At 46.9% G+C, this 57671-nt stretch carries 43 protein-coding genes (1 of these 43 running past the window's edge); 17 read left to right on the forward strand and 26 right to left on the reverse strand.

Annotated features, from left to right (window positions below; translation table 11 throughout):
- Positions 1–398 precede the first annotated feature (398 nt).
- The 5 genes from mutL to DXN05_RS22395 all read left to right on the forward strand — a co-directional run bounded on the left by mutL (position 399) and on the right by DXN05_RS22395 (position 6630).
- A complete protein-coding gene (mutL, locus tag DXN05_RS22375) occupies positions 399–2324 on the forward strand; it encodes a DNA mismatch repair endonuclease MutL (RefSeq protein WP_116849540.1) in 1926 nt (641 codons plus the stop codon).
- Between the two features lie 103 nt (positions 2325–2427).
- Positions 2428–3603, forward strand: a complete 1176-nt coding sequence (locus tag DXN05_RS22380) for a thiolase family protein (RefSeq protein WP_116849541.1) — start codon at positions 2428–2430, stop codon at positions 3601–3603.
- A gap of 197 nt (positions 3604–3800) precedes the next feature.
- Positions 3801–4802: a zinc-binding dehydrogenase gene (locus DXN05_RS22385; RefSeq protein ID WP_116849542.1), complete on the forward strand. Its 1002-nt coding sequence runs from the start codon at positions 3801–3803 to the stop codon at positions 4800–4802.
- Positions 4803–4835: 33 nt separating this feature from the next.
- Positions 4836–5714, forward strand: coding sequence for a hypothetical protein (locus tag DXN05_RS22390; protein ID WP_147314041.1), 879 nt, complete (start codon positions 4836–4838; stop codon positions 5712–5714).
- 82 nt (positions 5715–5796) lie between these two features.
- Positions 5797–6630 carry a universal stress protein gene (locus DXN05_RS22395; protein WP_116849544.1) on the forward strand — a complete coding sequence of 278 codons (834 nt, stop codon included), beginning with the start codon at positions 5797–5799 and terminating at the stop codon, positions 6628–6630.
- 237 nt (positions 6631–6867) lie between these two features.
- Here the strand turns inward: DXN05_RS22395 and DXN05_RS22400 are convergent, their stop codons facing one another.
- Both DXN05_RS22400 and DXN05_RS22405 read right to left on the reverse strand, forming a co-directional pair.
- Entirely contained in the window at positions 6868–7995 is a 1128-nt protein-coding gene (locus DXN05_RS22400) for a TlpA disulfide reductase family protein (RefSeq protein WP_116849545.1), read from the reverse strand.
- 135 nt (positions 7996–8130) lie between these two features.
- On the reverse strand, positions 8131–9816 hold the full coding sequence (locus DXN05_RS22405) for an NAD+ synthase (RefSeq protein ID WP_116849546.1): 1686 nt from the start codon (positions 9814–9816) through the stop codon (positions 8131–8133).
- 141 nt (positions 9817–9957) lie between these two features.
- On the opposite strand from DXN05_RS22405, the gene gldB reads away from it, so the two are divergent.
- Positions 9958–10974: a gliding motility lipoprotein GldB gene (gldB, locus tag DXN05_RS22410; RefSeq protein WP_116849621.1), complete on the forward strand. Its 1017-nt coding sequence runs from the start codon at positions 9958–9960 to the stop codon at positions 10972–10974.
- A 333-nt stretch (positions 10975–11307) separates the two neighbouring features.
- Here gldB and apaG read toward each other — a convergent pair whose 3' ends face one another.
- Entirely contained in the window at positions 11308–11694 is a 387-nt protein-coding gene (gene apaG, locus DXN05_RS22415) for a Co2+/Mg2+ efflux protein ApaG (RefSeq protein WP_116849547.1), read from the reverse strand.
- Positions 11695–11955: 261 nt separating this feature from the next.
- Between apaG and DXN05_RS22420 the strand changes: the two genes are divergently transcribed.
- The gene (locus DXN05_RS22420; protein ID WP_116849548.1) at positions 11956–13410 is read left to right on the forward strand and encodes an NADP-dependent isocitrate dehydrogenase; all 1455 of its coding nucleotides are present in this window, start codon (positions 11956–11958) and stop codon (positions 13408–13410) included.
- Between the two features lie 41 nt (positions 13411–13451).
- On the opposite strand, the gene DXN05_RS22425 is transcribed toward DXN05_RS22420, so the two are convergent.
- The 9 genes from DXN05_RS22425 to DXN05_RS22470 all read right to left on the reverse strand — a co-directional run bounded on the left by DXN05_RS22425 (position 13452) and on the right by DXN05_RS22470 (position 29263).
- Complete coding sequence (locus DXN05_RS22425) at positions 13452–14885, reverse strand: TolC family protein (protein WP_116849549.1); 1434 nt, start codon at positions 14883–14885, stop codon at positions 13452–13454.
- Between the two features lie 10 nt (positions 14886–14895).
- Positions 14896–15564, reverse strand: a complete 669-nt coding sequence (locus DXN05_RS22430; RefSeq protein ID WP_116849550.1) for an ABC transporter ATP-binding protein — start codon at positions 15562–15564, stop codon at positions 14896–14898.
- 268 nt (positions 15565–15832) lie between these two features.
- Positions 15833–18307: an ABC transporter permease gene (locus tag DXN05_RS22435; RefSeq protein ID WP_116849551.1), complete on the reverse strand. Its 2475-nt coding sequence runs from the start codon at positions 18305–18307 to the stop codon at positions 15833–15835.
- 26 nt (positions 18308–18333) lie between these two features.
- Positions 18334–20748, reverse strand: a complete 2415-nt coding sequence (locus tag DXN05_RS22440) for an ABC transporter permease (RefSeq protein ID WP_116849552.1) — start codon at positions 20746–20748, stop codon at positions 18334–18336.
- 44 nt (positions 20749–20792) lie between these two features.
- Positions 20793–23213, reverse strand: coding sequence for an ABC transporter permease (locus DXN05_RS22445; RefSeq protein WP_116849553.1), 2421 nt, complete (start codon positions 23211–23213; stop codon positions 20793–20795).
- Between the two features lie 289 nt (positions 23214–23502).
- Complete coding sequence (locus tag DXN05_RS22450; RefSeq protein WP_116849554.1) at positions 23503–24531, reverse strand: DUF4097 family beta strand repeat-containing protein; 1029 nt, start codon at positions 24529–24531, stop codon at positions 23503–23505.
- Positions 24532–24594: 63 nt separating this feature from the next.
- Complete coding sequence (locus DXN05_RS22455) at positions 24595–26949, reverse strand: ABC transporter permease (protein WP_116849555.1); 2355 nt, start codon at positions 26947–26949, stop codon at positions 24595–24597.
- A gap of 279 nt (positions 26950–27228) precedes the next feature.
- On the reverse strand, positions 27229–27912 hold the full coding sequence (locus tag DXN05_RS22465) for an ABC transporter ATP-binding protein (protein WP_116849557.1): 684 nt from the start codon (positions 27910–27912) through the stop codon (positions 27229–27231).
- Positions 27913–28009: 97 nt separating this feature from the next.
- Entirely contained in the window at positions 28010–29263 is a 1254-nt protein-coding gene (locus tag DXN05_RS22470) for an efflux RND transporter periplasmic adaptor subunit (RefSeq protein ID WP_116849622.1), read from the reverse strand.
- Positions 29264–29606: 343 nt separating this feature from the next.
- Between DXN05_RS22470 and DXN05_RS22475 the strand changes: the two genes are divergently transcribed.
- Positions 29607–30968, forward strand: coding sequence for a sigma-54-dependent transcriptional regulator (locus DXN05_RS22475; protein ID WP_116849558.1), 1362 nt, complete (start codon positions 29607–29609; stop codon positions 30966–30968).
- The gene (locus tag DXN05_RS22480; RefSeq protein ID WP_116849559.1) at positions 30958–32307 is read left to right on the forward strand and encodes a sensor histidine kinase; all 1350 of its coding nucleotides are present in this window, start codon (positions 30958–30960) and stop codon (positions 32305–32307) included. The genes DXN05_RS22475 and DXN05_RS22480 overlap by 11 nt, the downstream gene beginning before the upstream one ends.
- A gap of 16 nt (positions 32308–32323) precedes the next feature.
- Here the strand turns inward: DXN05_RS22480 and DXN05_RS22485 are convergent, their stop codons facing one another.
- From DXN05_RS22485 to DXN05_RS22495, 3 genes are all read right to left on the reverse strand, one after another.
- Complete coding sequence (locus DXN05_RS22485; protein WP_116849560.1) at positions 32324–32671, reverse strand: translation initiation factor; 348 nt, start codon at positions 32669–32671, stop codon at positions 32324–32326.
- Between the two features lie 18 nt (positions 32672–32689).
- Entirely contained in the window at positions 32690–33553 is an 864-nt protein-coding gene (gene nadC, locus DXN05_RS22490) for a carboxylating nicotinate-nucleotide diphosphorylase (protein ID WP_116849561.1), read from the reverse strand.
- Between the two features lie 76 nt (positions 33554–33629).
- A complete protein-coding gene (locus DXN05_RS22495) occupies positions 33630–34013 on the reverse strand; it encodes a DUF4783 domain-containing protein (protein ID WP_116849562.1) in 384 nt (127 codons plus the stop codon).
- A 117-nt stretch (positions 34014–34130) separates the two neighbouring features.
- On the opposite strand from DXN05_RS22495, the gene gpmI reads away from it, so the two are divergent.
- Complete coding sequence (gene gpmI, locus DXN05_RS22500) at positions 34131–35660, forward strand: 2,3-bisphosphoglycerate-independent phosphoglycerate mutase (protein ID WP_116849563.1); 1530 nt, start codon at positions 34131–34133, stop codon at positions 35658–35660.
- A gap of 134 nt (positions 35661–35794) precedes the next feature.
- The gene (gene yihA, locus DXN05_RS22505; protein WP_116849564.1) at positions 35795–36445 is read left to right on the forward strand and encodes a ribosome biogenesis GTP-binding protein YihA/YsxC; all 651 of its coding nucleotides are present in this window, start codon (positions 35795–35797) and stop codon (positions 36443–36445) included.
- A 24-nt stretch (positions 36446–36469) separates the two neighbouring features.
- Here the strand turns inward: yihA and DXN05_RS22510 are convergent, their stop codons facing one another.
- The 6 genes from DXN05_RS22510 to mutY form a co-directional block, all read right to left on the reverse strand.
- The gene (locus DXN05_RS22510; RefSeq protein WP_116849565.1) at positions 36470–37849 is read right to left on the reverse strand and encodes a LutB/LldF family L-lactate oxidation iron-sulfur protein; all 1380 of its coding nucleotides are present in this window, start codon (positions 37847–37849) and stop codon (positions 36470–36472) included.
- A 102-nt stretch (positions 37850–37951) separates the two neighbouring features.
- On the reverse strand, positions 37952–38539 hold the full coding sequence (locus DXN05_RS22515) for a DUF3109 family protein (protein WP_116849623.1): 588 nt from the start codon (positions 38537–38539) through the stop codon (positions 37952–37954).
- 29 nt (positions 38540–38568) lie between these two features.
- Entirely contained in the window at positions 38569–39168 is a 600-nt protein-coding gene (gene gldD / locus DXN05_RS22520; RefSeq protein WP_116849566.1) for a gliding motility lipoprotein GldD, read from the reverse strand.
- 71 nt (positions 39169–39239) lie between these two features.
- Positions 39240–40577: a gliding motility-associated protein GldE gene (gldE, locus tag DXN05_RS22525; RefSeq protein ID WP_245975279.1), complete on the reverse strand. Its 1338-nt coding sequence runs from the start codon at positions 40575–40577 to the stop codon at positions 39240–39242.
- Positions 40578–40685: 108 nt separating this feature from the next.
- Positions 40686–41138 carry a single-stranded DNA-binding protein gene (locus tag DXN05_RS22530; protein ID WP_116849567.1) on the reverse strand — a complete coding sequence of 151 codons (453 nt, stop codon included), beginning with the start codon at positions 41136–41138 and terminating at the stop codon, positions 40686–40688.
- A 153-nt stretch (positions 41139–41291) separates the two neighbouring features.
- Complete coding sequence (mutY, locus tag DXN05_RS22535; RefSeq protein WP_262511514.1) at positions 41292–42368, reverse strand: A/G-specific adenine glycosylase; 1077 nt, start codon at positions 42366–42368, stop codon at positions 41292–41294.
- A 229-nt stretch (positions 42369–42597) separates the two neighbouring features.
- On the opposite strand from mutY, the gene DXN05_RS22540 reads away from it, so the two are divergent.
- From DXN05_RS22540 to DXN05_RS22550, 3 genes are all read left to right on the forward strand, one after another.
- Positions 42598–42888 carry an HU family DNA-binding protein gene (locus DXN05_RS22540; RefSeq protein WP_116849569.1) on the forward strand — a complete coding sequence of 97 codons (291 nt, stop codon included), beginning with the start codon at positions 42598–42600 and terminating at the stop codon, positions 42886–42888.
- Between the two features lie 22 nt (positions 42889–42910).
- Positions 42911–43762: a tetratricopeptide repeat protein gene (locus DXN05_RS22545; protein ID WP_116849570.1), complete on the forward strand. Its 852-nt coding sequence runs from the start codon at positions 42911–42913 to the stop codon at positions 43760–43762.
- A 367-nt stretch (positions 43763–44129) separates the two neighbouring features.
- The gene (locus tag DXN05_RS22550; RefSeq protein WP_116849625.1) at positions 44130–45677 is read left to right on the forward strand and encodes an Rne/Rng family ribonuclease; all 1548 of its coding nucleotides are present in this window, start codon (positions 44130–44132) and stop codon (positions 45675–45677) included.
- 640 nt (positions 45678–46317) lie between these two features.
- Here the strand turns inward: DXN05_RS22550 and DXN05_RS22555 are convergent.
- Together DXN05_RS22555 and DXN05_RS22560 are read right to left on the reverse strand one after the other, a co-directional pair.
- A complete protein-coding gene (locus DXN05_RS22555) occupies positions 46318–47679 on the reverse strand; it encodes a RagB/SusD family nutrient uptake outer membrane protein (RefSeq protein WP_116849571.1) in 1362 nt (453 codons plus the stop codon).
- A 23-nt stretch (positions 47680–47702) separates the two neighbouring features.
- A complete protein-coding gene (locus tag DXN05_RS22560) occupies positions 47703–50804 on the reverse strand; it encodes a SusC/RagA family TonB-linked outer membrane protein (RefSeq protein WP_116849572.1) in 3102 nt (1033 codons plus the stop codon).
- 533 nt (positions 50805–51337) lie between these two features.
- Between DXN05_RS22560 and radA the strand changes: the two genes are divergently transcribed.
- From radA to DXN05_RS22575, 3 genes are all read left to right on the forward strand, one after another.
- On the forward strand, positions 51338–52708 hold the full coding sequence (gene radA, locus DXN05_RS22565; RefSeq protein ID WP_116849573.1) for a DNA repair protein RadA: 1371 nt from the start codon (positions 51338–51340) through the stop codon (positions 52706–52708).
- Positions 52709–52920: 212 nt separating this feature from the next.
- Positions 52921–53625 carry a ComF family protein gene (locus DXN05_RS22570; RefSeq protein WP_147314043.1) on the forward strand — a complete coding sequence of 235 codons (705 nt, stop codon included), beginning with the start codon at positions 52921–52923 and terminating at the stop codon, positions 53623–53625.
- 67 nt (positions 53626–53692) lie between these two features.
- Positions 53693–54262: a glutathione peroxidase gene (locus tag DXN05_RS22575; protein WP_116849575.1), complete on the forward strand. Its 570-nt coding sequence runs from the start codon at positions 53693–53695 to the stop codon at positions 54260–54262.
- A gap of 105 nt (positions 54263–54367) precedes the next feature.
- Here the strand turns inward: DXN05_RS22575 and DXN05_RS22580 are convergent, their stop codons facing one another.
- From DXN05_RS22580 to DXN05_RS22590, 3 genes are all read right to left on the reverse strand, one after another.
- Positions 54368–55561 carry a carbamoyl phosphate synthase preATP-grasp domain-containing protein gene (locus DXN05_RS22580; RefSeq protein ID WP_116849576.1) on the reverse strand — a complete coding sequence of 398 codons (1194 nt, stop codon included), beginning with the start codon at positions 55559–55561 and terminating at the stop codon, positions 54368–54370.
- A gap of 193 nt (positions 55562–55754) precedes the next feature.
- Entirely contained in the window at positions 55755–56510 is a 756-nt protein-coding gene (locus DXN05_RS22585; RefSeq protein WP_116849577.1) for a TerC family protein, read from the reverse strand.
- A 332-nt stretch (positions 56511–56842) separates the two neighbouring features.
- Positions 56843–57671 carry the 3' portion of a quinone-dependent dihydroorotate dehydrogenase gene (locus DXN05_RS22590; RefSeq protein WP_116849626.1) on the reverse strand. It continues 227 nt past the right edge of the window, so the window shows 829 of its 1056 coding nt (coding positions 228–1056); its start codon lies off the right edge, out of view; its stop codon occupies positions 56843–56845.

The raw sequence follows: 57671 nt of genomic DNA on the forward strand, positions 1-57671 counted from the left end.
AAGTACCTGGGTAAAGATCGGCTGTCCGGTAAAAAAGGTATGTTTGCGCATCAGGCTAATTTTTGGTGTGGTAACTTAAAATTATCTGATAACTGGGGCTTCGGCCCCTTTTTTTGTGCCTTATTTTTAAACTTTACCGGACAACAGTGAATAGTCAATAGTGAATAAAGAAAAGCGCGCGGAGCGCCGCTTTTCTTTCCAGCCAGCCCATGCCGGTGTCCCCACCGGCATTTTGCCGCCGGCTTCAAGTCGCGCCGGTGAAGGAGGCGCATTTAGACTGACGATTGAAGCCCCGGAAATAACACCCGCTTAAATCCGGCTTCGCCGGATCATTCACTATTCACCCAAAGATTGTCTTTGAAAATCGTACTTTTACCAATTCAAAAAAAAGGAACGAAGTGCCGGATACCATACAATTATTACCCGATAGTATCGCTAACCAGATTGCCGCGGGCGAGGTAATACAACGCCCGGCCAGCGCAGTGAAAGAGCTGCTCGAAAATGCAGTGGATGCGGGCGCAACTGAAATAAAATTATACATTACGGATGCAGGCAAAAGCTTGCTGCAGGTGATAGACAATGGCAAGGGCATGAGCGAAACAGATGCACGCATGTGTTTTGAGCGCCATGCCACCAGCAAAATAAAAAAGATCGACGATCTGTTCAGCATACGCACCATGGGCTTTCGCGGTGAAGCACTCGCTTCCATTGCAGCCGTGGCACAGGTGGAGCTGAGAACACGCCGCGCAGAAGATGAACTGGGTACCTGCATAGATATTGAAAACAGCGTGGTACTGAAACAGGAGCCCTGCGCCACACCAGTGGGTACCAACCTGTGCATGAAGAACCTGTTTTTCAGCGTGCCCGCACGCCGCAATTTCCTGAAAAGCAATGCCAGCGAAACCAAACACATTGTGGAGGAATTTATCCGCGTGGCCATGGCTTTCCCGCATATCATGTTCAGCTTAACCAGCAACGGGCAGGAGGTGTTTCACCTGGAATCAGGTAACCTGAAACAGCGCGTGGTGCAGGTACTTGGCAACCAGTTTATGGCCAAGCTGGTGAATGTGAAAGAAGAAACCGACTATATGAATATCTACGGTTTTGTAGGCAAACCTGATACTGCCCGCAAAACACGCGGTGAACAATATTTCTTTGTAAACAACCGCTATATCAAAAGCGCCTACCTGAACCATGCGGTGATGAGCGCGTTTGATGAGCTGATTCCGAAAGACAGCTTTCCGCTGTATGCCCTGTACATTGACCTTGACCCTACCCAGGTGGATATCAATGTGCACCCCACCAAACAGGAGATCAAGTTTGAAGATGAGAAGATCATTTACGCATTTGTACAGGCAGCTGTAAAACATGCACTGGCGCAGTTCTCCGTTGCCCCCTCGCTCGATTTTACCCTTAATGCCGAGATACAGCAGCTCGATGCCGTAAGCAAGCCGTTTACCACCGAACAGCAACAGGATACTTCGGGCAGCAAGCTGTTTAAAACTTTCAGCCAGAAAAACCAGGCGCATTTTATTGAGCCATCCGGCAACAGCAACAAAAGCGAACTGAAACACTGGAAGGAGTTTTTCACCCCGCCTGCCGCAGAAGGCTACGACCTGCTGAATAGCGAAACCGTTGGCAAGGGCGGTATGCCTGCTTTCCCGAGTACAGAAAGCGGTTATAGCTTAACAGATTCCATTTCCCAACCCGCCAGCGGGCACCTGTACGAGCAGCCCCCCGCCGCCAACCAGGTATTACCCAATGCTGTATTGCTGCAGCTGCACAATACTTATGTAATTGCCCCTACGCACAGCGGTTTTATACTGGTACACCAGCAACTGGCACACGAGCGCATTTTGTACGAACGCTACAGTCAGGCAGCCCATGGCCGAAGTATGGCTATCCAGAAATTGTTGTTCCCCGTAACGGTTGAGCTGGCTCCCGGCGATGCCCTGTTGCTTAATGAATTGCTTCCCGATTTATACGCCATCGGCTACCAGGTAGAGCTGTTTGGAAAAGATAGTTTTATTATACAGGGTACACCTGCAGATATAACCCAGGGCAACGAAAAGCACGCCATTGAGCTGCTGATTGAACAGTTTAAACATTTCAGCAGCGATATCAAGTTCAGCAAACGCGAAAAACTGGTACGCTGCATGGCACGCCAGCAGGCCATTAAAGCGGGCCAGCAGTTAACGCAGAAAGAAATGCTGCAGCTCACTGAAGAGCTGTTTACCTGCAATACCCCCAACGTAACCCCTACCGGCAGCCCCACGTACCTGGAGTTTAAGGAGGATTACCTGGACAGGATGTTTGGAAGGTAAGGGTGTGCACCCGGCAAAGCCGGTTTTATCCCCACACTTTATGGTTGCATAAACAACTTTCTTTCTTCTTTTCCAGTATATTTGGTTACTAAAACTGTTTGCCATGCAGGAAGCATATATCGTAGCCGGTTTCAGAACAGCTGTTGGAAAAAGCAAAAAAGGCGGTCTCCGTTTTTTCAGGCCCGATGACCTGGCCATTGAAGTGATCAAAGGACTGATGGGCACCGTTCCCCAGCTCGATCCCAAACGTGTGGATGATGTAATTGTAGGCAACGCTGTTCCTGAAGCAGAACAGGGTTTGCAGTTCGGGCGTATTATCGCTGCCCGCGCGCTGGGTATTGACGTGGCAGGGATTACCATTAACCGTTATTGCGCCAGCGGATTGGAAAGCATAGCCATGGCTACTGCCAAAATACGCACCGGTATGGCCGAATGTATTATTGCCGGCGGCACAGAAAGCATGAGCCTGGTGCCTACCTCGGGTTGGAAAACCGTTCCCGCCTACTCTATTGCCAAAGAAGAACCCGATTATTATTTAAGCATGGGCCTCACTGCCGAAGCAGTAGCCAAAGAATACAAGGTAAGCCGTGAAGACCAGGATGCGTTTGCACTGGCTTCGCACCAGAAGGCACAGCACGCCATTGAGAATGGTTATTTTAAACCCGGTATACTGCCTATTACTGTAGAACAGGTATATGTGGATGAAAACGGCAAACGCAAAACCAAAAACTATGTGGTAGATACCGATGAGGGCGTACGTGCCGATACATCGCTCGATGCACTCGGCAAACTGAAACCGGTATTCGCCCTTGGTGGCAGCGTTACAGCAGGTAACAGTTCGCAAACCAGCGATGGCGCCGCTTTCGTAATTGTAATGAGCGAACGCATGGTGAATGAACTGGGGTTAAAACCCATTGGCCGGCTGGTAAACTGCGCGAGCGCAGGTGTTGAACCACGCATTATGGGCATTGGCCCTGTGGCTGCAGTACCTAAAGTGCTGAAACAGGCCGGTATGTCGCTTGCAGATATTGAGCTTATCGAACTCAACGAAGCGTTTGCCTCACAATCTGTAGCCGTTATACGTGAACTGGGTCTTGACCCATCTATCGTAAATATCAACGGCGGCGCCATTGCGCTGGGCCACCCGCTGGGTTGTACCGGCTGTAAACTTACCATACAGCTGTTAAACGACATGAAACGTCTCAACAAGAAATATGGCATTGTCACCGCCTGCGTCGGCGGCGGGCAAGGCATCGCAGGGATCATAGAAAACTTATAAAAAAAAGACCGGCTTTCAGGCCGGTTTTTTTTATGGTTATATGGTTGCATTGCTTAATGGCTGTGACGAAGAAGCTTTTTTATGGTTGAATAGCTATCGGTTTGATGGCTATCAGGAAAGATGTTTAGCTTGCTGTACGATTGTATGCATCATAGCAATCAAACCATAAAACCATCTAACAATCTAATCATCTATCCATGCTCGCTCTCGTTTGTCCAGATAAAGAACAACCTTTTGTAGTGCAGGAAGTACCACTGCCGCAGGTGGAAAAAAATGAGGTATTGGTACAGGTAAAAGCTGCGGCCATTAACCACCGTGATTACTGGATACAAAAGGGGCAGTATGCCAACCTGCGCTACCCGGCTATACTTGGCAGTGATGGCAGCGGTATTGTAGCTGCTGTTGGCGAAGCAGTGAATGAACACTGGCTGGGCAAGGAAGTGATTATTAACCCGGCCATGAACTGGGGTAATAACCCGGCTTTTAACGGACCTGATTTTACGATACTCGGTCTGCCGCGGCAAGGCTGCTTTGCAGAATACGTAAGCGTTCCGGTTACACAGGTACACGCCAAACCGACCCATCTTTCTTTTGAGCAGGCAGCAGCCATTCCACTCTCCGGCCTTACAGGCTACCGCGCCTTATTTACCCGTGCACAGTTAAAACCGGGCGATACGCTATTGCTTACCGGCATTGGCGGCGGCACGGCCCTGCTGATGCTGCAAATGGCAGTGGCCATTGGGGTGCAGGTGTATGTAACATCGGGCAATGATGCCAAAATTGACAAGGCCGTACAACTAGGCGCTGCCGGTGGTGTAAACTATACCATGAATGGCTGGCATAAATTATTGCAGGCTATGGTGAACGGCTTTGACGTGATAGCCGACAGTGCAGCAGGTGATGGTTTTAAAAACTTTGTTGACCTTGCCAAACCGGGCGGACGTATTGTATTTTTCGGTGGCACCCAGGGGCCTATTACCACCTTAAACCCGCAGAAAATATTCTGGAAACAACTTAATATACTGGGCAGCACCATGGGCACACCCGAAGAGTTTTCGGCAATGGTAGCCCTGTTTCAACAATACCGCATTCAGCCCGTTATTGATGAGATACTATCCTTTGAAAACGCAGAGCACGCTATTCGTAAAATGGATGATGCCACGCAGTTTGGCAAGCTCGTGTTAACTTTAAACAAATAAATGCTGGTTTTGACAGCTACTCAATACCTATTTATGCGCTATTCCCTGTTATGCAGTTTGTGCTGTATTTCCCTGTTTTATGCCTGCGGACAGCGTGCAGCTTATTTCCCTGCCAACACGCCCTTTAAATCACCTGCCAAAGTGGGTGAACTTGCAGATAAACGCCTGGATGAAGCATCGGGTGTGGCGCCCTCGCATATTAAAAATGATTACTACTGGCTGCACAACGACAGCGGTGATAAAGCCCGCGTATTTTTAATGAAAAGAGACGGCAGCGCGCAGGGTGTTGCCAATTTTAATGAGCTGGTGTTAGATTGTGAAGATATTGCCAGCGGCATAGGCTACCTGCCCGGCACTTTTGTATACCTCGGCGATATAGGGGATAACCATGCTATACGCGCTAACATCACCGTTTATACCTTTGATGAAAATGAGCTGTTCACTGCGGCGCAGAAAGAAGGAAAGATAAAACGCTACAACAAAACGGTACTCACCTATCCCGATGGGCCAAGAGATGCAGAAACCCTGATGATTGACCCGGTAGACAGCCTGTTGTATATTGTAAGCAAGCGGGAAAAAAATGTACATATCTATAGTGCACCGCTGAAAGCCATTTTCAAACAATCGCAGATAACCTTACAATTGCATGCGCAGATACCTTACACCTATATCACTTCGGGCGATATTGCCGCAAACGGCAGTGAAGTGGTGATAAAAAATTACGACAGCGTTTATTACTGGAAACGCGCAGCACACGAACCGGTATACAAAACCATGCAGCGCCCGGCCCTGCGCCTGCCTTACCGCAAAGAAAAACAGGGCGAGGGTATTTGCTTTACCACCAGTAACGATGGTTTTATTACCGTGAGCGAGGGTAAGCACACGCCTGTTTATTTTTACCAGCGCAAATGAACAGTACGGGGCAAAACGCGTTTAACAGCATAGCGCTGCAATAACTGCACAAAGTTTGTTATATTAACATAAATACTCCGTTATGCAAACGATACTGGTACCCACCGATTTTTCTGAAACAGCCAAGAATGCCACCCGTTATGCCCTGCAACTGGCAGCAGCCATAGGCGCAGACAAAATCATTTTATACAATGCTTACCAGATACCGGTTACCGCCGACCCTATGATGCCCACGCTTCAGCTGTTTAACCTGGAAGAAATAAAAGCCGCCAGCGAAGAGGGATTGTCGCATTTTGCAGATACCATTCAGCCGCTGGTACCTGCGGGCATTTCCATAGAAACCCTCTGCGAATTCAATGTACTGGCCGAGGGCATCGGCGATGTGATTGACCGCACGGGCGCAGGCATTATTGTAATGGGTATCACCGGCGGCGATAAGGTAGAAGAAGTGCTGATAGGCAGCAACACCATCAGCGTATCCAAACATGCACATATACCGGTGATCATTGTACCGGCAGATTGCAGTTACCAGCCTATTAAAGCCATTGCACTTGCCTGTGATTTAAAGAAGGTGGTACAAACAACACCGGTAGAACCTATCAAGACGTTGTTACAACTTACCGGCGCAGCCTTCAGCGTGGTAAACATCAGCGGGCAAAAACAGCAGCCTTCTGATGACAAGGCTTTCCAGATGTTGTTACTGGATACATTGTTTCAGCAACAGCAACCTGCTTATTTCTTTATAGAGAACGATGATTTTACAGAAGCCATACAACAGTTTGTAGTGGCCAATAAAGTAGACCTGCTGATCACCATCCCCAAAAAACATGGCTGGTTCGAGGGCTTGTTCAAACGCAGCCATACCAAACGCCTGGCATTTCATAGTCATATCCCGTTGATGGTAGCACACGAATAGCTGGGTACAATTTTAACCGCAGAGCGCACAAAGAGCAAACGCCGCACAAAGATCACAGAGAAGAAACGCCGGTGAGTACACTGGCTTCGGCATTATAAAAAGTCCCATCCCGGCTTAGCGGGGACGGGACTTTTATTTATTCTGTTGTTCATCGGACTTGCTGAGATCGTCTCGACTGTCGACTGTCGATTCTCGATTCTCGAACACGGTACATTCGCCGGAACCGGCGATACCACGCTACTTATACACCTCCGCCAGCTTGCTCTCGAGGTCTTCCCCGCGCAGGCTTTTGGCGATGATTTTGCCTGAAGGATCAATCAGGAAATTGGCAGGGATGGAGTTGATGCCGTATGATTTGGCCACTGCATTGTTCCAGTACTGCAGGTCGGATACATGCGTCCAAACCAGGCCATCTTTGTGAATGGCATCCAGCCATGATTTTTGTGCACCTGGCTGGTCAAGCGATACGCCGATGATATGAAAACCTTTGTCTTTAAACTTGTTGAAAGCCTTTACCACATTGGGGTTTTCCCTGCGGCAGGGACCACACCAGCTGGCCCAGAAATCAACCAGCACATAATGGCCACGGAAAGAAGACAGGCTTACCGGTTTGCCCAGGGTATCGGCCTGTGTAAAATCGAGCGCTTCGCTGCCGATGGCTGTTTTCTTTACTGCATCGAGGCGTTGCTTAAAATCTTTACCGCCTTTAGAGTTCTGCGCAGTGGCAGGTAAAGAATTGTACAAAGGCTCTACTTTGGCAACATCGATATCAGCAAAGCCTGCATACAGGTTCAATGCATAAATAGCCAGCGGAGAGTTGGGGTTGCCCTTTACATACGGGCCATACACCTGCTCTTTCAAATCAGCTTCCAGTTTATCACCTTCTGCATCGAGCTGTTTCAGTTTGGCAGTATCGCCGCTCGCCTGCGCTGCACGGTAAGCAGCATTCAGCGTTGCGCCTTTCTGGTTAAACGGCTGCTCGGCTGTTTTCAGCTTTTTGGCTTCATCATTCAGTACAGATCCTGTAGTGGTGAAGTTGGCCAGTGAATCTTTGTGCGTGATAGAAAAGCTGGCTGGTTCAATAAACAGGGGCGCTGCATCGCCTTCGCTTTTCAGCGCGCGGCCATTGGATGTATTCAGCAGCAGCACGGCCTGGGTAAGTTCACTTACTTTGGCTTTTATCACATATTGGTTGTCTGTAACTGTTGCACTGTCAATTACCAGCCCGCCATGATCACGGTGCAGCAGGTATATCTTTTTAGCGCCTTTTACATTGTTGAGCTGACCTTTTATGGTAACGCTGCCATCCTGGGCCCAAAGCGCGGCAGGTATCAGCATTGTCAGCAGTAGAAGTGTTTTCTTCATGTGTGTGTGATTCGGTTTGTTGTTGCGTAATTTACTATATAATGACCAATCCCGCGGCGGTTTACAATTTAACGTTGGAAGTTTAACGTTGGAAAACCCGAAGGGCGCGCAAACAGTGGCTTAAAACCAAGCGCATCAGGCCAGGTATTTACCTACAATCGGCACCCTGCGGCCTACGCCAAATGCCTTTGGCGATACACGGATGATGGGACAAAACTGGTTGCGTTTGTATTCGTTGGTGTTTACCAGTTTCAGAATACGGTCTACCACCGCACTGTCAAATCCCTGCGCTTTTATTTCGGCAGGCCCCTGGCGTTTTTCAATGTACTGGTACAATACTTTGTCCAGCACCTGGTAGTCGGGCAGGCTGTCACTGTCTTTCTGGTCATGCCGCAGCTCGGCGCTTGGTGCCTTGGTGATAATATTGTACGGTATGATTTCGCTGTTGCGGTTAATGTATTTCGCCAGTTCGTATACCTGCAGTTTGTAGCAATCGCCCAGCACACCCAAGCCGCCGGCCATATCGCCATACAGGGTACCATAACCGGTAGCCAGCTCGCTTTTGTTAGAGGTGTTGAGCAGTATATAACCAAACTTGTTGGAAATAGCCATCAGCAAATTGCCACGCGTGCGGCTCTGCATGTTCTCTTCTGCCAGTGAAAAAGGCAGGTTGTTGAAAACAGGTTGCAGCGTGTCCAGTAACGACTGGTATACATTATCGATGCGGATGATATCGTAAGGATTGCCGAGGTTTTTACTTAACTGCACGGCATCATCTACCGAGTGACTGGTTGAATAAGGCGAGGGCATCAGTATGGCACGCACATTATCCTTACCCAATGCTTCGCAGGCCAGCGCCAGTGTTACTGCCGAATCAATACCACCTGATGAGCCGAGAATGGCCTTGGTGAAGCCCATTTTGGAGAAATAATCACGGATACCCATTACCAGCGCATCGTACACCTGCGCCAGGTTGTGTTTTTCCTCCAGTCCGGCGGGCATGGTTTCTTCTTCGGAAATACCGGCTGCTGCCTGTAATACAGCTGCATCAAGACTACCATCGTCGTTTAACACAGCGCCGTCAATGGCTTCTTCAAACATCGGCAGGGCCTTGCACAGGTTGCCGTGTTTATCAAATATGAGCGATGCACCATCGAATACAATTTCCGTCTGGCTGCCGATGGCATTGCAGTAAAACATTGGCAAGCCATATTTGGCCACATTGGCTTTCACCACGGCTTTGCGGTTTTCATCGTGCAGGTAATCGAACGGAGAAGCGCTGAGGTTAATCATTACATCGGGCTGCTGGGTAATCAGCTGATCCATGGGGCACACGCGGTACAGCGGGTTATTGTTGCCGAGGTTCCAGATATCTTCACAAATAGTCACCGCCAGCTTTTTGCCTTTAAAGGGTACTACTTTCCATTCCCACGAAGGTTCAAAATAACGGTACTCATCAAACACATCGTAAGTAGGTAACAGGGTCTTGTGAATCTCTGCCTTTACTTCTTTTTCGTACAGGAAAAACGCAGCGTTGAACAGGTCTTTCCCTTCTACCTGTTTGTTACGCGCAGGCGAGCCGATGAGCACACCGATGGTATCGGCATGTTCTTTTATAAGATCGATGCTTTCGTAACATTTATTAATAAAATCATTGAACTCTACAAAATCACGCGCAGGGTAACCGCACACACTCATTTCACTGAAAACCACGAGGTCGCCCCCCATTGCTTTGGCCTGCTGAATGCCTTCAATAATCTTCTTTCTGTTGCTTTCAAAATTGCCGATATGATAGTTCTGCTGTGCCAGGATAATCTTCATAAACACAAATTTCTATACGCGAATTTCACGAATTACTTGATAGGAATAACCAGATTTGCGCAATTTGCGACCGGTTTAACCGTTTTTTACCGCGTAAACTTAACATTCCTTTACATCCGTTTTGTATTAATTCGCAGCAACATGAACAAAATTGCAGCAGTACTCTCTCTTTTCGTTGTATTTGCGCTGGCCTCGTGCGGCAGCAAAAGGCAGGTGCCCGATGTATCTAAAATAAAAGTGAGCCTGCAGGTGCAGCGCTTCGACCGCGATTTTTTCACCATCGATACCAACCATACGGAAGCCGCGCTGGATAAACTGCAGCAATTGTACCCCGAATTTATGCCCGACTTCCTGTACAACATTCTTGCTCTGCCGCCGCAGAAAGACAGTGTGCTGCAAAAAGTAAAACAGTTTATACACGATTACAAACCGGTATACGATTCAGTACAGAAAGTATTTCCCGATATAAAAAATGCAGAACAATCTTTACATCTTGCGCTGCAGCTAACACATCATTATTTCCCCGGTTATAAAATACCCGCACGCATTATTTGCTTCACCGGCCCTATTGAAGGATACGGCAATGTGCTTACCTCATCCGGTTTTGCAGTAGGTCTGCAGCTGTATCTTGGCAAACAGTTTTCGTTATACCAGACCGATTACATACGCGAAGTATATCCCGACTACCAGGCACGCCGTTTTGAAGCGCCTTACATACCGGTGAACTGTGTGCGCAACCTAATTGAAGACATGTTCCCCGCCAACACTGCCGGCAAAACACTGATGGAACAAATGATAGAAAACGGCAAGCGTTTGTACGTGATGGACCAGCTGCTGCCTTATACAGCCGACAGTTTAAAAACCGGTTACACACAAGCGCAGCTGGATGCCTGTTATAAAAACGAAGCCACCATCTGGAACTTCTTTTTGCAAAACGATTTACTCTACAATGCCGACCCCGTTGTTATCAGGGATTATGTAACCGACGGCCCCAAAACCAATGCCTTCGGCGATCAATCGCCCGGTAATTTATCCCAGTTCAGCGGCTGGCAGATTGTAAAGAAATGGATGGCTAAAAACGAAGGCAAATCATTGGAAGAGCTCATGCGCACACCGGCAAGGCAGTTGTTTGAGGAAACGAGGTATAAACCGAGGTAAGAAAAAAGCTGCGAGCTTTGAGCTACGAGCTTAAACAGCCATTGCATATACACACGAAGCGGAATTTATAATCGTTACACACTTTATAAATTCCGCTTTATCTTTTACCTTACCAATGATTAACAGATCTCCGCTACGATAAAGAACTCGAAGCTCGCAGCTTGTAGCTCGAAGCTTATAGCCATCAGCTTTTAGCGGTTAGCCTGTTGTGTGTCACCCATCGTGTAGCGATGTACTGCCCTGTGTTCGGTAAAACAGGGCACGAAGGAGTAACTTCCTGCAGGAAGTACCAGGCTAAAAGCTATACGCTATCAGCTACAAGCTGGCTGTTTATTAATTGTTTTTAAACGGCACTACCATATCAAAGGGCGGTATTTTAACGGTGAACCTGTTTTTGGAATGTTGGTTCTCCATGAGGTAGGTACCCTGCATGCGGCCTATTTCGGTGCGGAGGTTACAACCGCTTACATATTGAAATTGCTGGCCGGGTTGTAATACCGGCTGCACACCTACTACCCCTTCTCCTTCCACTTCGCGGTTCTGGCCGTTACTGTCGTAAATAAACCAGTGGCGGCGCAGCAGCTGTACGGTAAAGTTGTTGTGGTTTTCGATGGTAATGCGGTAAGCAAACATAAATTCATTGTTGGCCGGATTGCTATAATCTGCCTGGTAAAACGTTTCAACGCTTATTTCTACGCCTTCGGATATTTTGGATACCATACACATTGCTTGCTTACTGTAAAACTAAGGAAATACTGCTTAAATAGGCCAGCCCCAAGATAACCGGAAACGGGCATTTTCAGGCAGGTTAACGGCTGTTAGGATAAATGGATGTAACGCCATCGTTACGGCTGTAATGAGCGCCGGGTTGCGTTTCCGGGAGAATTTGGCGCGGAGAGGTCTGATTTAACAGTAAAAATGCCCCCGCCTCAGTACCTTTGCAGCGCTTTTCTTATTCTTCACTTCAAAATTTCATTCTCTATGACGAAAATTGCTGTTGCAAAAGGCGATGGTATCGGGCCGGAAATAATGGAAGCTGTCCTCTCTGTGTTTGAAGCAGCCAAAGTGCCGCTGACCTACGAATTTGTGGACATGGGAAAATGGGTGTTTGACAAAGGTTATAGCAACGGCATGACGCCGGAAGCACAGCAATCCATTGAGAGCCTGGGCATTCTGTTTAAAGGCCCGATGGAAACCCCGAAGGGCAAAGGCGTGAAAAGTGTAAACGTAACCGCCCGTAAAACCTGGAACACATATGCCAATAAAAGGGTATTCCAGACGCTGCATGGCGTTGATACCGTTTTCAGCAAGGCAGGTATTCCCATTGACATTACGGTGGTTCGTGAAAATATTGAAGATACCTATGGCGGTATCGAGCACATGATTACGCATGATGTGGCTCTCAGCCGCCGTTTTATTACCCGCCCGGGCAGTATGCAGGTAATTAAGTATGCGTTTGAAATGGCCAGCAAAAACGGCGCAAAACGCATTACCTGCGGTCACAAGGCGAATATCATGAAACTCACCGACGGCCTGTTCCTCGAGTGTTTTTATGAAGTAGCGAAAGACTATCCTGATCTGAAAGCAGACGACGTTATTGTGGACGACCTGTGTATGAAGCTGGTTACCCGTCCTGATTTATTTGATACCGTGGTGCTTACCAACCTGCAGGGTGATATCGTATCTGACCTTTGCGCAGGCCTGGTAGGCGGTTTGGGCTTTGCCCCTTCGGCCAATATTGGTGACCACATCTGTATTTTTGAAGCAGTACACGGCACTGCCCCTGATATTGCCGGTAAAAACATCGCCAACCCTACCGCTCTATTGCTCAGCGGCCTGGCTATGCTGCGCCACCTAGGTTTAATGGAAAGCGCTGCCATGATTGAAAATGCCTTACTGTATACCCTGGAGCAGGGCGTACACACCGGCGATTTCGGTACCAAAGGCACTGCATCTGTCAATACCACCGATTTCTCTAAAGCCATCACGGCCAATTTCGGTAAAACACCGGCACATGGCGCCAAACCCATGCTGCCCAACAAACCGATTACACCTACTACCTTTAAACTGGACAAAAACCCGATGATCTTCTCTAAAGATGAAGACGGTGTGAAAATAGTGGGTGTTGACCTGTTTATTGAAAGCACTGAACAGCCCAGCATTGTTGCAGAAAAGGCGCTGAAACAAACAGGCGACCTGTTTAAACTGGTTACCATCAGCAACCGCGGTACGCAGGTATGGCCCAAAGGCTCTGTGTTTACCAACCTGGTTGAACAGTATTGCTGCCGCTTTGAAAGTGTAGGTGAAACTGCTGTTACGCAAACAGATATTATGGCGCTGTACAAGCGCATCGCCGAAGATTTTAAAGTATGCTCTACCGAGCTGCTGAATGTATTTGGCGATAAAAAAGGATACAGTCTGGCACAAGGCCAGTAAACATAAAAAAGGCCGTCCCCATCAGACGGCCTTTTCTTTTTTTAGAACAGGGGCTTGCCCTGGTAGTAATCGAGCACTTTTACGTGCAGTATATAATCGTATTTGGAAGAGATCAATCCAAGCGCAGCCTGGTCAAGATTGTTCTTCGCAATATTGTAATCCACCGATGTAATGGCGCCCGCATCAAACTTTATCTGTGCCACGCGGAATGATTCGCCATAATCTGCCACCTGCTGGTTGTAACTCTTATAACGGTCGTAAGCAGAAATCATGTCAACATATGCCTGCTCTACACTTTGCCTTAACTGCGTGCGGATAGTTTTTGCCTGAAACGATGTTTGCTTCTCGGTAATCTTCGCCTGTTTCAGTTTGCTTTTGGCGCTTAACCCGTTTAAAATGGGGATATTCAAACCCAGTGACACACCGGTATTGAAGTTATTTGTCCACTGGTCGAAGTAGCCGATTTTATTGGATGCAAAGTTCTCCTGTGTAATATAAATCGGATTTTTGTTGCCGCTCGCATCTACTGCATAGCTGTCGGAGCTAAGGATATCTGTTTTACCGAGCGATTCACCGCGTGAGGTACTTACGCTGGAATAGTTGGTACCCGCATTACCGCCGAGCGACAGGGTAGGATACATTTGACCCGCAGCAGCTTTAATACCCTTCATGGCGCTTTCTTCGCGCAGGTCGGCTGCTTTAACCAGCGACAGGTTGTGCACTGCCAGTTCAAATATTTCTTCTGAACCACCCTGGTACAATACAGCCATGCTGGCTACATCCAGCGGTTGCAGTTTAAACTGATCGGTATAAGGAATATTCAGTGTTTGTGTAAGTTTCAGCTGCGAAGTGCGCAGTGCATTGCGTGCATTTACCACAGCCAGTTCATTGGTACCCAGCTGGCCTTTCATATTGTACAGGTCGCCCGGGGCAACTGCACCATCTTTGTCCAGTATCAGGAAACGGTTTACCTGTGTGCGGGTTACATCGGCCTGTTTAATGGCCATGTTCAGCTGCTCCTGGTTGTTGAGAACTGTAAGGTAAGCGAGTATCACCGCAATGGTGGTATTCTCTTTTGTTTGCTGGTAATCCATTTCGCTGGCATTGTACGCCAGCCTGTATTGCCGTATGGCATTTTGTATGCTGGAAGCATTCCAGAGCACTACAGAGGCATTTAAGCTGTAGGTGGCAGCTGTATAGTTCTGTGAAATATAACTATTGCTCGAGGGGTCAATACTGCGGCCCTGGTTCAGGGAGTGGTTGATATTGCCAGATACAAACGGCAGCATATTACCCCTGGCCTGATCCCAGTTTACCTTGCCGCCTTCCATGGTAAACTGCGCGGTCTTCACATCCACGTTATTTTTAAGTGCTATATCCACGCACTGTTGCAGGTTGTAAACAGAATCCTGGGCCTGGCACTGTGCTACAAGTGCGACACCTGCGCAGAGGATTCCTATTATCCTTTTGATCATCGTACTTGTTTTAACTGTTTACAATTCTGCCGTCGAGCAAATCAATAATCCTGGTGCCGTATTCCGCATTTTTTTCAGAGTGGGTTACCTGTATAATGGTTACGCCGTCTTCCGTATTCAGTTTTTTAAACAGCTCCATAATTTCCTCTCCCTGTTTGGAGTTGAGGTTACCGGTAGGTTCATCTGCCAGCAACAGTTTTGGTTTGGCCACCAGTGCGCGGGCAATACCCACGAGCTGCTGCTGACCACCGGAAAGCTGTGATGGAAAAAGGTCTTTTTTACCAACAATCTGGAACCTGTCGAGCATATCCGCAACAATGGCTTTGCGTTCTGCAGCCTTGGTATTCTGGTATATCAGGGGTGTTTCAATGTTTTCGTATACGGTTAACTCATCAATGAGGTGGTATGCCTGGAATACAAAGCCGATATATTGCTTGTACAAAGCAGTGCGTTGCTTTTCTTTCATGGCATGCACTGCTTCACCCAGGAAATGATATTCGCCTTCGTCTGCATTGTCGAGCATGCCTATTACATTGAGCAGACTTGATTTGCCTGAACCGGAAGGCCCCATGATGGATACAAACTCGCCTTCTTTGATGGAAAGGTTTACATCTTTAAGGATAAAGGTTCTGTTGCCGCCAACATTCACCCATTTTGAGATATGTGCTAATTCTATCATAATACGTTAATTCATTTCTGTTGCTGACCGTTAAGGCACAAATACATGCCAATCAGTTTATTATTTGATCCACAGCAAGTTATAGCAATTTACGCAAGTACTGTGTACGCTTTCGATACAGTTTTTGTATTGTTTTGATACATGAACGCGCCCGTTAAAATAAACAACACCCGCAAAAAAGAAAACGGAATCATTTCTTTTTGCGGGTGCCGTATCATACCAGCTATACCGGTGATTATGAAAAAGTGAATTGCACAAGTTGGTGCGGCTATTCTGCACGCAGACTTTTAGCCGGGTTGGCCGTAGCTGCTTTAATGGCCTGGAAGCTTACCGTAAGCAAGGCAATCACTGCTGCCAGCACACCTGCTACCACGAATATCCACCACTCGATGGATGTGCGGTAAGCAAAATCCTGCAGCCAGGTATACATGGCCCACCATGCCAGCGGAAACGCAATGAGTGCAGCAATAAATACCAGTTTCAGGAAATCGCGCGAGAGCAGGGATACCAGCATTTCGGTGGATGCGCCCAATACTTTGCGCACCCCCATTTCTTTGGTGCGGCGCTCTGCCATATAAACAGACAGGCCGAACAAACCCAGGCAGGCCACCAGTATCGACAAAGTGGTGAATATGCCAAACACCACGCCCATGCGCTCTTCAGCACGGTACAGTGCTTCAAAATCCTGGTCGAGGAACGAATACTCAAACGGCACATCTGCTGCAAACTGTTTCCAGTTTTTCTCTATACCCTGCAATGTATTGGACAGGTGCGTGCCTTGTACATGGGCTATTACAAATGCCGTATTGATATCGTATGATTTGGAGGTGGTGTAAAACAGCGCAAACGGCACTACTTCGGAGTGCAGGGATTGCAGGTTAAAATCTTTCACCACACCTATTACTTTAAACACCTGGTTATTGCCACCGGGATAGGTAAGATACTTGCCCAGCGGCTCTTTCCAGCCCACCTGTTTTACGGTGGTTTCGTTTACTATAACAGAGGCTGAATCATCGAATGCTTTGGAGAAATTACGGCCCTGCAGCAATTGCAGTTGCAAGGAGGGAATAAAATATTCATCGGTAATAAAAGAACTCAGTGTTACATCTTTCGACAGCGGTTCTTTTACATTGGCAATAACCGGCACATAAAAATCAGTAAAGTCACTGAAGTCTTTTGCAGGCACACCTGTTGAAACCGTTACGGCCGTAACACCCGGCAATTGCTGCAGGTTATTGCGCAGTGTGTTTACATCGCCTTTTACCTTGGCAGCATTGGGCAGTATCACCACATTGTCTTTTTGCAGGCCAAGATCTTTACTGCGCGCATACTGCAGCTGTTTAAACACCATTACGGTACAAATAATAAGCGCAATGGACACCGTAAACTGGAACACCACCAGCCCATTGCGAATAAGCTGTCCGCCCCTGCCCTTTACAAATACCGCCGAGCCTTTCAACACCTCGATTGGATTAAATGCCGTTAAATAGAATGCAGGGTAACTGCCCGCCAGCAAACCCGTGAACAGCGTAAGCAAAACCGGCAGCAGCCATATACCATTGCTCAACATAGCCGTAAACTGCAGCTGTTTGCCTGCCACTGTGTTAAACAAGGGCAGCAGCAACCATACCAGCAGCAGCGAAACCAGTGCAGCAGTAAAGCTGTACAGCATGGCTTCTGTTAAAAACTGTTTTACCAGTTGCCCTTTCTGCGAGCCCAGCACTTTGCGTACGCCCACTTCTTTAGCCCTTCGGGCAGCCTGTGCAGTGGCAAGGTTCATAAAGTTTACGCAGGCAAGCACGATGATGAACAGTGCTATGACGGCAAAAATGTATATGTACTTTATATCGCCCAGGTTGGAATAGGCAGAACCGATATTGGCCGAATGCAGGTGCACATCGGTTAAGGCCTGCAACTCAAAATCCCATTTACCGCCTTTCTTCAGAAACTCATCAAAAGGCTGCCCGATGCGTTTAAAGGCATTTGCCGCCTGCACCCGCACCATGGCAGGAAACTTGCTTTGCAGCTGTGCAATAGCCGCTTTATTGGCCGTTTGCGGCTGTACGGTAACGTAAGTATTCATCTGACACCATACCCAGCTCCAGCTAAAATGTCTTACTGCTTCGCATGCTGCTACCGGCAGCAACATGCTGAACTGTATGGATGATTGTTCCGGAACATCCTTCAGTACGCCGGTTACCACAAAGGGATCGGCAAAATGATCAAGCCGCAGCAATTTGCCGGTAACCTGTGTGGTACCAAAGTATTTCTTTGCCGCGGATTCGGTGAGCATAATGCTGTGCGGGTTTTGCAGGCCAGTGGTATGGCCACTCAGCAATGCATAATCAAACATGTCCAGGAAATTGGAATCTACGGCCAGGATCTCTTTTTCGGTGAAAGATTTTGTGCTGTTGCTGCCATCTTCATGCACAACGGCATTACCAATGCGGTATACCCGGGTATATGATGTTACTTCAGGGAATGCCGCCTGCAATGCAGCACCCACAGGCGGTGGTGTATTGTACGCTTTAAAAGGTTGCCCGCCGAAGTTGCCATGCAGGCTTACCTGGTAAATACTTTTCGATTTGCTGAAGAATTGATCATATCGTAACTCATCCGTCACATACAACACAATCAGTAATACACAGGCCATCCCGATAGCCAGACCAGCAATGTTAATGGTGCTGTTCAATTTGTCGCGGCGCATGTTGCGCAATACAAGGCGGATGTTTGTTGCCAGCATAAGCAGTTATTTTTAAGGATACAGATTTATTCGGAACGCAGGCTTTTAACGGGGTTGCGCATGGCAGCCTTGAATGCCTGCAGGCCAATGGTAGCGTAGGCTATTACAATAGCCAGCGCTGCGGCCACAGCGAAAATCCACCAGCTGATGCTTGCGCGGTAAGCAAAATCGAGCAGCCAGTTGTGCATAAAATACCAGGCAATGGGGAAGGCGATAAAAGCAGCCACCAGTACCAGCACAATAAAATCTTTCGCCACCAGCTGCACCAGGCTGTTTACAGATGCGCCCAGTACTTTGCGTATGCCTATTTCCTTTACGCGCTGCGACACAATCAGTATTACCATTGCCAGTAAGCCCATACAGCTGAGCACAATGGTAATAACCGCCCCTATCACAAATATGCGGGTAAGGCGTTCTTCATTGCGGTATTGTGCATTTACATTCTCGTCGAGGAATGAGCCGAGAAACTCAGATCCCGGGGCTATTTCTTTCCACGCGCTTTTCAGCAGTTCCATGCTGCCTGCAGGGTTGGCAGGTTGCACCTTAACGAGAATATAGTTTACACCAAACTCTTTATTCAACACCAGTGTGAGGGGTTCTACCTTGTTATGTAAAGACTGGAAGTTGAAGTTTTTTACAATGCCCAGTATCTGCAGTTTTCCATTATCCAGCGGCAGGAATTTACCTATCAGGTCTTTATCGTTCAGTGCTGCGGCCATGGCTTCGTTGATTACCACACCAGCGCTGTCTGTTGCCAGGCTGCGGGAAAAGTCGCGCCCTTCTGTGACTTGCAAATCGAGTGTTTTCACGAAATCGTAGCTTACCCCATACCAGTGGCTTACTACCGTATGGTTATTGTAATCGAAGCCCATCCGGGAGCTCATGCTCGAATTATCTTTGCCCCTGCCCAGGTTATTATAAATGCCGGAAACGCTGAGCACTTCAGGGCGTGCAGCCAGCTTTTGCCGCAGCAGCTGTTCAGCCGCAGTACCGGATATTTGTCCGTTTACGGGAATACTGATGACCTGCGATGTATTAAAGCCAAGCGGCTGGGTGCGTAAATAATTAATCTGTTTCCACGATACCAGTGTGCAGGTAATCAGGAATATCGCGATACCAAACTGCAGTACAATTAACCCGTTGCGCAGCCTGCCCGAACGTGATACGCTTACACTGCCCTTTAATATATTCACAATGCGCAAACGCCCCATTACCCATGCAGGATAAACCCCTGCCAGCAGTGTGACCACTAAAAAACCTGCTGCTGTATACAACCAGGTGCCAGGCTGCAGTAACAGTGATTTTTCAATATTCATGCGGAACAGCTGTTTGTAGCCCGGCAGCAGTAACCAGCAGAGCAGGCAGCTTAGTACCAGCGCAATTAAACAGAGTAAAAAGGCTTCTCCCCACAATTGCAGCATAATCTGGCTGCGGTTGGCACCCAGTGTTTTGCGCAGGCCAATTTCCCTGGAGCGTGTGAGTGAGCGACCTATGCTGAGGTTGATAAAGTTGATACAGGCAATTACCACAATCAGTATACCAATGGCCAGCAGCAAATACAGGTAGCTGGCAGAAATGGAAGCCCCTACATTATTAAATTCAGTATTGGTGTGCAGGTTGAACAGGGGCAGCAGGTTCAACGTCATCATTTCGCCGTTTTTATCCGGTTTGCCGCCGTCTCTTTTCAGGCTCTTGATGCTCTCTGCATAATGCTGGTGCACAAAAGGCGGCAGCTGCTGTTCAAATGCTTTCGCAGACACCTGGTTATTCAGCTGCACAAAAATGCTGAAGAACTGGTTATCCCAGCTGTTATAGCGGTCTGCCGCTTCGGGATGATTCTCAAATGGAATGGCAATATCATAACCAACGGTTGTATTATCCGGGAATTCGCCGCCTACACCGGATACCACGAACGGTTTCCACTCACTACCTTGTTTCAGCTCAATCATTTTGCCCATTGCATCTTCTTCACCAAAAATAGCTTTGGCTATTTTCTCGCGCAGCACAATGGCGTTCGGAGATTTCAATACGGTGTTCTTTTCGCCTTTCAGCAAGGGAAAGGAGAACATGCTGAAGAAAGCGGCATCTGTGTATAACAGCTTCTCATCAATTACTTTGTCTTTATAGCGTACATAGGCCGATCCCGTTGCATGCCGCGCAATGTATTTAATGGCCGGATAAGCCTGTGATAACGCGCGGTACAGCGGCATTGGCATAGAAGTACCCCTTTCCGTTCCCGTAGCCTTGTGATCGGTAAAATACAGCTGGTAAATATCCTTGCCGTTGCGTTGAAAATGATCGTACGAATACTCGTAAAACACACTTAAAAACAATAACAGCGCGCAGGTGAAGGCAACGCACAACCCAACAATATTGATCAGGCTGTCTGTTTTATGACGCAGCAGGTTTCTCCAGGCAGTTTTTAAGAAGTTACGTAACATGGTTCAGTTAATTTATAAAGTAACGCAAGCAGCAGTTTAATTATTTATTCAGACCGCAGGCTTTTCACAGGGTTATTCATGGCAGCTTTTGCAGCCTGCACACCTACCGTAACAAGTGCCACCAAACCAGCCAGCACACCGGCAATGATAAACACATACCATGGCATGCCTATGCGGTAAGCAAATGCCTGCAACCATTGATACATGGCATACCAGGCTACCGGGAAGGCCACCACAGCTGCAATGGCTACCAGTTTCAGGAAGTCTTTAGACAGCATGAGTACAATGCTTCCCGTATCTGCACCCAATACTTTGCGCACGCCTATTTCTTTGATACGCTGTGTTATGGTAAAAGCCGACAAACCAAGCAAACCCAGGCTGGCAATAAAGATGGCGATACAGCTGAACAGCGTGAAAATGGTTTGCTGCCTTCGCTCTGCCTCGTACAACTGGCTGAAACGTTCGTCCAGGAAGTTGTAGTCGAACGGCTCATCGGGCAGGTAGTGTTTCCATACGGATTGTATCTGTGCAATTGCCGTGGCGGAAGAAGCGCCTGTTACTTTAATGGCTATACGGTTAAATGGCTGCGCTGTGCCGTCTGTAGGTATCAGTATCAGCGGTTGTATTTTCTGGTGCAGTGATTCAAAGTTAAAGTCGTGCATTACGCCAACGATGGTACCAATGGTGCTGCCATATTTAAAACGCTGGCCGATTGCTTTTTCCGGTGTTTTCCAGCCAATCATCTGCGCGGCACTTTCGTTTACGATAAATGCAGTAGAATCTGTACCATAGTCGCGGGAGAAATTTCGTCCTGCTGCCATGGTAATACCAAATGTGGGAATAAAGTGGTAGTCGGCCACCACGTATTTTAATTCCAGGTTCACCGGGCGTATAGAATCGCCTACGGTAGCTGCATTGCTGTTATCGAGCAGCCTGCCGCTGGGTATGCGTGATGCGCGGCATACATCTTTAATGCTTTGCTGCTGCAACAGATCGTTACGCATGGCTTCAAAGCGATTGCCGATAGCAATATTCCACGGAATGGTTACAACCTGCGATTTATCAAAACCAAGCGATTTCTTTTCCATGTAACGCAGCTGGCTGTATACTACCAGCGTGGTAATGATGAGTATAATGGAAATGGCAAATTGCGCTACCACGAGCACCTGCCTGAAAGAAATACTTTTTGAGCCTGCCTTAAACAATCCCTTCAATGTTTTCACCGGCTGAAAGGCAGCCATGAACAAAGCAGGATACAAACCTGCCAGCACCCCTACAATAAATGGTGTAAGCAGCACGGGTACCAATACCTGCCATTTCAATAACATGCCAATGGATAAATCGGTGCCCGATATTTTGCTGAGCCAGGGCATGCCCAGTTTCAGCAGTATACAGGCCAGCAGCAGCGACATCCAGCAGATGAGTACCGATTCGCTCAAAAACTGCAGCAGCAGTTCTTTTTTGCTGGCGCCTACTACTTTGCGTATGCCTATTTCTTTTGCACGCAGGGTAGAGCGTGCGGTTGACAGGTTCATGTAGTTGATACAGGCAATAAGCAGTATAAACAAAGCGATTACGGAGAAAATATACACGCGTTTGATATCGCCGTTTTCTTCGGCTTCGCTATCGAGGTGTGAAGTGAGGTGTATGCTGGTTAATGGCTGCAGGTACAGCTTAGATATTTTAGAAGGCATCATGCCTGTGCTGCTACGTGGTGCATGCGCATCAAGAAAGGCAGGGAAACGGGCTTCCATCTGTTTTACCGGGTAATTCTCCGGCAACAGCAGGTAGGTAAAAAAGGAGTTATTGAACCAGTTGGTTTGCAGGTTTTTCGCCCCATAGAGCGTGCTATCGTTCAAAGAAGCAAATGACAGCAGTATATCGGGGTGCATATGCGCGTTAGACGGAAACGCCTTGTAAATACCGGCAACCTTAAAGTTCACCTGGTTGCTCAGGCGAATCATCTTGTTCATCGGGTTGGTATTGCCGAAGTATTTCTGCGCCTGTGCTTCGGTAAGCAATGCAGAGAAGGGCTCGGCCAGGGATTTTATATTGCCTGTTACCATATGCATGGTAAATACCTTGCTGAGGTTTTCATCTGCAAAACATACGTTGCTTTCGTTGAATTTTTTATCCTCATAACGCAATGGCGCAGTACCCATACCCAACAGGGTGGTTTGCTGCTCTACATCGGGGAAATCGTGTTTCAGCAGCGGACCAATGGGCGGCGCCACGGTGCCCAGGTGCAGGGAAATATTGCCCTCAGTAGTGGTAAAACTGCGTGTTACGCGGTAAATGCGGCTGGCGTTGGTATTGTATTTATCGTAACTGAGTTCATGGATAATATAGGTAGCAATGAGCAGGCAGCAGGTTAAACCTATTGTAAGACCAAACAGGTTGATGAAAGAGATGAATTTGTATTTCATCAGGTTGCGCCATGCTATTTTGAGATGGTTCTTCAACATACGCCTCGTGTTAAGTGCAGTGGTAGATTCATTACGGCAACTTCATTCCAAGGGCTATGCCAATGCACAAACTACTTACAATCAATAAACTAACCCAAACCACATTTCTATAACTGTACGAAAACGCACGCTTGCTGAACGCTATGGAACAACCTGTAAACGAAAAAAGCAGGCTTTCGCCTGCTTCTTATAAAGCATTCAATGCATATGAGATATAATGTATCAATGCTATGACTGATATTTTACCACAAAGTAGAACCCACAAAGTTCACAAAGAGGGCAATATTAACTAGCGTATAGCGAGGTTAATTCTGCCGCCGCCTGCGTCTACCTTAATAGGTATGCCGCCGCCATTAAGCTGGCCGTTGATAGAACCTTCTTCCACATCACCTTTAAAATTGCTGAGCTGGGTGGTAGAGATTTTGTTGCCACGCAGTTTCAGATCCAGTCCTTTACCGCCGGGTATGCTTAAAGAAACATTACCGCCTGAATTGCTCAGTTTTACAGATTTGCCCAGTGTGTTAAAAGCCACATCGATAGAACCTGCGCTGGTAGATGCATCGAGTGTGCAGGCCAGGTCATCGAGGTGAACGCTGCCGCCGCTGGTAGAAGTGGTAAAGTCGCCGCTTATTTTAGTGCCGTGGATACTGCCGCCGCTGGTGCTGGCTTCAATGGTTCCGTTCAAATTTTCCAGGTGCAGCGAACCGCCTGAAGTGTGCAGTGAAATAGTGCCCTGGCAATTGCTGGCTTCTATGCTGCCACCGCTGGTAGTAAGGTTTACATCGCTTTTGGCATTTTCAATATGAATGCTGCCGCCGCTGGTGCTGCCATGTACTTTACCAGTCATATCATTGATATGCAGGCTGCCACCGCTGGTAGAGAAATTTTGCTCTCCATTGAGTTTAGACAGGTGAATGCTGCCGCCGCTGGTACCCAGCCTGGTAGATACATCGCCGGGAACGTATACCTTAAAGGCAATGCTTAAACCGCTGTTGTTCCAGTTAAAATTTTCGCTTTTTCTTTTGGCAATGGCAGTGAGTTTGTCTCCATTTACAGAAACAGTGAGTTCATATTTCTGCAAACGGCTTTCTATTTCTTCTTTAGACAGGTTTTTGTTACCGCTGATGTATACTTCAACACGTGCTTCGGAAGCTGTAGAACCAGCTACTGTAATGCTGCCGCCCGAAGTGCCTACTTCTACATTTTTAATATGCTGATCGCTGAGCGATTTGGTTAAATAAGGTTTCTGGTCATCTGATTGCGCCAGCAGGATCATGCCTGGCAAAAGGGCTGCGAGCAAAAGAAAGTATTTTTTCATACAAGGGCAGTTTTACTGTTTTTGGTAATGTTTTGCCTGTGAAACGATGCTGGTACAGAAATGTTACTCTGTTTTCAAAGTTTTTACCGGATTTGTTACGGCAGCTCTTATGGCCTGGTAGCTTACACTGCCAAAAGCAATGAGCAGCAAGGCAGTACCGCCTGCGGCAAACATCCACCACGATAAGCCGATGCGGTAATTGTATTGCAGCAGCCAGCCATTCATCATGTACCAGGCAACCGGCAGTGCCACAGCAAAGGCGATGGCGATTAACCATAAAAACTCTTTCGACAGCAACAGCACTATGTTTTGTACAGAAGCGCCCAGCACTTTGCGTATGCCTATTTCCCTGCTGCGCTGTACCGCTGTAAACGATGCCAGGCCCAGTAAACCGATGCAGGAGATAAATATGGTTAACGCCGCAAAAAGTTTGGCCATGGTGCCCATCATTTGCACATCCCTGAACTTGCGTGCATATTTTTCATCAAGAAAGTTGTATTCAAACGGGTAATCGGGGTTGTATGCTTTAAAGATGTTGCCAATGGCAGCCAGGCTGGCCTGTGTGCTGCGTGCGGGGTTGAGGCGTATATTAATGATGTTCGACCAGTCGGCCCCTTCAATCATCATGGGTTTGGTAACATCGAGCGGTGAGCCCCATACAAAATCTTTAAAAACGCCCACCACATGCCATTTCACAAAATCCTTGTCGATAAGCACGCCCAGCGGCTGCTTAAGTCCCATGGCCTTTACCGCCGATTCATTGAGCATACAGGCAGTTGAATCTGTAGGAAAATTCTTCCCGTCAATGGCCCTGCCCAGCGTCATTTTGATATCAAAGGTTTTTTCAAAATCGCCGGTGGTGGCCATCATATCGAATACGATATTGGCATTGGGGTCTTTGCCCGGCCAGTTTAACCCCCAGCTATTGCTGCGGGCATTATCGAGCGATTGATTGGTTTTACAAACCGCAACAGCAGCACCGCTGGTGAGCAGGTCGTTTTTTACCGCATCGAATTTATCTCCCAGCTGCCCGGATAATCCGGCGTATACAATATTGTCGCGGTTGTAGCCTGCATCCCTGTTTTGGGCATACCGTATCTGGAAATAAATAACAATGGTGGCAATAATAAATACCGTAGAGCAGGCAAACTGTGTAACCACCAGTACTTTGCGTGGTGTAACAGAGGCTTTGCCGGTTACAATTTTCTGCTTGAGTACTACGATGGGTTTAAACGAAGAGAGATAAAAAGCAGGGTAACTGCCTGCCAGCAAACCGGTGAGCAAGGTGGCGCCTGCACCCAGCAGCCATATAAAGGGATGGGCAAAATCGATATGCAGCTGTTGCCTGGTTAGCTGGCTGAAAGCCGGCAGCAGCAGGGTTACCAGTACTATTGCCAGTACAAACGAGGTGATGGCCAGCAACATTGATTCCAGCAAAAACTGCAGTACCAACCCGCTTTTACCGGCGCCTACTACTTTACGTACGCCAACTTCCCTTGCACGTTTTTCGCTGCGTGCGGTGCTCAGGTTCATAAAGTTGATACAGGCAATGAGCAGTATGCTGAAAGCGACTGCAATAAACAGGTTCACTATTTCGATGCGCCCGCCGGCAGGGTGGCCTTCTGCAAATTTGTTGTGCAGGTGATATTGTGATAAGGGATATAAAAACACATCTACCTTTTCATGCCCGCCGCTGTGTTTCCTGGTAATACCGGCGATCTTTTTATTTACGGCATCTACGCTGGCATCCGGCTTCAGCGTTACATAGGTTCTGAAGGCATTGTTACCCCAGTATTGGCGATCCCAGCCCATTTCATTCAAAAAGCTCCAGGGCAGCAGGTAATCGAATCCGAAAACGGTATTGGCAGGCAGTTCTTTTAAAACACCGGTGACTGTGAAGTTGGTGGTATTGTTGATCTTTACCGTTTTGTTCATCGGGTTTTCGTTACCGAACATCTTTTTGGCGAATGTTTCGGTAATCACCACACCATGTGCATCACGCAGCGCAGTATACTTATCACCTTGCAGCAAGGGGAAACTGAACATGCTTAAAAAAGAACTGTCTGTAATAAAACAGCTGCCATTCAATGCCAGCTTACCATAAGCAAACAAAAACTGCTCACCTGTTGTACGCACCATCTGGTCTATCTCCGGGAACTCGGCCTTTAATGCAGGGCCCAACGGAGATGGAGAACTTTCCCAGCAATTTACCTGGTTATCGAGCGTTGCCTTATTATACGCCATGTACAGGCGATCGCTTTTTTCATGAAAACGGTCGTAGCTCATTTCATGCCGCAGCCAGATGGCCAGCAGCATAAAGCAAACCAACCCAACAGTTAATCCTGCAAGGTTAATAATGGAAAATACTTTATTGTGCAGCAGGCTGCGCCATGCCGTTTTAAAATAATTACGGAGCATTGGAATGAATGGGGTTGACCAGTTAGAAAAATCTGTTGAATAAAGCGTTGGGCGTAATATCACTGCCCGGTGATTCGCTTACAGAAATATGAACGCCCGGCATGGAAGCATTTCCCTGGCAGTCTTCAGTAGTTTTGGTTGCGGCCCTTCTGGCGGCATAATTGTATGAGAGAAAAAATATGCCGGCAGTTACCATCCCCAACAAAAAGCAAATAGTTTTGGCTGAAACATTCTTGTGCTTGCGATAGATGGATAACAGGTCCGGCATAAATTATTTTTTTAGAGCAAACTGTTGATATTCTCTGTAACAGTCTGTCCGTCGAGCATGCGTATAATGCGATGGCTGTAACGGGCATCGTGTTCACTATGGGTAACCATTACAATGGTTGTACCCTGTTCATTTAAATCGGTAAGCAATTGCATTACCTCGTTACCGTTAGATGAATCGAGGTTACCGGTGGGCTCATCCGCCAGTATCAGCTTGGGCTGGTTTACTACGGCACGGGCTACGGCCACACGCTGTTGCTGACCACCTGATAACTGCTGGGGGTAGTGATTGCGGCGGTGCATGATCTGCACTTTATCCAGCACTTCTTCTACGCGCTTTTTGCGTTCAGCAGGTTTTACGCCTGTGTAAATCAGCGGCAGTTCCACGTTTTCAAAAACAGTGAGTTCATCAATGAGGTTAAAACTCTGGAATACGAAACCGATATTGTGTTTACGCAAATCGGCACGTTTGCGTTCGTTGAAGTGCGCTACTTCAATTCCATTGAATAAAAAGCTGCCTGCATCAGGATCGTCGAGCAACCCCAGTATATTCAGCAGTGTGGACTTGCCACAACCTGAAGGCCCCATTACTGCAACAAATTCGCCGTCTCTAACTTCAAAAGACAATTTGTTTAACGCTACTGTTTCTACTTCTTCCGTGCGGTAAACCTTTTCAAGCGCAGAAATTTTTATCATGACAATTCGGTTTAAGTTTAAGTTTTAAGTGTTTACAGTTGACGTATCACTGTTTCATGTTACTATATAGGTGGTCACAATTTAGTGAATCGGGTGACTATTTCTTCAGCACCAGCTCTTGTATGTTGCCATAATTTTCGTAGCTGCTGGTAATTACTTTATCGCCCGGTTTCAGGCCCTGCATTACTTCAAAGTAATCCTGGTTCTGGCTGCCCAGCTGCATGTCTACCTTATAAGCCATTGTACCGCTTTCATTCACTTTAAATATCCAGTTACCGCCTGTTTGCTGGAAGAACCCGCCTCTTGGTAACAATACGGCCTGTTTGGCATCGCTCAGGGCCAGCAGAATTTGCAGGGTTTGTCCGCGCCGTATGCCTTTGGGCGCCTTACCTATAAATTCCATGTCTACCTGGAAACGGTTATTGGTTACCTGTGTGTATACTTTTTTAATCTGCAGGTTATAGTTGCTGTCAGCAAAGCTGAAAGTGCCTTTTAAGCCGGTGATAATACGCGACAGGTAGTGTTCATCCACATCTACACGTACTTTATAACCGGTAAGCACGTCTATCTGGCCCAGGCGCTCGCCCTGTTTTTTGTTCTGGCCAATTTCTGCATCCAGTGAGGTAAGCTGTCCGTCAACCGGGGCACGTACCACCAGGTCGCCTACTTTTTTACGGGTAAGCTGCAAGGCATTCTGCGAGCCATTGTACAGCTGGCGGGCCTGTTCAACACCCTGTTTGGTAGAAACCGAATCCTGTGAAAGAATTCTTTTGGTGAGTTCTTTTTTCTGGAGGTTATAGTTGTAGGTATTTTCTGCCTGTTTAAACTCCTGCAGGCCGATGGCTTTCTGTTCGTACAGGTGTTTATCGAGCAGGTAAATACGTTCTGCTTCTTTCAGTGTATTGTCAACATCCGTCATCTGGTTCAGCTTGCTCACGGTATTCTGCTGTGCGGCGTTTTGTGCAATCTGCATCTGCGTAAGCAGGTTAAACACCGATGTTTCCTGGTTCACCAGGCTCAGCTCAAGATCGGTATTAGACAGGCGCAGGATAGGCTGGCCCGCTTTCATAATCGTTCCGTCTTCCACATATCTTTCTTCCACCCTGCCGCCTTCCATGGCATCGAGGTAAATGCTGTTTTCGGGTAAAACAATGCCGTTTACAGGGGTTGTTTCCTGGAATGTGCCTTTCTGAACTTCACTGATGGTGATACGGTCGGTCTCCACATTCAGTTTTGAATTACCCGAAGTAAAATAATAGCTGGCGCCGATAAGTACTACCAGCGCAGTAACACCGCCTATGGTAAGCAACTTCTTTGTAGTCCATTTTCTCTTTTGTAACACTCTGTCCATCTGTTCTGAATTTTTTCTTTTTTTAAAAAACACCCGAGGTAAAGACAACGGGTTTTAATGCACATGGGAAAACTTGTTGCTCTTCTGTTTTCAAACCTGTGCCAATCCAATTTGCTATTGAATTACAAATAGTTAAGGTTTGCACCAGTGTCTGTTCTGTATCAAAGCGAACACACAGTGTCCGCTTTTGATACAGCATATTGTACGCTGTACCTGTTAGGTATTAAAAACCAACAATTTAGGTTTATGGTATACCGGGTGATAAATTGGTTAGCGATTGTGTATCATATAGTTTTATTTCAAACGGTTTGTTGTAATATTAACATCGAAAGTTCCCATTAACATGAATCTGAAAAATGCTTCCGTCCTGATTATTGACGATGATCTGGATGTGCTTACGGCGGTTCGCCTGCTGCTGAAAACCGAATCGAAAGAAGTTGTTACCGAGAAAAACCCGGAAAACATCCGCAACCTGCTGTCTAAACAATCGTTCGACCTGATATTGCTCGATATGAACTTCAACAGTTCTATTAATACCGGTAATGAGGGGTTATTCTGGCTGCGTAAAATAAAAGAGCTGGGCTCTGCCGCTGCGGTGATTATGATTACCGCCTATGGCGATATTGACCTTGCCGTTCGTTCTCTGAAAGAAGGGGCAGCCGATTTTGTGGTAAAACCCTGGCACAACGAACGCCTGATTGAAACCATTAAAGAGGCCCTGCGCAAGAAAGATGCCGGCAAAACCAGCGCTGCCAACGGCAAAGGCGATAAAATTATCGGCTCTGAACTGCTGGGCGAAAGTGAAATTATGCAGGACATCTTTTACAAGATTGAAAAGATTGCGCCCACGGAAGCCAATATCCTGATACTGGGCGAAAACGGTACCGGTAAAGATCTTATTGCCAAAGCCATTCACCAGCATTCCATCCGCACCAAAAATGCGTTTGTGAAAGTGGACGTGGGTGCACTTACAGACAGCCTGTTTGAAAGCGAACTGTTCGGGCATAAAAAGGGCGCGTTTACTGATGCGCGGGAAGACCGTATAGGCCGTTTTGAATCTGCCAGCGGCGGTACGCTGTTCCTGGATGAGATTGGTAATATATCACTGCGCCAGCAGGCGAAGCTGTTAACTGCACTGCAAAACAGGCAGATTACCCGTTTGGGCGCCAATGATGCCGTACCGGTAGATATACGCCTGATATGCGCCACCAACGTGCCGCTGAGCGAACTGGCCAATGAAACACGCTTCAGGAAGGATTTGATATACCGCATTAACACCGTTGAAATTACCGTACCGCCATTGCGCAAAAGGGCCGATGATATTGTGCTGCTGGCCAAACATTTTATTAAAATATACACGGCGAAGTACATGAAGCCGAACCTGGAAGTATCGGCCGGTGCTATTGAAAAACTGAAATCGTACCACTTTCCCGGCAATGTGCGCGAGCTGCAGTACACTATTGAACGCGCGGTGATTATGGCTGAAGGTGACGACCTGCAGGCGAAAGACCTCTTGTTCTCGCCCATTGAAGCAGCATCCAGCGAAGTGAATGATGAAAAAGAAGATTACAAGCTGAGCACCATGGAGCGCAACACCATTTTAAAAGTAATTGAAAAACATAACGGCAATATCAGCAAAGCGGCAAAGGAACTGGGTTTAACGCGCACTGCTTTGTACCGCCGCCTGAATAAATATGACATTTAGAAGATACGAATGGAGCCTGATTTTGCGGGTAGCGTTTTTATTTGCCACCATCACACTGGCTTCTTATTTAACCCTGCAACATTCGTGGCTATACCTGTTTTTTGTAGCCCCGGTAATACTGCTGCAGCTGATCGACTTCTACCGGTTTCACCGCAAATCGCAGGAAGAGGTGGAACAGTTTGTTGAATCGGTGCGCTACCGCGATTTCTCCCGCAACTTTGATGTAAAGCAGGCCCCGCTTGAATTACGCGCATTGCGTAAGGGTTTTAACGATATCAACGCCACGTTCAAGCACATTAGCCGCGAACGCGAAACGCAGTACCAGTACCTGCAGAAGATACTGGAACTGGTAGATACGGGCATTATCTCGTACGAGATGGAAACAGGTGAAATATCCTGGCTCAACGAATCGTTTAAACGCCTGATGGGTATTCCGTATCTTAAAAACATACAGGCGCTTGATAAACGCGACCCCAACCTGTATGAAGAAATAAACAGCCTCAAATACGGCGAGAGCAAAATTGTAACCCTGCTGAAAGATAAGAACGCATTAAAGGCCCTGGTAACTACTGCCGCTTTTCAAACAGATGGCAAGGTGTATAAACTGGTGGCTTTTCAAAACGTAAACGAGGCATTGGATGAAACGGAATCTAAAGCCTGGCAGCGATTGCTGAGTGTAATGACACATGAGATCATGAACTCTGTTGCGCCTATTTCTTCACTGGCCGATACGCTGAAAACAAGGCTCAGCCATTCAAAAGCAGAGCTGCCACCCGGACAGGTGCATGTATTCGAAGACCTGGACCTGGGTATTGAAACCATCAAACGCCGCAGTGAGGGATTGCTGAAATTTGCAGAAACTTACCGCAACCTGAATAAGATTACCAAGCCCAACCTGTCGCGCGTGTTCATCAGCGAAATGTTCGAGAACCTGCACCAGCTGATGGCGCCTACGCTTGAACAGAAAAACATTGAGCTGGAAGTAATTCTTAAAGATCCACTGCTTACGGTTGAAGCGGATATTAACCTGATTGAACAGGTACTTATTAACCTGGTGGTAAACGCCATGGATGCTGTGAAAGAACAGCCGGAACCATTGATCACGCTCTCCGGCAGCGTGGTTTCTTCAACCGGTAAAGTGGTGCTGAATATTGCCGACAATGGCACCGGCATGCCCGAAGAAGTGGTAGACAAAATTTTTATCCCCTTCTTCAGCACCAAGAAAAACGGCAGCGGTATCGGCCTTAGCCTGTGTAAGCAAATCATGATGCTGCACAAGGGTAATATTCATGTACAGTCTGCCGAAGGTGAGGGCACGGTGTTTAGTTTGATGTTCTAGGAAAACCCCCACTGCCCTAACCTGCTTTCTTCGTTTGCTTGTATTCATTCTTCAACAACCATTGCAGCACTTTATCGCGTTGGTCGCCCTGAACAATGGCTTCACCGTCTTTAACGCTGCCGCCGGTGCCGCAGTAGTTTTTGAGTTGCTTGCCCAGTGTTTCCAGGTCTTCTGCAGTGCCAATGAAACCCTGCACCAGCGTTACGGCTTTGCCTGCACGTTGTTTGGTATCGAGCCGTACACGCAGCTTTTGCTGTGCGGGTGGCAAGGTGGCCTGTGCTTCGTTTTGCTCAGGTTCAAACTGGAAACCGGGATCTGTGCTGTATACGAAACCTCTTGTATCGGGTTTAATTTTTTTGCTCATGGGTTACTGATTTTGGGGTTATACCAGAACGGCTTTCAGGCTCAGGTCAAGGCTCTGCGCCTGGTGAATCAATCCGCCAACACTTACGTAATCTACACCGGTTTCGGCATAACTGGTAATGGTTTGCAGGTTAATGCCACCGCTCGCTTCTGTTTCAAATGCACCATCAATTATTTTCATGGCTTCTGCCACCTGGGCAGGTGTAAAATTATCTACCATCAAACGGAATACTTTGCCTTTGCCAATACGGCATACTTCCTTTACATCCTCAATGCTGCGTGTTTCCACTTCTATCTTCATGCCGGGCTTTTGGGTTTGCACATAATCCCATGCACGGTTAATGGCAGCTTCCAGTCCGCCTGCATAGTCAATATGATTGTCTTTCAGCATAATCATATCATACAGCGCAAAGCGGTGATTTACCCCGCCGCCGATGCGTACAGCTTCTTTTTCCAGCAAACGGAAATTGGGCGTTGTTTTGCGTGTATCGAGTACGCGGGTATGGTAGCCCTGCAGTTTTTCAACGTAGGTATGCGTAAGGGTGGCAATGCCGCTCATGCGTTGCATGCAGTTTAACACCAGCCGTTCGCAGCTGAGTATGGTATGAATGGAAGCGGCGATTTCAAAGGCTTTTTCACCCGTGTGCATGGCATCACCGTCTTTTTTAAAAGGCGTGAATACAGCACCGGGCTCTACCTGTTTGAATATCTTTTCTGCTACCTCCATGCCTGCGAGTATGCCATCCTGCTTTATTTTCAGCACCGCCTTGCCCTGCTGTTGCGGGGGGATGGCGCTGAGGGTAGAATGATCGCCATCGCCTATATCTTCTTTCAGTGCCGCGCTGATAAGCTCGTGTAACTGCTGGTTAAATTGCTGATTCATGGGTGCAAAGCTAAAAAGAGCGGGCCACTCTGACAGAGCGGCCCGCTGGAAAATTTTAATGTTATTTTTAATCCAATCAACTGTTAATACGGATGGTAATGATCGACATTTTATCACCTTTAGCCTTCATCATCATGGTAACATTATAAGCCTTATAGGCACATTGCAGCTTACCGGCAATGTACATGGTACCACTCATTTCACGTTGCGAAGTGGGCTCAAAGCTCTTCACATGGTTTTCTTCAAAGAAGTTCCTGAGGGTAATACCAGCCTGATTTTTACCAACGTTTTTAATTTCGTCCTTCTCGGGAAGCTTGATATCCAGTATATTATCAAAATACTGGCTCAACATTTCCGCATTGCCTTGCTTAAGGGCGGATACTATGCTGTCAGCGTCCGGACCAACCCTGAAAGCCGCCAGTATCAGTGCGAAACCGGCTAGTAGCATGATCTTTTTCATATTGAAGGGAAAATTTCTGCCTCTCCTGGCGCTAAAAACATGCCAAATCTCGTTAATATTCTCCCGCTAAAGATAAGGGCTTCCTGCAAATCTTCAAATTGCCCTAACTTTAGCCGCATGGAAAACAAGAAAGCAATACTGATTATCATGGACGGATGGGGACTGGGCAAAAGCAAAACTACAGATGCCATCCAGAATGCAAATGTTCCTTTTGTAAAAGGTTTATACAGCCAATATCCGAACACGACGCTCGTTACCTGCGGTGAAGAAGTAGGTTTGCCCGACGGCCAGATGGGTAACAGTGAAGTAGGTCACCTGAACCTGGGTGCCGGCCGTATTGTGTACCAGGAATTGCAGCGCATTAATGTAGCTATCCGCACAGGCGAATTTGCACAAAATGCACAACTGTTAAAAGCCATTCAATTTGCCAAAGCAAACAACAAACCCCTGCACCTGCTGGGTTTGGTAAGCGATGGCGGTGTGCACAGTCATATTAAACACCTCGCTGCATTGTGTGATGTGTGTAAAGCACAGGGCCTGCAGGATGTATATATTCATGCCTTTACCGATGGCCGTGATACAGACCCCAAAAGCGGCCTGGGCTTCTTAAAAGAATTACAGGCGCACCTCAATAACTCCATAGGTAAAATTGTTTCCGTAAGCGGCCGTTACTATGCAATGGACCGCGACAAACGCTGGGAGCGCGTGAAACTGGCGTACGATGCACTGGTAAATGGCGAAGGCGCTAAGGCTACCGATGCCATTGCAGCGGTTGAACAGTCGTACGCAGCAGGCATTACAGATGAGTTTATCAAACCAACGGTGATCATCGGCGGCGATCAGCAACCGCTGGCTACCATTAAAGACGGGGATGTGGCTATCTGTTTCAACTTCCGTACAGACCGCTGCCGCGAAATTACTGAAGTACTTACCCAGCAAGACCTGCCTGATTTCGGTATGCATAAGCTGAACCTGCATTATACTACCATGACGGAGTATGATAAAACGTTTAAAGGAGTGAATGTGGTATTTGAAAACGACAACCTCACCAACACACTGGGTGAAGTAGTTGCAGCCAATGGCAAAAAACAGATACGCATTGCAGAAACAGAAAAATACCCGCACGTAACCTTCTTCTTCAGCGGCGGACGTGAAGTGCCTTTTGAAGGTGAAACACGTTTAATGGCAGCTTCTCCCAAAGTAGCTACCTACGATCTGCAGCCTGAAATGAGCGCTTACGAGCTTACCGATAAACTGGTACCTGAAATTGAAGCAGAATCAGCAGATTTCATTTGCCTCAACTTTGCCAATACCGATATGGTGGGTCATACCGGTGTATTTGAAGCTGTAATAAAAGCCGCCGAAACCGTTGACGCCTGCGTAAACCGCGTGGTTACAGCCGGTCTGGCACATGGCTATACCATTTTGGTAACTGCAGACCATGGCAATGCCGATAACATGGTAAATGAAGACGGCTCGCCCAACACGCAGCACTCGCTTAATCCAGTGCCACTGTTCCTTATCAGCAACGATGGCAAATACAACACCATTAAAGCCGGCAAGCTGGGCGATATCGCTTCTACTATCTTAACCATTATGGGCCTGCCTATTCCAAAGGAAATGACGGGCAACGTACTGGTTAGCTAACATATGCCACAACAAAAAAAGCGCTTCCGTGCAGGCTATTGTAGCCGGAAGCGCTTTTTATATACTTTCCCTCCGCAGCCATCAAACCATCCAACAATCTGGTCATTTAGCCCATTTTTCGCTTTCTTTGCGGCATGATCATCAGGAAAGCAGTGTATTTGATATCCAGTCCGTCGGTAGATAAATGTCCCAAAGCCGACCGGGCCGAGTATGCCTTTATCGGGCGCAGTAATGTGGGCAAATCATCGCTTATCAACATGCTGTGCAATAATTCGAAACTGGCTAAAACTTCGGCGGCACCGGGTAAAACACAAAGCATCAACCATTTCACCGTTGCCAGCAGCCGTTCTGAAAAAGGCGCGGTAAGCAATTGGTACCTGGTAGATTTACCGGGTTATGGTTATGCAAAAGTGGCGCAGCAAAAGCGCCGCAGCTGGGGGCAGATGATTGAAAACTACCTGCGCAAACGTGATAATCTCATTAATTTATTCGTACTGATCGACAGCCGTCATGAGCCGCAGGAAATTGACCTCGAGTTTGTAAACTCTTTGGGCGAATGGCAGATTCCTTTTACGCTGGTGTTTACCAAGGCCGATAAATCGAAACCCGGCCGTGTACAGGCCAATGTAAAGGCCTTTCTTGATTCTATGCTGCAAACCTGGCAGTTTTTACCGCAAAGCGTTATTACCAGCGCCACTACCAAACAGGGGCGTGAGGAATTGCTGCAGATACTCGATGAAAGCAACGTACGCTTCCAGGAGCACCAGCGGGGCGACAGTGAATAAAACCAGGCCATGGTAAAAAAGCAGTTATGCCTTTTTACCATGCTCGTCTTTCCACATTTCATTAAATGTTTTCTGGCTGAAGTTGAGTTCACTGCGGTGGGTAGTCCAGCCCTTGAATACCTTGTTCACCACCCAGTTCTTGGTTTTACCGCTGCCAATATTCATCATGCCGCGGTTTAAACTGGCCGTTTTCCAGGCTTTCCAGGCCATTCTTTCAGCGAAAGTGCTATCCCCTTCCTGTACCGCGATGTTGCGGTTTTCGAGCAGTAATTCATGCAGGTTAATGCGTACGGGGCATACCTCTGTACAGTTGCCACACAAACTGGATGCGTAGCTCAGGTGTTTGTATTCATCTACGCCGCGCAGGTGGGGCGTAATTACTTTACCAATAGGGCCGCTGTAGGTAGTGCCATAGCTGTGGCCGCCAATGTTCTTGTATACAGGGCAGGCATTGAGGCAGGCGCCGCAACGTATGCAGTACAAGGCTTCGCGCGTATTGGCGTTAAGCAGGTTGGTGCGGCCGTTATCGAGCAGTATCACATACATTTCATCCGGCCCGTCTACTTCACCCGGCTGGCGCGGACCGCTTACAATGGTGTTGTATACGGTTACCTTTTGCCCGGTGCCATAGGTGGCCAGCAGCGGCCAGAACAATCCGAGATCTGCCAGTGAAGGAATTACTTTTTCAATGCCTACAATTACGATGTGTGTTTTAGGCCATGATGCGCTAAGGCGGGCATTGCCTTCGTTTTCAGTGAATGCGATGGCCCCGCTGTCGGCAATAATAAAGTTGGCGCCGGTAACGCCTATTTCTGCGGTTACATATTTTTCGCGCAGTTTGTTGCGGGCAACCAGTGTAAGCTGTTCGGGGGTTAAATTGGGGTCGGTACCCAGTTTGTCTGCAAACAGTTTGGCCACATCTTCCTTGCTTTTGTGCATGGCAGGGGTAACAATGTGGTAAGGCGGTTCTCCATCCAGCTGCTGAATATATTCGCCGAGATCGGTTTCAATGCTTTCTATGCCGCGGTTTTCGAGGTAATGGTTCAGGTGAATTTCTTCTGTTACCATGCTCTTGCTCTTTACCACTGTGCGGCATTGTTTGGCATCACATATTTTACCTATTTCTTCCAGTGCCTGCTCGGCTGTTTCGGCCCACAGCACGGTAGCACCGCGTTTGGTGATCTGCAGTTCAAATTCTTCGAGTTGCTGATCAAGCGTTTCAATGGCGCGCCATTTCACATTCTTGGCGTGCTCACGGGCAAGCATTACATCGGCAAATTGCTCTTTACCACCCGGTACGGCAGCGTTGTAACGACTGATGTTGAAGTTGATTTTACGCCTGTGCTCCAGGTCGGCTGACTTGATTGTGCTTTTGGCTATAAAACTTGCTGCAGATTCGTTCATACCATCAATTTTTTCGCGTTACAACAGATGCGGTTGCGGTGAGGACAAAAAAGGGCGCAAAGTACAGATTGGTTACTGCAACATTCGCGCCCATATAACAAGTTACTGGCTGTCTTTGATGTGTTTGGCTGTTTGGTCGAGCGTATCGTAAAACTCTTCACCGTATTTGCGGATGATTGCTTCTTTCAAAAAAACATACGCCGGCACTTTCAGGCGTTTGCCCAGTTTGCAGGCGGCCTTGCACAGGTCTTCACGCGGCTCGTAGTTCACGTATTCCATATCGGGGTCCTGTTTGCTGCGTTGTATGCGAATGGGAAACAGGTGACAGCTGATGGGTTTTTTCCATTCTATTTTGCCTTCGAGATACGCTTTTTCGATGGCGCATTTAACCGTACCGGTTTCATCGCGGTAACCGTAGGCGCACATTTCGCCTTTAATGGTGGGAGTTACCCAGCCAAATTCGCGGTCGTAAATATATTTTCCCTGGCGTTCAGTTTCCTTAATGCCTTCGGGCGTCATATAGGGCAGTACGGCATCGTACACGGCAATCAGCTGGTCAAGCTCCTGTGTTTCAAGGGGCGCGCCTGCATCACCATCTTCACAACAACCACCCTTGCATTTGCTTAAATCGCAAACAAAATGTTCGTCAACCACTTCATCGCTGATAAGCACCTGATCAATTACAATCATCACACATGAATTAATCAGCAAAAATAATATTATTTACCCTTCCATTTTAACGTATTAATCATATGCCGCATATCTTCTACCAGGAAGGCATTAACCGGGGCCAGGGAATCCTGGTTGGGGGTGGCATCAAAATACAGGGCGCCGCGCAGGAAGTGCCGGGTAGAATCGGTTACAAAAAACTGGTTGGCAGTAGCCACATCACCTGCCACCTTAAAAAACATACCATGCACACCATTGGGGGTAACCATCAGCGAATCGTCGATGCCATTGGCCTTTACAGCGTGTTTGTTGGTCATGTTAAACGCATCGTTCAACAGTTTATCGAGCTTGTACTGGCCAACTATTTTATAGCTGATGTATACACGGCCGCCAAACTGCGGGAAGTTGATATTGATCCACCACGGGTTTTCGGTTTCACCGCCAAAGAACGTAGAATCCTTTACCACATTGGCATACACGGGATATTCGAAAGAATAGGGATAACCGGGCTGATCAAACAACTGGTACTTTTTTTCGGGAAAACTGATTTTATAGTACCCGCGCGGACGTGGTGTAAACGTACTGTTACAGGCCAGTGCCGTGATGAGTGTAATAGCGGTTAAAAGAAAGGCCGGTGTTCGTGTATGCATAATATCTGTTGCGGGGCAAAAATACAGGGTGCCGCAATACGGGAGGCAGATTTAACAAAGAAGCCGCAGTATTACTCCTGCGGCTTTATGGTAACTTTTATTTTCTGAAGGCGGTTTTTCACCATTTCCAGCACGGTAAATTCAAAATCACCGCTTGGTATTACTTCGTTTACTTTGGGAATATCACCGGCAATTTCCAGTACCAGGCCGGCCAGCGAATCGGCTTCACCTTTTACATTGTCGAAGGTGTCTGAATCAAGCCCCATGCCTTTGCAAACATCATTGATCATGATTTTGCCTTCAAACACATAGTTATTTTCATCCAGCTTTTTAAAGTTGCTGTCTTCTTCGTCAAATTCATCCCTGATATCACCGATCACTTCTTCAAGAATATCTTCCAGCGTAATGATACCGCTGGTTCCGCCAAATTCATCTACCACTACGGCAAAGTGAATGCGTTTGGACTGAAACTCTTTCAGCAGGTCTTCAATCAGCTTCTGTTCGTGTACAAAATAGGGCGTGCGCATCAGCGAATGCCAGTCAAAATCGGCTTCCTTGCCAAGATAAGGCAGCATGTCTTTGGTATGCATAATACCCACCACATCGTCCAGGTCTTCTTTGTATACCGGCAGGCGGCTGTAGTGCAGTTCTTCCACTTTATTGATTACATCGGCAAAGCTGCTGTTGAAGTCAATACCGCTTACATCGAGGCGGGTTTTCATTACCTGTTTAACGGTAATATTGCCAAACTTCACAATGCCTTTAAGAATATTCTTTTCCTTTTCAGAAGCAGAGCTGTCGGTAGTAAGGTCAATGGCGTGATCCAGCTCTTCCAGCGTATAGCTGCCGCTGTTTTTGTTGGCAAGTTTCTTTTCAATTACATCAGAATACTTTACCAGCCATTTGCCCATAAAGCTGAACACATAACTGATGGCTTCTACCAAAAAGCCCACATCTTTAGCAAAACGGATGTTGTTCTGTGTGGCCATTACCTTGGGCATTACTTCGCCGAACAGCAGCAGTACAGCTGTTACGGCCACTACTTTTATGAGGAACTGTACCCAGGGAATGTAAATATTGTTGAGTGTAAACAGGTCATCAATTACCACGTTGGAAATGATGATAATGCCGATATTGGCAAAACTGTTGGCGATAAGTAAGGTAGCCAGTAATGATTTTGGGTCTTCGAGTAAGTCGAGTATGCGTTTGTAAGGGTGCTGCTGACGGGTTTTCAGCATATTGATATCCTTGTGGGTAAGCGAGAAAAAGGCCACTTCAGCGCCCGAAACGGCGAATGAAAAGCCCAGCAGTACCACCAGCAGGATAACCAATATGGTAGTAGCCTGCATATCAGCAGCTACATATCCCAATTGAGCAATACCGCGTATAACAACCGAGTGAGGGTTCAAACTTGCTATTTTTTAATGAATAATTACAAGCGCAAAGGGCCGGATGATCGGCCCTTGGTTTTACAAAAATATGTTCTTTGTGTATATGTAATGCACCTGTATGTTAAATCAGAATGGTAATCCTTCCGTAGGGTCGGTTAGCGGTGGTGGTGGGGGCACATCCGCGCTGTAGCCTTCGAGGGCATCAGTTCCCGAACCGGTTGAATGATAGGTACCGCCGTGACCATCGCCGCGTTTATCGAGCATGATCAGGTTATCGCCTACAATCTCAGTTGCAAACTTTTTGTTGCCGTCTTTGTCTTCCCAGCTCCGGGTTCTCAGTCGTCCTTCCACATATATCAGGCTGCCCTTGTGCAGGTATTTCTGCGCAAGTTCCGCCAGTCCGCGCCATAAAACCACTGTATGCCACTCTGTTTGCGATATCAGCTTGCCGGCCCTGTCTTTGTATGTTTCAGTTGTTGCCAGCGGAAACTTAGCCACCGCAATATTGCCTTCCAGGTACTGTACATCCGGATCTTTGCCCAGGTTACCAATGAGCATTACTCTATTTACGCCTCTCATACAATAGGTTTTATTCGCCTGAAAATATTTTCACTTTCTTTCATGAAACACTGTAAGTGTAGTTGAATTTACAATATTTCAACACCTTATTAAAATTAATTTCTTTTTGAAAACAAAGTAAAATACAATAAAAAAATTCATGCCAAAATGTTTTTAAAAAAGACTTTGCTGAAAAGCGCCTGTTTGCAGGTAAGTGTTGATCACTTTAGGGAATGCCAGTACAGGCAGGTTTTTCACCGGGTGCCAGGTGTAATGCTGCAGGTTGGCCGGCACTTTGGCCAGTGTGGCGGCAATAAACCAGGCTTTGATGGTTTGGTGGGTAAGCTGTTGCGCAAGCAAGGGGGAAATATGATTTACAGCTGTTGCATTTTTACCAAACTGCTCATGCAGCCAGGTTTGGGCCGTGGCCTTATCCCAGATAATCTTGTCATCACTTTCCAGTAAATAGAACTCGAACAGGTTCTCCCAAATGTCTTTCGCGCCGCGCTTATGCACCAGTACCTTGTCTCCGGCAACCAGTATAAAGTAAGTAAACCAGCGCGTTTTTTTCTGCAGTACCTTCTCTTTTACAGGCAATGCATTTACCCGGCCTTCTTTATAGGCAATACATTGTTGCTGCAGCGGGCAGTGATTACATAGTGGCAGCGCGGGTTTGCACACGGTAGCACCAAAATCCATAATGGCCTGGTTGTACAATGCCGGCTGCTCTTTGCTAAGTACCAGCTGCGCCAGACCAGTAAATTCCTTTTTACCAGCCGTGCTGTCTATTGGCGTGCTGATGCCAAACAAACGCGACAGCACGCGAAACACATTGCCGTCTACCACCGCATGCGGCAGGTTAAAGGCAAAAGAGCTGATAGCTGCTGCCGTGTACGGACCAATACCTTTCAGTTCAACAATTTCCCCGTAGGTGGAAGGAAAGATGCCATTGCGGTTTTGCACAATATCACGGGCAGTGAACAACAGGTTTTTGCAGCGGTTATAGTAGCCCAGGCCTTCCCATAGTTTAAACACTGTTTCGTCGGGCGCAGCCGCCAGTTGCTGTATGGTGGGATAGTTTGATATAAACTTTTCGTAATACGACCAGCCCTGCTCTACCCTTGTTTGCTGCAGAATTACCTCGCTGAGCCATATTTTGTAGGGATTTTTTTCACCTTTCCATGGCATTTGGCGGAGATTATCGGAATTATGCCATTGCAGCAGGCGTTGCGTTATAACTGAATGATTCACTTCACAAAAATGAAACTTTAATTCAACAATTCCCCGTTTTTGTTGTTTGGTGAAGAGGTCCCGTAGAACAATTGGCCTTGGTGAAAGTTATGCGCGCGCTGCAAGCCTTCAAACAACTGCGATTCAGCGTTAAACATCTTTCAAAAAAAAACCATTTTTCTTTTGACATCGGGTTTTTTGTTTTATTTTAGATGTGTATAAGTCTAAACAAGCATAAACAGCTAAAAAAATGAGAAAGTCAGATTTGATCAACAATATTTCAGACAAAACCGGTATCCCGAAAGTGGATGTACTGGTTACACTGGAAACGATGTTGAAAGAGATCAAGGAAAATCTTTCCAAAGGGGAAAACATTTACATACGTGGTTTTGGCAGCTTTATCACGAAGAAGCGGGCCGCTAAAATCGGGCGTAATATCAAGAAGAATGTTGCGGTGGAAATTCCTGAGCATTTTATCCCTGCGTTCAAACCCTCTAAAGAATTCGTTAACGAAGTGAAAGAAATGCGCAAGGTAGAATAACTTCGCAGCTCAAATTTACTTCGTGAAAAAGCAGCAGTTTATTTTAGTAGGCTCAGGCCTTGTATTATTGGTTCTGTTATTTTTCTTTGGCAAAACGGTTCCCCCTCAAAAAACAAGCACTTCAGCATCATCCCCCAATGCTGCCGGAAATAATAGCCAAACAGTTAGCACGGAAAACTTACTTGCACAGGCAAAGCAAAAGCTTACACCTGAGCAGCAGGCTTTTATTGCCCATCTTGAAAATAACGTCACCCGCGGCGATGTAAAAACGCAGCAGCTTGACGCCTACCGCCAGCTTTCTCACTTCTGGAAAGACACTGTTCACCAGCACGAACTGGGACTTTATTACCTGGCCGAATCAGCCAAGTTGGAAAATTCTGAAAAAAGTCTCACCTTTGCAGCCCATTTGTTATTAGACAACCTGATGGCGATAAACGATCCAGGCATGCAAAACTGGATGGGTTTACAGGCTAAGACATTGTTTGAGAAGGCGCTGGAGTTAAACCCGGCCAACGATTCAAGCCGTGTTGGACTAGGTGCCTGCTACATGTTTGGCAATGTTTCTGACAACCCGATGGAAGGCATTTTAGCCGTTCGCAAGGTAGCAGAAGCACACCCTGATAATATGTATGCGCAACTGGTGTTGGGTTTGGGTGGTGTTAAAAGCGGCCAGTATGATAAAGCCATTGAACGCTTTTTAACAGTCGTAAACAAGGAACCAGGCAATATGGAAGCCATATTAAACCTGGCCGAAACCTACGACCGCAAAGGCGACAAACCCAATGCCATTAAATGGTATCGTGTAATAGAACAGATGATCGGCGTTCCGGAAGCGAAGAAGGAGATTGAAGAACGCATCAAAGCATTACAATAACTTTTTTTCATTGTATAACTTAAAACTTATTCGAGTATGCCTTGTGGTAAAAAGAGAAAACGTCATAAGATCGCGACACACAAACGCAAAAAAAGACTGAGAAAAAACCGTCATAAGAAGAAGAATAAATAATTAAAACTTCTATCTTACTGTCATAATAGTATAGTGCCGGGTAGCTGTAAGAGGCTGCCCGGCATTTATACCTTAACAGACAGCTATTCCTTGACTTCCGCCTCGCAACTTTACCTTTTCCTTATCAACCAAAAGTGGCTGGATTCTGTGGGATTTTTGTTGTGCTGACACTTTTGTGCTACCCGTTACTGAATGGAAATAAGAAAAGGATAATAACTAATTAAAGTTGCTATTTGTGAATAAAGAATTAATTATAAATGCAGCCCCGACCGGCGTGGAGATAGCTCTGCTGGAAGACAAAAAGCTCGTGGAACTGCATAACGAAAAAGCCGACGCAAATTTTGCCGTAGGCGACCTGTACCTGGGTAAGGTTAAAAAACTGATACCAGGGTTAAACGCCGCTTTCGTGGATGTAGGATTTGAAAAAGACGCATTCCTGCATTACACCGATTTAAGTCCGTACGCCCGCTCTATCCTCAAGTTCACCCAACTGGCCATGGCCGATAAGGACCCCAACGGGTTCGATTTCTCGAAGTTCCAGATTGAACCGGAGATTATTAAAACAGGCAAAATAAACGAGGTGCTGAATGGCAAACCCCATATCCTCGTTCAGATTTTAAAAGAGCCTATTGCCGCCAAAGGCCCGCGTTTAAGTTGTGAAATCTCCCTCCCCGGCCGTTTTGTAGTAGTTACACCGTTTAACGATATCGTTGCCGTTTCCAAAAAAATTCATTCTTCTGACGAGCGCAAACGCCTGCAGAAAATTGTAGAGGCCATTAAGCCCAAAAACTTTGGTGTAATTGTACGTACTGCCGCTGAAGGTAAAAACACAGCCGAACTGCACGAAGACCTGCGCACGCTGATAGATACCTGGAAAAATATACAGCACAACCTGAAAGGTGCACAGCCCCCTGCCAAAGTACTGAGCGAACAGGATAAAACCACCAGCATTCTGCGCGACCTGCTGAATGAAGATTTTAACCGCGTGGTGATCAACGACAAAAATATTTACAACGATACTAGGAGCTATGTGCAGAAAATTGCACCGCACAAAGCCGATATCGTGGTGTTTCACAACAATGGCTCGGCCGTGTTTGACCAGTATGGTATTACCAAACAGGTAAAATCATCGTTCGGTAAAACCGTAAACCTGCCCAGTGGTGCGTATCTCATTATTGAGCATACCGAAGCATTGCATGTAATTGATGTAAACAGCGGTTACAAAAGCGTAAGCAATAACCAGGAAGAAAATGCACTGGAAACCAACCTTGAAGCTGCCGAAGAAATTGCACGCCAGTTAAGGCTGCGTGATATTGGCGGTATCATTGTGGTGGATTTTATTGACATGAAGCTTCCTGAGAATAAAAAGAAGCTGCAGGAAGCCATGGAAGGCTTTATGCGCCCAGACAGGGCCAAACATGCCGTATTGCCTATTTCCAAATTCGGGTTGATGCAGATTACGCGCCAGCGCATGCGCCCCGAGGTAACCATCAACACCACTGAAACATGCCCCAGCTGCGGTGGCTCGGGCAAAGTGGCACCTACCATGCTGCTGGAGGATGAAATTGAAAAACGCCTGCATTACCTGGTATCACACCAGCACAAAAATTTAACCCTGGTAGTGCACCCCATCGTGTACTCGCATCTTACCAAGGGCATCTTCTCTATCCGGTTTAAATGGCGCAGGAAATACAAAATGCCCATTAAAATCAAAAGCTCTTCGGATTACTATTTTACCGAGTTCCATTTTTATGATGCGAACGAAGAAGAAATCAAACTCTGATACCGGTAACCCGGTTTCCTATACAAAAAAGCCCGGCGCAAATTGCACCGGGCTTTTTTAATAGCCTGAAAGAGGCGGTGAGAAGAGAAAGTCAATAAAGCATATGCAGTTTTTGTTTTTAGAAATAGCAATGGGTACAGCCACTCTTTACAGGGCCGCAATAGTTGGGCATATGCTCATGCAAGCAAAAAACAAAGGGACTGTTGTTACGTAAGCAACAGTTTATTTGATGCGGGATTTTTGTATAGAAGAAAAGCAGTTACGCGAACTCCGGGGAGTGCTTAAGTTAAAGGGCTGTAAAGCACATGCGTATTGTATGGCTGGCGAAGCAAGGAAGATTGGCGTTTATACAAAAAAATAACAGCAGTTAGTTGAGGCGCATGTAAGCGGCGTTTGGGGTTGAGGAATGATCATCTTTCAGCGGAAACAGCGGCCGGAAGATTTGCCCCACCGTGAACGGCAGGGCCTCTCATGTGCATCAAATATCTGGTTTTGCAACCAGTTTTATTAGTAAGTTCTAAATTTCGCGATTTGTTATCGATTGGTTAAAAATATTGAAAAACTTATAACCGAACAACTTTAGTACAAAAGAATTTTAAAAAAAATTGTGTTTCTTATCGATTCAAAATCAATATAATATTTATTTATATGCCTGGTTTTGTGTTAGGCTTGGATTAATGCGTGTTTCACGCAGCGGAATGGGGTAAATCAATCGGCCATCGTTCCACGGATAGTTTGGCCCAACGCTTCCTTTTAATCTTTTTACATCATCCAGGGTAAATCCTTCAAATGATAGTTCAAGTTTACGCTGCAATAAAATCTCGTCCAGTGTTAAGTCTGCTTCGTCAATTGGGCCGAGCAATGCCCTTGTTCTGATGGCATTGATATCATCGGCAGGTGATGCGCCAACACTGGTACCCTGCCTGAAGTTTGCTTCGGCACGTATCAGGTACATTTCTGCAAGGCGAATGGTGTGTACATTGCCATACAGGTTGTCAAACTTCTGCGTGTAATATGATCCGTCTGATTCATTGAAGAAATTAGCACGGTCATCTCCTTCCTCGTATAGGGCAAAATGATTATTCGTCATTTGTATATCACCCCTGTTGCTTAATGCATAAAACTCGTTGAAGCCATTGGTGCCCGATGTATTGGTTACCTGCATGGCCAGTATGTCTTCTGCAGTATTGGCAATAGGTGCAGGCGGATCGATGGACGGAAACGCTTCTGCGAATGTTTTCATCAGCTGAAACTTACCGGAGCCGATTACTTTATCAGCTTCCAGCGCAGCGTTATCATAATCACCCTTCTGCAGGTATACACGTGCCAGCATGGCTGAGGCTGCAAGACTGCCTGCATAAAAACCATTGGTAGGTGCGAGTTCCGCTTCCGCATCTTTCAGATCGCTGATTACCTGTGCGTATACCTGTGCCACTGTACTGCGTTTTACTTTCAGCGAATCGCTGATGCCAAGTGTAGGGGTAAGTATAACAGGCACACCGTCATTGGTTGCAGGGTCACCATCGTTCCAGGCTTTGGCATACAAGCGCACCAGCTGAAACAATGCAGCGCCCCTGATGAATTTTGCCTGGCCCTCAAGATCGCTTTTTATACTGCTGCTTTTTACAACAGGCAATGCAGCGAGTACATTGTTTACATCGTTAATCGCTTTATAACCGGCCAGCCAGGTGGAGGTTACAAAATTATTGTCAACCGTAATTTTTTTGTTGTATATATCGGTAAAGCCCTGGTAGGTACCTGACCAGTTCAGTTCATTGTAATCGCCCAGTAAATCGGGGCCCATAAAGGCACGGCCGCCATAAAAATCAGAACTCGCAAAATCGTAGTAAGCGCCTTTCATGGCAGCTTTCACATCATCGGTGCTGGAAAGTGCGTCGGAATTGGCAATGCTGATAGATGGCTTCAGATCAAGCTGCTTGTTACAGCCTGCCAGCACAGCAACAATTGACGCAGTGAGTATGGTATATATTGTACGATTCATTACTTGCAGTTTTAGTTGGGTTTTTACAGGCCAATGTTTACACCGAATACAATGCTCTTCAGCTGCGGAGCTGAATAAAAGTCAAGCCCCTGGTTAATATTACCTGCCAGGTAATCAGCATTTACTTCAGGATCCCATCCTTTGTATTTGGTGATGGTAAACAGGTTTTGGGCCTTGGCATAAATGCGGATGCGTTCAAACCCAATTTTGCCAATGAGCGATTTGGGCAGGTTATAAGCCAGTGTTACTGCTTTCACGCGCAGGTACGAACCGGTTTCAATATAGCGGCTGCTGTTGCCGATACCGTTCGGGTAAAACAAGCGCGCTTCAGGCACCATGGTAATATCACCCGGCTTTTTCCAGGCGGCAAGCTGATCGGTAGTCTGGTTATCGAAACCGTTACTGCCGCTGGCAGACATGTACTGGCCACCCTGCATGAATATCTGGTTACCCTGTACGCCCTGCAGCAATACATCGAGATCAAAACCTTTATAGGTAAAGGTGTTACCAAAGCCGTAAATATAATCAGGGTTGGGGTTGCCGATCACTACATCTGTAGCTGCGTTGTAATCGTTGGTAGTGCTGTGATCAATGGTGCCATCTGCCTTTGGCGTATTCTTGTAATACAATGCATCGCCATTTGCGGGATCAGCTCCTGCAAACTCGCGTGCTACAAACACACCCAGGGGCTGGCCTTCCATAGCGCGGTTAACGCCGCTGCCCACTACCTGGCCACCAAGATTGGTTACTTTGTTTTTGTTGGCGCCGAAGTTCAGAGAAGAAGTCCACTTGAAATCGCGGGTAACCACATTGGTGGTATTCAGGGTAAATTCAATACCCTTGTTGCGCAGTTTGCCTACGTTCTGCAGCTGTGTGGAAAAGCCCGATGTACCGGGTACATCTACATTCAGCAACAGGTCTTTCGTATGGCGTTCGTAATAATCTACTTCAATGCTTACGCGGTTGTGCAATATGCTTGCTTCCACACCATAATCGGTACCCAGCGTGGTTTCCCATTTAAGGGCGGGGTTGGGCAATTGTGTGGGGTGCTGACCAGCCTGCCCGCCATAGGCAGTGGCGCTGTACAGGCCAAGGGCTGCATAATCATCAATACGGTTGTTACCGGTTAAACCTATGCTGGCTTTTACTTTCAGGAAGTTAAGCCATGATACATTTTTCAGGAATTTCTCTTCGCTCAGTATCCAGCCGGCAGAAGCAGCGGGGAAGAAACCATAACGGTTGTCTTTACCAAAAGCAGAGTAACCATCTATCCTTCCGCTGATACCCAGCAGGTATTTGCTTTGGAATTTATAGTTGGCCCGTAAGAAATAGGAAACCAGGGCGTTGGCATTGCTGCTGGTATAGGCTTCGGTTTTGGAAGCGCCGCTGGCCAGTTTCACATACAAATCACTCGGAAATTCTTCTGCCTTTGCCTGACTATAGTCGCGGTGGTAGCTTTGATAGCTCATACCCAGTACCGCATCTATATTATGATCGGTGGCGAAGGTTTTATTAAAGTTGAAATAGTTGTTGGTGTTGATATTGATGATCTGCGTAGTGTAATAGGCGCCATAACCATCAGGCACACCGGAGTTACGCGCAGTGAGCTTGCCGCCGTAGATATCTTCTGTCTGGTTTAGCTGATCCATACCAAACTCTGTACGGAACGAGAGTTCTTTAGTGATGGCTGCGCTTAAAAATGCATTGCCGATTGTTCTGTTCACCAGTGTATGGTAATACTGGTTTTCAGCACTCAGCACCGGGTTGTAATACACAGGGTAGTTGGTATTGGGCCTGCCGGTTGTGGTATCCAGCGCACCGCTGGTTAAGCCGGTACGGGGATCGATGTAAGGTGTAATAGGCGACAGCGCAATAATCTGCAGCGGTGTAGAGAACTGGTCATCGTCAGATACCCTGTAGTTAAGTGAACGTGCAAAGCTGAGGTTTAAACCTGCGGTAAGCCAGCTGCGCACCTTGTGTTCAAGGTTAAGCCTTGCACCGTATCGTTTATAACTGTTCTTGAGGATAATACCTTTCTGATCGAGGTATTGGCCGGAAAGAAAGAACTTGGTTTTCTCATTGCCGCCTGATACATTCAGGTCGTACTGTGAAAGCGGTGCATTCTGAAAAGCATGATCCTGCCAGTCGGTATTTACTGCGCCTGTTTTCCAGGTATCCTTGCCGGCAGCATAACGGGTAAAGCGGCTTTCTACGTAATCTTTTTCATCTGCAATGGCATCGTCAATATTATCATAGTAGCCAGCCAGCACATCCTGCCTGGCAGCGCCCAGTGCAGCCTGTTCAAAGTAATCAACGTACTGCTGGGCATTAAGGAAATGCCTTTTGCGGGTAGGCTTCTGGTAACCGGTAAAATAACCGAGGTCTATTTTCGAACTGCCTGTTTTACCTTTTTTAGTAGTGATTAACACCACACCGTTTGAGGCACGTGAACCATAAATGGCAGCAGCAGATGCATCTTTCAAGATTTCAACTGATTCGATATCGTTCATGTTGATATCGGCCAGCGGGTTGGTAGCAGCAGTTGTACTTGACTGGTCGCCCGATGTTACCGGCATACCATCTACCACGTACAGCGGATCGCTGCCTGCCGTAACCGATGAGGCACCGCGGATACGGATATTGATACCCTGGCCCAGCTTACCGCTTTGCTGGCTTACCAGCACACCGGATGCACGGCCCTGGATGGCACTTTCGAAGCTTGTGGCGGGCGTATTGGCAATATCGCCGGCATTTACCTTGGCTACCGAGCCAGTAATGTCTTTGCGCAGCCTGGTACCATAACCTACCACTACCACTTCACTGAGCGACTGTTCGCTGGCACTAAGTACCACCAGCACCGAACTGGTATGCAATACATTCACTTCTTTATTAATGTAACCTACGGAAGAAATGACCAACTCCCTAGCCTTTTCATCGGCCTGCAGTGAAAATGAGCCATTTGCGTCGGAAGCCACCGATCTTCGGCTTCCTTTGATGGTAATGGTGGCGCCCGGGATAGCCGTACTGTCTTTTGCGTCGATAATTTTGCCGGAGATGGTACGGGTTTGGCTGAATAGGGGCAACGTAAGGCACATCCATAGGATGGCCAGCAGCGATTTTCTCATGCAATTAGTTTTTAATGTATCAATTTCGGCCCCACCGGCTCAAAAAAAGCACGTTACTATGTGAAAATGATATAAGATTTAACCAAACTTAAACATTTTGAGAGAAAATGCAGCTTAAAAAAAATTTAAAAGCCAAAGCTGTCAATTAATTACCCGGGGAAACCGGGCAGGGTAAGGGATACGTAAACACCCGGCAAAGCCCGTTTTAGGCAGCAAATCAGCCGCTACAACCTTGCTGACAAAAAGACATTAACTCGATTTAAAAAGCGCCATTAAGGCACAAAAACAAGCATTTCAGCCTTCAAAAGTTTTCAACAAGCACAAAAAATAATTTTGAAATGTAGGTCATTATTGTAATTTAGTGGCAGAATTTAATGGGTTAGTAAGTAAAGGGCTGGTTTTCGTGCCGGCCCTTTTATTTTGTCCGCTCCGCAGCAATCCTTCTTCTTTTCCGCTTGTTTTTTATCAGTACATACTTGTTCACACTACCTGTTTATCGTTATTAATACTACCCTTGCCAGTATCTTTATGCCATGAGTAAGATCAAAACTGCATTCTTCTGCAGCAATTGTGGATATGAAAGCACCAAATGGCTCGGCAGGTGTCCTTCCTGCAATCAATGGAACACGTTTGTAGAAGAAGTGCTCGATAAAGGCAATAACAAAACAGACAACTGGAAGCAATACCACGGAGAACCACGTTTACAAAAGACCATCGCCTTACAGCACGTAACCACTTTAACAGAAACACGCATTGCAACAACCGATACTGAACTGAACCGTGTACTCGGCGGCGGCATTGTTACCGGCAGCATTATACTGGTAGCAGGTGAACCAGGCATTGGCAAAAGCACCTTGTTTTTACAGAATGCCTTACAACTCACCGATATTGTTACCTTATACATCAGCGGTGAAGAAAGTGAACAGCAGATCAAGATGCGTGCAGACAGGCTGAAAGTATCCAATGATAACTTTTACCTGTTAACAGAAACATACACCCAGAGCATATTCCAGGAAATTAAAAAGCTGAAGCCACAGCTGATCATTGTAGATTCGATACAGACACTGCAGTCCAACCTTATTGAATCATCGCCAGGCAGCGTATCACAGATAAGAGAATGCGCGGCTGAATTCCAGCGCTTTGCCAAAGAAACCAATACACCTGTTTTCCTGATCGGGCATATTACCAAAGACGGGAACATTGCCGGCCCCAAAATACTGGAACATATGGTAGATACCGTATTGCAGTTTGAGGGTGACCGCCATTATGCCTACCGTATTCTGCGAACACTTAAAAACCGTTTTGGCAGCACGGCAGAGCTGGGTATTTATGAAATGACGGGTGAAGGCATGCGCCCTGTGCTTAACCCGAGCGAAATACTGATTACGCAAAAAGAAGAACAGCTCAGCGGCAGTGCCATTGCTGCATCTATGGAGGGCATGCGCCCCCTGCTTATTGAAGTACAGGCACTGGTAACACAGAGTGTGTATGGCACTCCGCAACGTACGGTTACCGGGTACGACCTGCGCAGGCTGCAGCTGTTGCTGGCCGTACTGGAAAAACGCGGTGGCTTCCAGTTTGGATTGAAGGATGTTTTCCTGAACATAGCAGGCGGTTTAAAAACGGAAGACCCTTCTATTGATCTTGCGGTTATATGCGCCCTGCTTTCTTCGTACGAAGATGTTCCGCTGCCTGAACAAATCTGTTTTGCCGGCGAAGTTGGTCTTAATGGTGAAATTCGCGCAGTAAACCGCATTGAGCAACGCATTGCCGAAGCAGAGAAACTGGGTTTTGAAAAAATCATCGTATCGCGCTATAACAAAAAAGGATTCGATAACCGCAACTTCTCTATCGAAGTAGTATCACTGGCAAGGGTAGATGAAGTGTACCGTTACCTGTTTTGACGTTTGAAGGTTTAATGTTTGAAGTTTGACGTTTGAAGTTTGACGTTGGAGGTTTATCGTTTGATGTTTAATGTTGGATTGGGGGGGAGGGCTTTACTAACGGGAAAATGGTGCGTGCGTAAAAAATTCCGGTGATACAGGCAGCCACCGTTCAGTTTATCCCGTATATATGGATGCTTGCATTTGCAAGTATCACCTTGTAATTTGTAGCCGTGATTGCTTCTATTGAAAAATACCTCGGGCATGTGGTACAGCTGCTTTTTCCACACCATTGCACCTGCTGTGGCAATGACGCGCTCGATCATCCGCAAATTGCCTGTGCTGTTTGTATGCAGCAGTTGAGCAGTACCAATTTTTTTGCGAGACCAGGTAACCCGGTTGAAAAAGTTTTCTATGGCCGTACACAGGTGCAGGCTGCAGGCAGTGCGTTTTATTTTGTGCAGGACGGGCTGGTGCAGCGCCTGCTGCAATCACTTAAATACCAGAACAACCAAAGCGCAGGCATATGGCTGGGTGCATTAATGGGTACCCAGTTACAGCAAAGCGGGCGGTTTAACCAGGTTACTACCATTGTACCGGTACCGCTTAATGCAGGCAGGCTGCAGCAAAGAGGCTATAACCAGGCCGAACTGCTGGCGCAGGGCATATCCGGCGTTTGCGGCTGGCCGGTAAATGCCACTGCTGTTGTGCGCGATGTACATACCGGCTCACAAACCAAACAGGGCCGTATTAACCGCTGGCAAAATATGCAGCAGGTATTTTCACTGGCCAATGCCAGCAGCCTGTACAATCAGCATATATTGCTGGTTGATGATGTGCTTACCACCGGCGCCACCCTGGAAGCCTGCGGTAATACCCTGCTTGCCGTACCGGGCAGCAGGTTAAGTATTGCCACCGCAGCCTTTACTGTTAAATAAAACATAGCAATGCCAGCCGGATTTTATATTGTAACTTTTACCAGCCAATTTTGTTAAAAACCGAAATATGAAATACCTATTCACCATCCTGTCGTTATTACTGATATGTGCGGCAGGTAACAGCAAACCGCGTCATATGCATCATCCCAAAAGCGAAGCAGCCGCTAAAAACATTTACGACTTTACCATTAAGTCGCTCGATGGTGGCGAAATAGACTTTTCGCAATTTAAAGGCAAGAAGATTCTCATTGTGAACACCGCATCCAAATGTGGCTTTACCCCGCAGTACAAAGCCCTGGAAGCTTTATACAAAGCCCACAAAGACAACCTGGTGATTGTTGGTTTCCCTTCTGATAACTTTGGTGGCCAGGAGTATAAAGACGACAGCGATATTAAAAGCTTTTGCGAGAAAAATTTCGGCGTTACTTTCCCGCTCACAACCCGTGTTGATGTGAAAGGCGACAATACCACACCGGTATTCAAATACCTGTGCAGCAAAGCTGAGAATGGCGTACTGGATGCCACCATCAGCTGGAACTTCAACAAGTTCATACTCGACGAAAACGGCAAACTGCTGGCACACTTCGACAGCAAGGTGACGCCTGATAGCCCTGAACTGACGAAGTATCTGAATTAATTGTTTGATGGCTTGATTGTTTGATGGTTGAATACAAAAGCCATTGAACCATTAAGCCATCTAACCATAAAAAAAAGCCGGCTCAAATGAGCCGGCTTTTTTTTGCTATTTACTGAGGTGCATGCTGCGTTCTTTGTACAGCGTGCGGAAGTAAGGATCGCGTAAGTCTTTGATGAAACGGATGGCTTCACCGGTGCTCTTCATTTCAGGGCCCAGCTCTTTGTTAACACCCGGGAATTTGTCGAAGCTGAATACAGGTTCTTTGATTGCATAACCTTCGAGTTTTTTCTCTATGGTAAAGTCTTTCAGTTTGGCTTCACCCAGCATTACTTTGGTAGCGATGTTGAGGTAAGGTATCTGGTAGGCTTTGGCGATGAACGGTGTAGTGCGTGATGCCCTTGGGTTGGCCTCAATTACGTATACTTTACCGTCTTTTATCGCGAACTGTATGTTGATTAAACCACGGATATCGAGTGCACGCGCAATTTTCTCGGCGTAGTATTCCATGGTGGTTACTTCAAGCGGTGTGAGGTTGAAGGCAGGCAGCACGGCATTACTGTCGCCGCTGTGGATACCTGCAGGTTCAATATGTTCCATTACACCCATTACATGAAAATCTTCCCCATCAAAAATACCGTCGATCTCTGCTTCCTGGCAACGGTCGAGGAAATGGTCGATCAGGATTTTATTACCCGGGATATGTTTCAGCAGGCTTACCACTGCTTTTTCAACTTCTTCATCGTTGATCACGATACGCATGCGCTGACCGCCCAATACATAACTGGGGCGAACCAGTACCGGGTAACCTACTGCATTGGCCACTTCAATGGCTTCATCGGCAGTGTAGGCGGTACCATAAGCGGGATAAGCAATATTGAGCTCTTTCAGCAGGTCGCTGAAACGGCCGCGATCTTCGGCAATGTCCATGTTATCGAACGAAGTACCGATGATTTTCACACCTTTGGCTTCGAGTTTTTTGGCCAGCTTCAACGCGGTTTGTCCGCCCAGCTGTACAATTACGCCTTCCGGTTTTTCCAGCTCAATAATTTCCCACAAATGTTCCCAGTACACGGGTTCAAAATACAACTTGTCGGCAATGTCGAAATCGGTAGATACGGTTTCGGGATTACAGTTCACCATAATAGCCTCATAACCACATTCTTTAATGGCTAATAAACCATGCACGCAACAGTAATCAAACTCGATACCCTGACCAATTCTGTTAGGACCACTACCTAAAACAATGATTTTCTTTTTTGAAGAAGGGACAGATTCGTTGGAGGAAATTTTATTGCTCATTAGTTCAAAGATTGCGCAAAATTAGGGTTTGCAGCACTTTGAGCCAAACCAAATGATGGTTAAATAATAAGATGCTGTGAATCAGGGGGAAGCAGGTGTGAATCGTTGGTCGATGTGGTTTAGTTTAGCGCATTTGGTTTAAAGTTTACTGTTTGAAGTTTAAAGTTGGCCCGGAGACCTTTTTATACATTCTTTATGAGGCATGTCCGCTTTTTGCAGCTTTTGTCTTTCGCCGGGCGCGCATGTTCAGCATTTCAACCCCGAACGAGAAGGCCATACCGAAGTATACATAGTTTTTCAGATGCAGGCTTTCGGCCTGTTCGCTGCTCCAGCCTTCAATGAGCAATACCAGGCCAATCATTACCAGGAACGACAGGGCCAGCATTTTAATGGTGGGATGGTCTTGTATAAACGAAGCAATCACCGGGCTGAACAGGAACATGATAAACATGGCCAGTATTACCGCGGCAATCATAATTTCTACATGTTTGGCGGTACCACCGGCAGTAATAATACTGTCGAAGCTGAACACCATGTCAATTAACACAATCTGGAAAATGGCATTGCTAAACTTCAGGGGCTTTTTATTGGCCTCATCCATATGTTCTTCTTCCCCTTCCAGCTTGGCGTGAATTTCCTTCACCGTTTTGTAAATAAGGAATAAACCGCCGGCGATCATTACCAGGCTGGCCAGGTCAAACCCATGATCACCGATGGTGAACACAGCCTTGCCTTTCTGTTTCAGCAACCAGCTTAAGCCCATGAGCAGCAGGCTGCGCATGATGATACCAAAGACCATCCACAGTAAGCGGGCCCTGGGCTGCTGCGCCTTGGGCAGGCGGCTCATGATGATACTAACGAAGATAACGTTGTCGATACCCAGCACAATTTCCAGTACTACCAGCACAAAAAAACTGATGATACTCTCGGCTGTAAATAAATGTTCCATGTCCAATTTTATAGATAAGCAAATATAGGCAACTCTGTATGCGTACCCACTGCCTGCCGGGAAGAGCGGCAAACATCTTTCTCACGAGCTGTTTTTTATCACCGGGCAAATACTTTTGTGCAAATACGCAGAATGGCCTGCAGCTGCGGGGCGGCTCTTTACCAAACGGCGTTAAACAAGTATCTGCGCAGGCAGTTTTCTTTTTACAAATGGTGATTCAATGTCGTTAGTTAAGCATGATTTATATTTTACCGCTCCGGAGAAGTCCTATGGACAAAGAACACAAAGGGAAAACCCACAAAGTTCACAAAGGAGCCGTTAACTAAACGACATTACCGGTGATTCACCAGGTATTTGCCGATGTTTTTTACAATAGACGGGCCTTCGTAAATAAAGCCTGTCCACACCTGTACCAGCGCTGCCCCTGCTTTAAATTTCTCTGCCGCATCTTCACCCGTAAATATGCCGCCGCTGGCAATAACCGGTATTTTTCCCTGCAAGCCTTTGGTGAGGTATTGCAGCACCTCTGTAGCATGTTGTTGCACAGGCTTGCCGCTTAGTCCGCCGGCGCCGATATTTTGTACCTGTGCTGCCGGCGTTTGCAGCCCTTCACGGCTGATGGTGGTATTGGTAGCCACCAATCCGCTCAGCTGTACTTCAAAAGCCAGGTCAATAATATCGTCGAGTTGTGCTTCGGTTAAATCGGGCGCTATTTTCAGCAGCAGCGGTTTGGGCTGTGCATGGTTGTGGTTGAGTGTTTGCAGGTGCGACAAAATTTTGCGCAGCGAATCTTTTTCCTGCAGCTCGCGCAGGCCGGGGGTGTTGGGCGAGCTTACGTTTACCACGAAATAATCTACATGATCGAACAGGGTGGTAAAACAGATCTCGTAATCTTTCCAGGCGTCTTCGTTAGGTGTAACCTTGTTTTTACCAATGTTGCCGCCAACAATCATGCGGCCCGGCCTGCTACCGTTTTTGTGTTGCCACTGCTGCAAGCGGGCGGCAATCACTTTTACGCCGTGGTTGTTAAAGCCCATGCGGTTAACCAGCGCCTTATCGGCCGGTAAGCGAAACAGGCGGGGCTTATCGTTACCATCCTGCGGCAGGGGCGTAACCGTGCCTATTTCTACAAAGCCGAAACCCAGCGCTTCCAGCTCCTGC

This window comes from Deminuibacter soli (assembly GCF_003412455.1).
Taxonomy (GTDB): Bacteria; Bacteroidota; Bacteroidia; order Chitinophagales; family Chitinophagaceae; genus Deminuibacter; species Deminuibacter soli.

What these genes read in the sequence shown, in the direction of transcription:
- DXN05_RS22390 (WP_147314041.1), top strand. Translation starts at nt 4,836, where the DNA reads ATGCGCTATTCCCTGTTATGCAGTTTGTGCTGTATTTCCCTGTTTTAT.
- DXN05_RS22495 (WP_116849562.1), bottom strand. Translation starts at nt 34,013, where the DNA reads ATGAAAAAGATCATGCTACTAGCCGGTTTCGCACTGATACTGGCGGCT.
- DXN05_RS22455 (WP_116849555.1), bottom strand. Translation starts at nt 26,949, where the DNA reads ATGCTCCGTAATTATTTTAAAACGGCATGGCGCAGCCTGCTGCACAAT.
- DXN05_RS22445 (WP_116849553.1), bottom strand. Translation starts at nt 23,213, where the DNA reads ATGTTGAAGAACCATCTCAAAATAGCATGGCGCAACCTGATGAAATAC.
- DXN05_RS22405 (WP_116849546.1), bottom strand. Translation starts at nt 9,816, where the DNA reads ATGAAGATTATCCTGGCACAGCAGAACTATCATATCGGCAATTTTGAA.
- yihA (WP_116849564.1), top strand. Translation starts at nt 35,795, where the DNA reads ATGATCATCAGGAAAGCAGTGTATTTGATATCCAGTCCGTCGGTAGAT.
- gpmI (WP_116849563.1), top strand. Translation starts at nt 34,131, where the DNA reads ATGGAAAACAAGAAAGCAATACTGATTATCATGGACGGATGGGGACTG.
- DXN05_RS22435 (WP_116849551.1), bottom strand. Translation starts at nt 18,307, where the DNA reads ATGCTGGCAACAAACATCCGCCTTGTATTGCGCAACATGCGCCGCGAC.
- DXN05_RS22580 (WP_116849576.1), bottom strand. Translation starts at nt 55,561, where the DNA reads ATGAGCAATAAAATTTCCTCCAACGAATCTGTCCCTTCTTCAAAAAAG.
- nadC (WP_116849561.1), bottom strand. Translation starts at nt 33,553, where the DNA reads ATGAATCAGCAATTTAACCAGCAGTTACACGAGCTTATCAGCGCGGCA.
- gldB (WP_116849621.1), top strand. Translation starts at nt 9,958, where the DNA reads ATGAACAAAATTGCAGCAGTACTCTCTCTTTTCGTTGTATTTGCGCTG.
- DXN05_RS22475 (WP_116849558.1), top strand. Translation starts at nt 29,607, where the DNA reads ATGAATCTGAAAAATGCTTCCGTCCTGATTATTGACGATGATCTGGAT.
- DXN05_RS22560 (WP_116849572.1), bottom strand. Translation starts at nt 50,804, where the DNA reads ATGAGAAAATCGCTGCTGGCCATCCTATGGATGTGCCTTACGTTGCCC.
- DXN05_RS22515 (WP_116849623.1), bottom strand. Translation starts at nt 38,539, where the DNA reads ATGATTGTAATTGATCAGGTGCTTATCAGCGATGAAGTGGTTGACGAA.
- DXN05_RS22480 (WP_116849559.1), top strand. Translation starts at nt 30,958, where the DNA reads ATGACATTTAGAAGATACGAATGGAGCCTGATTTTGCGGGTAGCGTTT.
- DXN05_RS22555 (WP_116849571.1), bottom strand. Translation starts at nt 47,679, where the DNA reads ATGAATCGTACAATATATACCATACTCACTGCGTCAATTGTTGCTGTG.
- DXN05_RS22425 (WP_116849549.1), bottom strand. Translation starts at nt 14,885, where the DNA reads ATGATCAAAAGGATAATAGGAATCCTCTGCGCAGGTGTCGCACTTGTA.
- DXN05_RS22485 (WP_116849560.1), bottom strand. Translation starts at nt 32,671, where the DNA reads ATGAGCAAAAAAATTAAACCCGATACAAGAGGTTTCGTATACAGCACA.
- DXN05_RS22385 (WP_116849542.1), top strand. Translation starts at nt 3,801, where the DNA reads ATGCTCGCTCTCGTTTGTCCAGATAAAGAACAACCTTTTGTAGTGCAG.
- DXN05_RS22585 (WP_116849577.1), bottom strand. Translation starts at nt 56,510, where the DNA reads ATGGAACATTTATTTACAGCCGAGAGTATCATCAGTTTTTTTGTGCTG.
- DXN05_RS22470 (WP_116849622.1), bottom strand. Translation starts at nt 29,263, where the DNA reads ATGGACAGAGTGTTACAAAAGAGAAAATGGACTACAAAGAAGTTGCTT.
- DXN05_RS22450 (WP_116849554.1), bottom strand. Translation starts at nt 24,531, where the DNA reads ATGAAAAAATACTTTCTTTTGCTCGCAGCCCTTTTGCCAGGCATGATC.
- DXN05_RS22380 (WP_116849541.1), top strand. Translation starts at nt 2,428, where the DNA reads ATGCAGGAAGCATATATCGTAGCCGGTTTCAGAACAGCTGTTGGAAAA.
- radA (WP_116849573.1), top strand. Translation starts at nt 51,338, where the DNA reads ATGAGTAAGATCAAAACTGCATTCTTCTGCAGCAATTGTGGATATGAA.
- DXN05_RS22465 (WP_116849557.1), bottom strand. Translation starts at nt 27,912, where the DNA reads ATGATAAAAATTTCTGCGCTTGAAAAGGTTTACCGCACGGAAGAAGTA.
- DXN05_RS22530 (WP_116849567.1), bottom strand. Translation starts at nt 41,138, where the DNA reads ATGAGAGGCGTAAATAGAGTAATGCTCATTGGTAACCTGGGCAAAGAT.
- DXN05_RS22510 (WP_116849565.1), bottom strand. Translation starts at nt 37,849, where the DNA reads ATGAACGAATCTGCAGCAAGTTTTATAGCCAAAAGCACAATCAAGTCA.
- DXN05_RS22420 (WP_116849548.1), top strand. Translation starts at nt 11,956, where the DNA reads ATGACGAAAATTGCTGTTGCAAAAGGCGATGGTATCGGGCCGGAAATA.
- DXN05_RS22440 (WP_116849552.1), bottom strand. Translation starts at nt 20,748, where the DNA reads ATGTTACGTAACTTCTTAAAAACTGCCTGGAGAAACCTGCTGCGTCAT.
- apaG (WP_116849547.1), bottom strand. Translation starts at nt 11,694, where the DNA reads ATGGTATCCAAAATATCCGAAGGCGTAGAAATAAGCGTTGAAACGTTT.
- DXN05_RS22575 (WP_116849575.1), top strand. Translation starts at nt 53,693, where the DNA reads ATGAAATACCTATTCACCATCCTGTCGTTATTACTGATATGTGCGGCA.
- DXN05_RS22395 (WP_116849544.1), top strand. Translation starts at nt 5,797, where the DNA reads ATGCAAACGATACTGGTACCCACCGATTTTTCTGAAACAGCCAAGAAT.
- DXN05_RS22540 (WP_116849569.1), top strand. Translation starts at nt 42,598, where the DNA reads ATGAGAAAGTCAGATTTGATCAACAATATTTCAGACAAAACCGGTATC.
- DXN05_RS22430 (WP_116849550.1), bottom strand. Translation starts at nt 15,564, where the DNA reads ATGATAGAATTAGCACATATCTCAAAATGGGTGAATGTTGGCGGCAAC.
- gldD (WP_116849566.1), bottom strand. Translation starts at nt 39,168, where the DNA reads ATGCATACACGAACACCGGCCTTTCTTTTAACCGCTATTACACTCATC.
- DXN05_RS22400 (WP_116849545.1), bottom strand. Translation starts at nt 7,995, where the DNA reads ATGAAGAAAACACTTCTACTGCTGACAATGCTGATACCTGCCGCGCTT.